The following is a 57671-nucleotide window of genomic DNA, read 5'->3' on the forward strand; positions in this document are numbered from 1 at the left end:
AATGTGCTCGGCCCCGATGGCAAGACCACCGCCGATCCGGCCGAAGCGGTGTCGACCCTCGTGCGCGGGCTGGCGGAGGGCGTGCGCGAGGCGCGTCTTTCTGAAGCGCCGTAGCGTAGAGATCCAGCCGACATTTCTGCCTGTGTGGCCCATCGCCGCTTCTCATGGGGTCCGCCTGCATCTTCTTCCACGGTCATTCTAGCGTTCCCGCACATGCGGACGCGCAATAGGTGGTCGAGATATGCGATCGCAACCGCCACGTTTCACATGCCTGAATACGCGCTGGCGCTCGCTGACAAGCGGCTCGTGTGGCGCGAAAGCGCTCCAACCGCCGCTAGGTGCGAAGCATTCCCCAATCTTGTGCGAGCTTCTCAGCGCTACGGTCCAGGGCTTCCTCCGACAGGATACCTCGATTGGCGGCAAATCGTTCGAACGCTTCCTGTGCTTCTTGAACTGTTCCCTCTCCGCTGAGGGCTTTGCTGCAGAGGTCCATGGCGGCGTGATAGTCGGGGTCGGGAACGCCGTTCCATTCGAGGAGTAGGTGGTAGGCATCCAAGACAGATTCGACTTCACGGGGAAAGCCGAGGCCTAGGAATACTGAAACGGGCTGATTGAACCTGTGAGCGGTCATCGGTTGGACCTCCTTGTTCGGGTCCTAGTTTCAGCCGCCGAAATGGGCAACACCTAGATGCGATCAGTCACAAATCGAGACCGAGTGGTGCCGGTTCGTGATGTAGACGATTCTTCAAGTTACAACGCGCGAAGCCCAAAAAGCCCGAACAGCAAAATTGCCGCACCGATGACGATCAGCGCAAGTCCCGGCCACTTGTCCGCAAGGCCAATCGCTCGAATGCCGCTGTGCTTCGGTTCTAATGTGCGTGCCCCCGCCCGCGAACGGTGAGGATTGCTCATGCGACCCCGATAGATGGCGGTCCCTGCCGAGTAGAGCACACCGAGAATAACGAGAGTGGCGCCGAGCCACATCATCCATACCATTTCGACCTCCAAAACAACAACGTGCGGATGCGAGCAAACGTTCCTGGCAGCCGGAGTGAGATCGTGGGAGCGGAGGAGGCTTTTCTTCTAGATCGATAAGTTGTGCCAAAGTGGCCACAAACTGGTCATGACGATATCACTGATGATCCCGAACATCGTTGGAATTGGTGAGCAATCAATGAGGGCGCGCGCTCATTAGGATACCAGCTTCCTGCGCCGCCTTGCAAAATGTAACCCATACACGCACGGCCTGTGGCTGGCTGGGCCTCTCACTCCAATCGAGGAGGGCAGCGCAAGCCCGCGTATGCCGCGGCCCACGGTTCGGCCAGCGGGGGTCCATGAGAATCTCCGCCGCCTGTTCCACTGACGCCACTGTGCGGGCAGTGTCGAGCTGCCCGAATGTCACTGACACCGACTGCTCGAATGGATCTCTCATGTCGAAAAAACGCGATGCGTGCATGGTCGGTTCCGACAAAGGCCGGACTGCGCACGACATATGAGCTGACCAAGCTGGCCAATGAGCGCTCCAGCACCTTCTGCGTGGCGCCGGGCCATAAGCTCCGCTTCAAGCGCGGCGATCTAACGCTCGACGGAAGGCGGTGGCGGGTCCAAGGTGTCCCGATCTACGGGACCGGCGCGCGCGCCCGGCATCGTGTCGGCGATGCTCGCCGGTTCCCGGATTTTGTTCGTCACGTCGTGGAATTCGTAGATCGTGGCGTCGTTCGGGAAGGCGTAGATGCGGTCGGAGAGTAGCGGGAAATTGGCGTCGAAATAGGTGTTGAACAACACCCGGTAGCTGTTCACCGGCGTGATGTCGTCGGTAAGCTGGAGGTAGTCTTTCCCGGGGAAATAGTAGGCGTTGAAGATGCCGGTCTTGATCCGCAATTCTTCCGCCGGTGCGTCCTGCCACGGGACCCTCGAACCGCGCTCGGGGAAGGGACCTTCGTCCGCCTGTATCAGGATGATCGGCGGCTCGCGGCCGTCCGCCTGGAGCGTGGTGACGACGTCTCTGATAATGCGGTTGGCATAAGCGACCTGGTCGACGAAACCCTGCTTCTCGCCGCGCTCCGCCGACTCCTTCTGGCTAAGGCAGCGGCCGTCGGCGGTGAAGGGGTAAGGGCCGTGCGGCACGAGGAAATGGGCGAAGACGTAGACCGGCCGCTCGCGCTCGCCGATAGACTTGATCTCCTCCACCTGGGGGGCGACGCGCTGGCACTGGGCGTTGTCCCAGTCGAGCCGCATGGTCAGTGCCGTATCGGGCAAGGTGTGGAAGATCGGGCGCAGGATCGTGCGCCGCAGATAGAGCATGGCGAACTCGCTGAAGCCATGTGGCCGGTTCTCGTCGGCGAGGGTGCTGTTGTAGGTGCCCACCCACCAGGCACCGAACTGGATGAAGTCGTATCCGCGCGACTTCAAGACCCGCCCCACGCGATGGTCGTCCAGCATCTCGTAAATCGGGCGCCAGTTGGCACCTTTGACCCGCGGATCGTCCTCCAGGAAATCGAGATAGTCCAGGTAGAAGGTCGAGGCGACGGAATGGCCGGTCTTTTGGTAGTTGGAATTGCTGCGGCGCGCGACGTAAAAGCCCCGTTCCTCCAGAAAGCGGCCGATGGAGCGGTTGTCGAGATCATAGTGGCGCTGGAGGATTTCCTCCGACGTGTAGCGGTCGAATACGAAGTGGTAGATGTCCGGCGGTCGGTCGGCGCTTTCTTCCGCAGGCAGATACTGCCGTACCTCCGCCAGGGCCTGTTCAGCGTCGTAGGCGGCGCGGGCCTTGCCGTTGTGCCATTCATAGACCCCCACCTGCCAAAGCGGAGTAGCCAAAAGCACCAGCGCGACGCCGTTGAGGATACTGTGCGCCAAGCGGGTGAGACGGTGCAGGCGCAGTGCAATGAGTGTCAGAAGCGACAGGATCGCGAAAGCGAAGGGCAGCGATCTCACCATCGGAAAGCCGCCTGACACCATGTCGTTGAGCTGGCCGAACAGTCCTAGATAGAAGAGGCTGCCGGCCACCCAGATGCTGGCAACCACTGCACCGGCCGCATCGAAGCGCCGGCGCATCGCCGCGACCGCCAGATAGACCACCAGCGCGAAGGCGAGGGAGCCCAGGAGAGAGGGCGCGACGTCGGCAAACGAGGCGAAGTTCAGGTTCCTCGCCATGAGGGCGAAGACAGCAGCAGCGGCGAAGAGAAATGGATGGAAGGGATAGGCTCTGTCCCAGACCTTCCGGCGGCGCTCGCGAGGGCGAGGATTGTCGGCTGTTGCACCCGCGTCCGAACCCTCGGCCATCACGCACCTCCATTCCGCGCGGCGCGTTCGGGTGCGACCCCGGCCTTCGGTCCGCGATGGGTAGCCTCCATGATAATTACAGTCGTTATGACAGATTTATGTCACTTTTTTGAAGGAATAAGGAACGTCTTCTGCTCGACCACGTTGACTGCCGCCAACCACCCGGTTCGACGAAAGGAAGCTTCGATGCCCGTGAGATTTCTCTCTCGCCTCGTTCCGCTCACGCTCTCTGTCTTGTTCCTCGGCATGACCGCGACCGGCGCATATGCCTATCTGGATGCCGGGACAGGCAGCATGATCCTCCAAGTGCTTTTGGGGGGTATCGCGGGCCTGCTGATCGCCGGCAAGCTCTACTGGCACAAGTTCCTTTCCCTTGTCGGGCTCAGACGGGACCCGCCTCAAACAGATGAGGCGAAGGACGAGCCTACCGTGGGCCAATAGGTGAACGAGGCCCACACGCTAAAACCCGAGGCGCCTAAACGAGCCGGGGCCGGCGGGCTTGGTGGCGTGTCTTCTGATGGGGCGAGCGAGCCGGAGGTAGGCTCCTATCGCGATCGCAACGGCGCCGTCTTCTATCGCGACGGGCGCGTGTTCCGCTATGTGAGTGAGCGGGCACTTAAGAACTGGCAGCACCTGTGGGAGGCCCCCTTCTTCGAACGCTTCCGCAGCGAGGGCCGGATCGTCGAGACGAGCCTGGTCGACCCGCGGAACGAGAACATCGACCTTGGCACATGGGCGGGCGTCCTTGAGCACGCCCGCATCCCCTACATCTCATATCCCTACGAGTGGACCTTCGGCATGCTGAAGGACGCCACCTTGCTGCATCTCGACCTGATGCGCGGCGCGCTCCGCGCGGACATGATCCTGAAGGATTCCTCGCCTTACAATGTCCAGTGGAACGGTGTGCATCCTGTCTTCATCGACGTCCCTTCCTTCGAACCGCTCGAGAAGGGAGCGCCATGGGTTGGTTACCGGCAGTTCTGCGAACTCTTCCTCTATCCGCTGATGCTCGCGGCCTATAAGGGCGTCGACTTCCGCCCCTGGTTGCGCGGGCGTATCGACGGCATTCCCGCCGAGGAGATGCATGCGCTGATGTCGGCGCGCGATCTCATGCGGCCCGGCGTGCTCCTGCACGTAGCTGCTCAAAATGCGCTGCAGAAGCGCTATGCGGGCGGCAGGCAGGACATGCGCGGCGCGCTCGCCGAAGCAGGTTTCAGCAAGGCACTGATCGAGCGGAACGTGGAGAAGCTGACGGCGCTGGTCTCCAAGCTGGAGCCCGCACGCACGAAAACCGAATGGTCCGAATACGACCGGACCCATTCCTACGAGGATGCGGAGCTTAAGCGAAAAGCCGACTTTGTGCGTCAGGCGGCGGCAAGCCGCCGCTGGCGGCTTGCCTGGGACCTCGGTTGCAACACAGGGACCTTCTCGCGCATTGCCGCCGAGTTCACCGACCATGTGGTGGCCATGGACGGGGACTGGATGGCAATCGAGCATCTCTACAGGCGCGAGAAGGCCGGCGCGGCGTCGAAATCCATCCTGCCGCTGGTCGTCAACCTGGCCGACGCTTCGCCCAACCAAGGTTGGCGCGGTGCAGAGCGCAAGGGCATCGCCGAGCGCGGCCGGCCTGAGCTGACGCTCTGCCTCGCGCTCATCCATCACATCGTGATTACCGCCAATATCCCGCTCGCCGACTTCATCGAATGGCTGGCAGGGCTGGGGACCGCGGTGGTGATCGAGTTTGTCGGGCGTGACGACGAAATGGTGCAAACGCTGCTCGCCAACCGCGAGGACCAGTACAGCGACTATCACCCTGAAATCTTCCGCGCGCTGCTTGAGGCCCATTTCGACATCAGGGCCGAAGAGGCGCTGAAGGGCGGCAAGAGGCATATCTATTTCGCCGAGGCGAAGGCGCGTTGAACCTTCCGACCCTGCACCGACCCAATCCGCATAAAAAAGCGCCAGGGAAAGGGAACACTGCCTGGGCTCCGAAGTTGTCAGTAGTGGTATCTCAAGAAGCCGTTAGATCGTGACTGGAATTCGGCCTGCCCCTCTCGGCGGGCCGTTTCGGCTTTCTGCGAACCGGATGGGAGTAAAATCAAGTAAGGGAGAAGCGCCATGAACATGAGCACCAGGATCCGCAGGCGACATTTCCTCGTCGGCGCAGGTGGCACAGCCGTACTCGGAGCCAGCGGGGCGAGCGTTGCCATTCTCCCGGCCATTGCTCAGGACGCCCAAGGTGGCTCCCTGCCTTCCTATGCTGACTGGAAGAACCCCGAGGCGATGGTCATCCACACCGAGCTGACGCTTGAGACCGTCCGCGACGCCATCGGTACGAGCGTCGTTACGTCCAACGACGTCTTCTTTATCCGCAACAACCTGAACCCGCCGAGCGAAGAGGTCGTCCAGGATCGCGACGCGTGGGAGGTCTCGTTCGAAGGCGTTGCCAACCCGCGCACCATGACGCTTGGTGAGTTGAAGACACTTGGATTGGAGACGGTCGCCACAATCATCCAGTGCTCGGGCAACGGGCGGGGCCTGTTCGATCACGACGCAAGCGGCGCTCCCTGGCGCACAGGTGCGGCCGGCTGCGCGGTATGGAGCGGTGTCCCCGTACGCGCCGTCGCGGAGGAGCTGGGCGGCAGCGTTGACGGAGCCCGGTTTATGACCAGTACCGGCGGTGAGGAACTCCCCGAGGAGGTCAACCGCGACGAGATCGTCGTCGAGCGCTCGGTTCCCCTGGAAGCTATGGAGAACGCCATTTTGGCTTTCGAGATGAATGGCGCGCCCGTACCGATCGCCCATGGCGGGCCGCTGCGCATGATCGTGCCGGGCTACTATGGCATCAACAATGTGAAATATGTCCGCACCGTCGCCTTCACTGAAGAGGAATCCACGGCTGACATCCAGGTAAGCGGCTATCGTGTGCGCCCGGTGGGCGAGTCCGGTGCGCCGGACCAGCCGTCCATGTGGGATATGAAGGTGAAGTCGTGGGTAATCCATCCCCTCATGGAAACCACGTCGGGACGCGTGCTGATCTACGGCGTCGCCTTCGGCGGCACGAACCCGGTGGAGCGCGTCGAGGTTTCGACTGACGGCGGAGAGACGTGGGAGGATGCGGAATTCACCGGCCCGGATCTCGGCCGTTTCGCCTGGCGGGTCTTCGTTCTGCCGGCAGAATTGGAACCGGGCGACTACACCGTCACGAGCCGCGCCACCGATAGCCAGGGCAACGTGCAGGAACAGACGACGGAGCCCAACCACCGCGCCTATGACTACGCCGGCTGGGACCGTCTGGCTGTCGGAGTGACCGTGGTTTGACCCCCTCCGATCCCCGTCAGCAGACCTTCCGCCGCCGAACTACCGGCGGCGGAAGCTTGTAGGGAGCTGAAGGCATGCCATATCTCGTGTCGATGTTGACCGCCCGCGTTCCAGTCGTCGTCCTTGCCCTATTTACGTTTTCGACCGGCGCTGCCGGCGGGGCCGACGAGGCGATGCTAGAACTTGGCCGGCAGGTGTTCCTGACGACCGCCGAGCCACCCTGCGGCGTCTGCCATACGCTGGCCAATGCGGAAGCCACTGGTACCATCGCGCCCAATCTCGATACCATGCGCCCAACGGCGGAAGAGGTCCGGAACGCATTGATGGAGGGGCCTGGGGCGATGCCTTCCTATGCCGACACCCTTAGCGATGAGGAGATCGACGCGGTCGCCGAGCATGTGGCGGCGGTGGCTGGCGCAGAATGAGTGTTCAGCTGATCAGGGCGTCGTAGACCAGCTTCAAGGCCAGCAGGCTGAGCAGGATAAGGATGGCGCGGTCGAAGTTTTCCTTAGACAGGCGCCTTGCCAGCGCCGAACCGACGGGCATGAACGCGAGGATCGGGAAGAGGGCGGCGAGACTGATCAGGGCGCCGTGCTCCGACAGGATGCCGAAATAGCCGAGCGCCGGGATCTGCAGCGCACTCATGACAGCGAAGAAGACGGAGACGGTGGAGATGAAAACCGGCCTTTCCAGACGCATCGCATTGAGAAAGGTGATGGAGACAGGCGCGGAGATGCCGGAGGCGCCCTGCAGAACGCCTGCGGTGAGGCCCGCCGGCAGGCGCAGCCGGCTGGCCAGCGGATAGGCGATCTTCCAGTCTGGCCGGGCAAGCCGCAGGAACACGTAGCCGAAGACCGCCGCCGCCACCATGAGTGAAAGCAGCTGCTGAGAGAAGAAGGCGAGCATCAGCGTGCCGGCAACGACGCCCGCCGCGCCGGCGGCGGCAAAACCCCAGATGAAGGAGGCCGGCAGGCGGTGGCGGCGGAAAAGCCATCCCTGCCAAATGTTGGTGAGCAGGTTTGGCACCAGCATCACCACCACGGCGAACTTCACGTCGAACATCATCGCCAGTGCCGGCACCGCCAGCACCGGTGCGCCGGCGCCGGTCGCCCCCTTTAGAATTCCACCGCCCGCCAGACAGGCGAAGATGATGGCAAGTTGCACCGGTTCGAAAGCCATGTGACGGCTCCGTTCTTGGAGGATGGTGGGTTTGGGTTATTACCTGAAAATCGGTTTGGCTAAATCAGGAAAGCATTCAGCCCAGCAATCCTCCGATCTGCCGCCGAGAGAGCGTGGATGCGTGACTTTGTTCGCAAAATGGCATTGATTATCTGGCGGGGAAGCTGCCGGAAGTATGGAGACACCAACATGACCAAAGCAGAGCGCAAGGCAAGCCGCTTCCCCGTGCCAGAAGTCGCAGACATGCCCGAAGACATCCGAGATCGTATCCTCGTCGTACAGGAGAAATCGGGCTTCATTCCCAATGTCTTCCTTGTGCTCGCCCACCGGCCCGAGGAATTCCGCGCGTTCTTCGCCTATCACGACGCGCTGATGGACAAGCCCGGCAACCTGACCAAGGCCGAACGCGAGATGATCGTGGTCGCCACCTCCAATCTGAACCAATGCCAGTATTGTGTGATCGCACATGGGGCGATCCTCCGCATCCGGGCCAAGGACCCGTTGATCGCGGACCAGGTTGCGGTGAACTACCGGAAGGCGAACATCACTGACCGGCAGAAGGCAATGCTCGACTACGCCGTGAAGGTCTCGCAGACGTCCTACGCGGTGGGCGAGGACGATCTGGAGGTGCTTAAATCCCACGGCTTCACAGAGGAGGACGCCTGGGACATTGCTGCCATTTCGGCCTTCTTCGCCATGTCGAACCGGCTGGCAAACGTCACCGATATGCGGCCCAACGACGAATTCTACTCGCTTGGGCGTGGCTGAAACAAAGGCTCCCCGATGCTCATCATCATGCGTCGCGGCTGTTCTCTAGTCCGCATCCCGCTCCCCAAAGATCGCGAGAGAGTGCAAAGTCCGTTCCAGAAGCCCATCCTAATGCTTGTCTGAAGCGGCGACCTTCAGTTCCAACAACACCTGCCGCCGCTCTTTGCGGATCACCTCCACAGCACGCGCAAGCGCGGCAGGCAGTTCTTCGCCATGTTCTACGCGCTCCGTATAAGCGCGGCTGGCGGCGGCCGCTTGCGTATAATCGGGGGAGGGCTCCAGCGAGGTGAGCGGCATACGGTTCGATTTGGCGGCTGCACCGCCTGGATAGCTGTTGATGACGGAGCGGCGCACTGCGTTCCACATGCTGTTGTTCTTGACGATGGTGAGCACCGGCAGCTCCAGCGCTTCGGCGATCTGGTGGCAAGCGATCGGGTTGGCGAACATGTAGGAACCGTCACCCATAGAAGCGATGACGAGCCTCTCGCGGTCTGCAAGCTGTGCACCGAGGGCTGCCGGTAGAGCCCAGCCGAGACCACCCGAGTGCGGATTGCTGAAGATGCGGTTCGGCCCATTCACGCGCAGATGGCCAGGCAGGACGCCGAGTTCACTAAAGATCACCGCGCGCTCGTCCATGACCGCGGCGACGCAATGGCTCATCCATTCCGTGCTCATGGGGCTGGCACAGCCTTCCGCCGCGTTCTCAGCTGCCTTCTCCAACCGTTCCCGGCTCAGCCGCGCGTAGCGGGCGCGTCGCTCCTCGACCATGCTTGTTGTGGGCTCCATGGCGGTCGCAAGTGCTGTAAGCCCGGCGGAAGCGTCGCTGGCGATGGCGAGGTCCGCTTGATAGCCGCGAACAGGCATGCGCTGGAAATTCGGGTCGGGGCCGAGATGAATTATCTTTGTCTCTGAAGCTGGCCGGTGCAGCGATTCAATCCACGGCACCCCGCTGTCGACCACCAGCACCACGTCCGCCGCAGCCAGCGGCATTTTGATGTCGTAGCCGAGGAACATCGGATGGTCCGAGGCCATGAGATTGCGGATCGAAAAAGGCTCAACGACGGGGATGGCAAACGTCTCCGCCAGGTCGGCAAGGGCGGCGCCAACACGCCCGTCAGGATCGCCGCGCTGGCAAACGATCAGCGGGTTCTTTGCCGCCGAGAGCCATTGTGCGGCTTGTGCGATGGCCGCCGGATCGGGGTAGGGGACCGTCGCCGGCGCCTGCAGGCATGGGGCATCGGCGTTGGAGGCCGGCACTATATCCATCAGCGCCTCACGCGGCAGGCTTACATAGACCGGGCCTTTCGGCTCGCTGGTGGCGAGTACCGCGGCGCGCGCGGCGAGCAGGCCACCTTGCTCGGGGTAGCGCATTTCGTAGTGGAACTTTACGACGTCGCTCACCAGCGAGGACTGGTCGTACATCTCCTGTCCGTACTGGATCGGTGAGACGCGGGCGCCGCGCCGCCCATGCTCGGTGATCGGTGTGCGGCCGGACATGATCAGGACGGGAATGTTGTCGCTGGCGGCGTTGATGGCGCCCATGGCGGAGTTGGCAAGCCCGACATTGACATGAACCATTGTGGCCTGCGCCCGGCCAGTGAGGAGGTAGTAGCCGTGCGCCATGGCCACGCTAGCCGTCTCGTGCGGCACGGTGACAGGCACCGGGACCGCGTTTTCGTCCAGCGCGGCGAATGCCTCGATGATGGGCGGGAAGTCGGTTCCCGCGTTGGCGAAGATGAAGTCGATGCCGGCAGACTTCAGCCCGAGGAGGAGACTTTCCGCGCCCGTCCGGTTGTCTGGTGCCGCCTTTCGCTCCGCTTGGTCGAGCGCCATCGCATCCTCCTCGCGATTCTCAAAAACCGATACGGGTAGCCGCATTTTCAGCATCGCCGGCCCGTCGCAACTTGGGCGGGTCACGACAGTCAGCGTACCGGACCAGAATGCGCTTGAAAAATCGGCGAATGCAAGTGCATGATGAGACAATAATCTCATTTTTAGGGATTTATGTCGCCTCTACTGGCGACCAACGAGCAGCAGCGGAGGAGAACAATGAGACGCTTAATCGCTTCGGCCGTGCTTGCGGCCGGACTCGCCTTCAGCGGCACTGCGGCGGCGCAGACGGTAGGCATCGCCACATCCAACCCTGGATCGCTCTTCCATAACATCGGCACTGCGGTCGCCAACGCGGCCAACCAAGCCGGCCTCAACGCCACCATCCAGCCGGCAACCAGCCCCAATCAATACATCCCCTTCGTGGCTTCCGGCGGTATCGAGTTCGGCGTTGCCAACTTGCAGGAGGTGAACTACGCGCTCGAAGGTAAGGAATGGTTCGAGGGCAACGCCAATCCGGATCTGCGAGTGGTCGGGCTCATCATGCCGCTCAAGGAGGCGATCTTCGTGCGCGCCGATTCCGATATCAAGTCGATCGCCGATCTGGAAGGCAAGCCGATGGTGGATGGATTTACGGCGCAGAACACCATCCTACCGCAGCTCGACGCGATGTATGCCTCGGTCGGGCTGACGCGTGACGACATGCAGCCGGTGCAGGTGCCAAGCGTGGTCGCGGGCGCTGACGCTTTCATTGCCGGGGATTCGGTCGGCTTCATCTTCGCCCATGGCGCCGGCAAGGTGCGGGAGGCAGATGCCGCCGTCGGCGGACTGAGGGCGCTGCCGGTGGAAAACGATGAGGAGACGCTGGCTGCCATTCGCGAGCACTGGCCGGTAGCCTTCCTCGTCGAGATGGAACCGGGCGAGGCGCCGGGTGTCTTGGAAAAGGCGCACTACATGGCCTATCCGCAGCTCGTGTTCACCCACGCCAATGCGCCGGAGGAGGTGGTCTACGAGATGACCAAGGTTCTGCACGATAGCAAGCAGGTGATGGCGGAGACCTTCCCGCCCTTCAACCAGTTCGACCCGCAGGATATGGTGGGCGACACAGCGCCAACTGAGTACCATCCCGGCGCCATCCGCTTCTATCAGGAAGCCGGCCTCTGGAACGAGTAGGAGGCGATGACGCCCGGCCTTCCGCCCGGCATCTGGCGCCCCATCGTGGGCGCCCTTTCTGTCTGCTTGACGCTCACGGCCGTGGCATGGTCGCTCAACCTGCCACGCAGCTTCGGCATGGCATTTTATCCGCAGCAGTTCATGGCTGTCGTCCTGGCCTTCGCCCTGCCGATCGTCTTCCTCATGCTGCCGGGGCAGCGCGGGGCAACGCGCGAAGTCGCCCCGTGGTATGACTGCCTCCTGGCACTCGCCGCCTTCGCGGCCGTGGCCTATGTGGCGTTGCGCTATCCGCAGGTCGTCAACTTCATCTTTTCAAGGCCGCCAAGCGCCTATGTGCCCGGCCTCGTCATCATCCTGCTTCTGCTCGAGGCGCTGCGGCGCACGACGGGCTGGGCGCTCGTCATCATCATCGCCGTTTTCCTCGCCTATGCGATGTTCGGCGATCATGTGCCGGGGCGGCTTTCCGGCCGCGCGCAGGACTGGCGGATGCTTGCCGGCTACATGGCCTTCGATTCCAACGGCATACTCGGTATTCCAATGGCCGTGGCCGCCACCGTGGTGGTGGCCTTCATCCTGTTCGGCAACCTCCTGAGCATTACCGGAGGTTCCCGCTTCTTCACCGATGCCTCGCTGCTTCTCATGGGACGTTTTCGCGGCGGCTCCATGAAGATCGCGGTTCTGGCTTCCGGCCTGTTCGGCTCCATCTCCGGCTCGGCCGTCGCCAATGTCACGGCCACCGGCATCGTCACCATCCCGATGATCAAGCGCGACGGCTATCCGGCTCATAAGGCCGGTGCCATCGAGGCGGTGGCCTCCACGGGCGGGCAGCTCATGCCGCCGGTTATGGGGGCGGCTGCTTTCCTCATGGCTGAGTTCCTGCAGATCTCCTATGCGCAGGTGGCGCTCGCCGCGCTCGTGCCGGCGCTGCTCTATTATGTGGCACTTTTCATCCAGGCGGATCTGGAGGCCGCACGGCTCGGTATCGCGCCCGTGCCAAAATCGGCGATCCCGCCGGTGGGACCGGTTCTGGCGGGCCTGCACTTTGTTCTCGCCTTCGTGGTGCTCATCGGCGCGCTGTTCTCGCTGCGATGGCAGCCGGAGCGCTCCGCGCTGGCAGCCGCGCTCACCGTCGTCGCGACCTCGCTCCTGTTCGGCTATCAGGGCGCGCGGCCGAGCATCGGTCGGCTCCTCTCCTCCTTCGAGCAGACCGGCAGGGCGGTCGTCGAGATCATCGTCATTTCGGCGGCCGCCGGGCTGGTCATCGGCGTCCTCAACGTCACGGGGCTCTCCTTCAACCTCACCTATGCGCTGGTGCAAATCGGCGGCGGCAGCGCGCCGGTGCTTCTGGTGCTGTCGGCGGTGGTATGCATCGTGCTCGGCATGGGATTGCCGACGCTCGGCGTCTATGTGCTTCTGGCGGCACTCGTGGCGCCGGCACTGGTGGCGGTAGGCATCGAGCCGATCGCCGCGCACCTCTTCGTGCTTTATTTCGGCATGATGTCGATGATCACGCCGCCCATCGCCATCGCTGCCTTCGCCGCCGCCAGCATCGCGCATGCGCCGGCGATGAAAACCGGCTTCGCCTCGGCGAAGTTCGGCTGGTCGGCCTTCATCGTGCCGTTCCTGTTCGTCTTCTCACCGACGCTGCTTCTGATCGGCGAGCCGTTGGATATCGTCTTTGCCGTCGTCACCGCGGGTGCTGGCGTGTGGCTTGTCTCGGCCGCGCTCGCCGGCTATTTCGCCACCAGGCTGTCGATACCGATGCGGCTCCTGTTCGGTCTTGCGGGTCTCATGGCGCTGGTGCCGGCGGGGGCTTTCGCTGGCGCTATCTATAGCGACATCGTCGGGGTGGGTGGCGGTGCGGTCTTGCTGGCCGTCGAGGCTTATCGTGCCCGCGAACAGAGGAAGAAGGCGCTATCTTGACGGAAAACGCAGGCAACAGTCTCAAGCGCGGCCTGGCCATCCTGGAAGTGTTCTGCGAGGACCGTCTGGAATGGACGCCTGAGGAACTGATGGAGAAGCTGGGCTACAGTCGGCCGACGCTCTACCGTTACCTTAAGACGCTGCGGGAGGCCGGTCTTCTGAGTTCCTCTGCCAGCGCCGGCTTCACGCTGGGGCCCAAGGTGGTGGAGATGGACTTCCTTCTGCGCAAATCCGATGCGCTCATTCTCAACGGCCAAAAGCATCTCAAGAATCTCACAGAAAGATACGCTTGCACGGCCCTTTTAGTGCGCCGCTACGGTGACCGCATCCTGTGCGTGGCGTCGGAACGCTCGGTCGCCAACCCGCGCAGCAGCTATCCGCGCGGCCGGCCGATGCCGCTTGGTCGTGGTGCCATCGCCCGTTCGCTGATGGCCTTCCTGCCACGGCGCCAGCTCGTTCCGATGATCGAGCGACACATGGAGGATCTGCATGCCATCGGCCTCGGCAACACAGTAGAAGAGGTATACGAAAGCCTGCGGCGGGTGAAGCGTGCCGGCTATGCCGTGGCTTTCGGCGAGGTGACGCCCGGCGTGGTGGGCATCGCCGCACCGGTCTACGACGCCGGCCGCAGTCCCGTCGCCAGCGTGTGCGTGACCATTGCCGGCCATCTCATCAACGGCAACGACATCGACGAGATCAGCGCCCATGTGCGCCAGGCCGGCCTTGAGATCAGCGAGGCGTTGTCGCTGGAACGGGAAACCGAGAAGACAATCTGACAATTATCTCATCCAATGAGATGATTGTTGACTCAGCTTGCACCGCCGCGCATCCTTGCCCCAACAACCGGCAAGCGAGGACGCATGAAGAAGATCGACATTTTCAACCACATATGGCCGAAACCTTTCTTCGAGGCACTGATCGCGCATGTCGGCGAGATGACTGACATCACCATGCGCTCCGGTGCAGTGCCGATGATGACGGAGCTCGACCGGCGCTTTGAGGTCATGGACATGTTCGGCGAGGACTATCGCCAGGTTCTCTCGCTCGCCTCGCCGCCTCTGGAAAAACTCGCCGGGCCGGAAAAAGCGCTGGAGCTTTCCCGCATCGGCTCCGATTCCATGGCAGAGCTGTGCCGAAAATATCCCGAGCGTTTCCCTGCTTTCATCGGTACGGCGCCAATGAACAATCCCGATGCACTAGTAGAAGAATCGAAACGCGCCATCGAGACGCTCGGCGCCGTCGGCATGCAGATTTTCACCAATGTCGCCGGCAAGCCGCTCGACCTGCCGGAGTTCGAGCCCTTCTTCGACTATATGGCCTCGGCCGGCAAGCCCGTGTGGCTGCACCCCGCGCGCGGCGAGAATTTCCCTGACTACCAGTCCGAGAGCCGTTCCGAATACGAGATCTGGTGGACCTTCGGTTGGCCTTACGAGACATCGGCCGCCATGGCCCGTCTCGTCTTCTCGGGCATCTTCGACAAGTATCCCGGCCTCAAGGTCATCACCCATCATGCCGGCGGCATGGTGCCCTTCTTCGAGGGCCGCGTCGGCCCCGGCTGGGATCAGATGGGCAAGCGCACCACCGACCGCGATCTTGCCGCCGTCCTGAAGGCGTTGAAGCGCCCACACCTCGACTACTTTAGGGATTTCTACGCCGATACGGCATCCTTCGGCTCGCGCAAGGCCATTGAGCACGCGATCGAGTTCTTCGGTGAGGACCACGTGCTCTTCGCCTCGGACGCGCCTTTCGATCCCGAGGGCGGCCCCATGTATATCCGCGAAACGATCGGCATCCTGGACACGCTCGACGTGTCCGAGACGACACGCTGGAAACTCTACCAGGACAATGCCGCCGCGCTTCTCGGATTGACCATCTGAGGGAGGAGACGATGGATATAAATCGTCCCACGGCACAGAACTATCTCAATGGAGAATGGATCGGCGGAGAGACCGCCGCCGAAAGCCTGAACCCGGCGGACGGTAGCGTGCTCGGCCGCTACAGCCCCGGCTCGCGAGCACTCGCGGATGAGGCCGCCACTGTTGCCCGGGAGACCTTCGAGCGCACGAGCTGGGCCGCGTCTCCGCGCTTGCGGGCGATGGTGCTCTACGAGCTGGCGGATCGGCTGGAGGCGGCGAAGGACGAGCTCATCGACCTCATCGTGGCGGAGAACGGCAAGCTCAAGCGCGAGGCGGCAGGCGAGATGATGGGCGCCATCTCCGAGACGCGCTACTATGCAGGCCTTGCGCGCACCATCCTCGGCCGCACGCTTGAAACGGCACCTGGCAATGTCTCCATGATGAACCGCGAGGCGGCGGGCGCGGCGGCGGTCATCGTGCCGTGGAACGCGCCGGTGACGCTGCTCATCCGCTCGCTCGGACCGGCACTCGCCGCCGGCTGCACGACTGTCATCAAGCCCGCCCCGCAGACGCCGCTTATCCATTCGCGCGTCATGCAATGCATTCATGATTGTCCTTCGCTGCCCCGGGGCGTGGTCAACTCCGTCAACGAGAACGGGACCGAGGTAGGGGAGGCGCTGGTCGCGTCAGAGGATATAGACGTCATCAGCTTCACCGGCTCCAGTCGCACCGGAAAGCGCATTATGGCAGGCGCCGCTCCAACCTTGAAGCGGCTTTCGCTGGAGCTGGGTGGCAAGGCGCCAGCGGTGGTTTTCGAGGACGCCGATCTCGACCTGGCTTGCCGGGAGCTGACCGGCGGTGCGCTCATGATGGCTGGGCAGATCTGCGTCGCAGCCGCCCGTTTTCTCGTGCACAAGCCCATCGAGCGCGAATTCACCGACCGCATCCGTGCCGCTTTCGCAGCCGTGCGCGTCGGTCCCGGTTCCGAACCATCGAGCGAGATGGGCGCACTGATCGACACGGACAACCAGGCGCGTATCATCCGCCTCATCGAGCAGGCGAGTGACGAGGGGGAATTGATCCTGAAAGGCGGCGTTCCCGACGGCCGGTTGTCGCGCGGCGCCTTCGTCACGCCCACGCTCTTTCGCATCGACGACGTCAGCTCGGAGCTGGTTCAGGAGGAATTGTTCGGCCCCGTCGTCTCCATAGAGACCTTCGAGGACGAGGCCGAGGCGGTCGCCAAGGCGAACGCCACGCGCTACGGCCTGGCGGCCAGCCTTTTCACGCGGGATATAAACCGCGCAACGCGTGTCGCGCGCGCCATCCGGGCAGGTACGGTCTGGCTCAACTGCCATAGCAGGCTCTTCGCGGAAGGCGAGACCGGCGGCTATCGCCAATCTGGCCTCGGCCGGCTGCACGGCGTGGAAGGGCTCAACGACTTCCTGGAAACCAAGCACATCTGTCTCGAGGCAGGCGTAGTCCAGGCCTGAGGGTTATCGGACACGAGGTTGCAAGCGGTGGTATACAGGGATCCGCTGCCGCCGCCTTGAAGCGCGACCAGGCAGGATCACCATCGAGGGAAAATGAGTGTGAAGTCGACCGGCGGATGCTGCAAGCGTCCGGCGAGGCGGAGGGCTCGCCGCATCCCCGCTTCCACTCAAAAGCCGGAGGCAATTGATCTTTCTCGGGATTTTCAGGAGCGTGGCGCTTCGATCTGCCAGTATACCGAAAAACGAATAGAAGGACCTGCAGCACGCTAGGCTTGGAACTCGACGCCGCGCCAATCGTTTGTCGGCAGGTGTGCTGTTCAGGGAGAGGATGCTCTAGAAGTCATGGGGAGCAAGGCTACGCGTGGTCAAATGTGCTCCCTGATGAATTTGTGGCCGGCCGACCGTCCCTGTTTCGAATTCGACGCACAATTGACAGCGCCCGCGAAGAGATGCAGATTGTATACCGTCAGCATGCATCGGTACATTCTCTTGCAGGCGAGGAGCGGTTAATGACGTGGGAGCACAAGGCTGAGGAAAAGACGGCGCTGGCCGCGCTGCTACAGACCTATTCCGTCGAGGTGACGGCGCGCGACGAGCACGCGCTTGGCGCCGTTGCGGAGATCCTGCGGCCTGGAACGGAAGTATTCGTCGCCAACCTGCCGAACGAGAATGCTGACGTGCTCGTCAGGGCCGCCGCAAGCCTGCGCCGAGCCGGCCTGACACCCGTACCGCACATCGTCGCTCGCAACATCGCCACCCGCCAGGAATTCGAGGAGATGCTGGCTGGCCTCGCCGGCGAGGCAGGAGTGCAAAAGGCGCTCGTTCTGGGCGGCGACCGCGACCGGCCGGCGGGCGAATTCAATGCCGCTCTTCAACTTATTCAGACGGGGCTTCTTCAGGAATACGGTATTCGGCGGATCGCCATCGCTTGCTATCCGGAGGGCCACCCGCGCATTGCCAACGACGTGTTGTGGCAGGCGCTTCGCGACAAGCTTGCGGCCGCCGCTGAGGCGGGGCTCGACGCGGCTTTGGTGAGCCAGTTCCTGTTCGACCCGCAGCCTGTCGTGGCCTTTGCCAAGGCGCTCCGCCGCGCCGGCATCGCCGCCCCGTTGCGCATGGGCGTCGCGGGGCCCGCCAACCGGACGAAGCTTATCAAATACGCCCTGCGCTGCGGCGTCGGCGCCTCCTTGCGCGTGCTCAGGGAACGCGGCAATCTGGCGCGGAACGTGCTTGCGGGTGAGACGCCAGACGAGCTTTTGGGCGAGATCGCGCTTGCTCAGGCGGGCGATCCGTCTCTCGGCATCGCCGGGGTCCATTTCTTCACCTTCGGCGACCCGGCACGCTCCGCCCGCTGGGCAGAGGAGCAGCGGCAGCCAAGCCGCGAGGACGCCATGGCCGGCGCGTAAGGATCATCGAAACGTAACGCATCGCAGGGAGGAAACCATGCAGAACCTGGAACAGAAACTCCAAAGCGCCGGCAATCCGGTGAGGATGCTGCGCCATTCACAGATCGGCGCCTACGTCTATCCGGTCGTGCCCCCGGAGTTCACCAACTGGCGCGACGAGCAGCGCGCCTGGCGGGAGACGGCCGTGCTGTTCGACCAGTCGCACCACATGGCAGAATTGATGATCGAGGGGCCGGACGCGCTCAAGCTCCTGTCGCATCTCGGCGTCAACAGCTTCGCCAATTTCTCTGTCGACAAGGCCAAGCAGTTCGTGCCTTGCAGCCACAGCGGTCACGTCATCGGCGATGTGATCCTGTTCCATCTGGCTGAGAACCAGTACCTCATCGTCGGCCGCGTACCGGCGATCAACTGGGTCCAGTTCCACGGTGAAACGGGCGGCTACGACGTTAAGCTCGACCGCGACGACCGCTCGCCGGCGCGCCCTATGGGCAAACCCGTTGTGCGCCGGCGCTACCGCTATCAGATCCAGGGCCCGGCGGCGATGAATATCCTGGAGAAGCTGAACGGCGGTCCGCTGCCAGAGGTCAAGTTCTTCAACATGGACACGATCGAGATCGGCGGCCGCATTGTGCGTTGCCTGCGCCACGGCATGTCGGGTGAGCCAGGGCTGGAGGTCTGGGGGCCGTACGAGGAAGGCGAGGAGGTGCGCGCCACCATTCTGGAGGCGGGAGCCGAGTTCGGCATCGTGCCTGTCGGCGCGCGCGCCTATGCCACCAACACGCTCGAATCAGGCTGGATTCCCTCGCCGCTGCCGGCCGTCTATACCGGCGAGGAGATGAAGGCCTTCCGCGAATGGCTGCCGGCCGAGGGCTACGAAGGCACCGGGTCAATCGGCGGCAGCTTCGTCTCCGACGATATCGAGGACTACTACCTGACGCCTTACGAGATGGGCTATGGCCCGTTCGTCAAGTTCGACCACGACTTCATCGGCCGCGAGGCACTGGAGAAGATCGCCGACAAGCCGCACCGCCGGAAAGTGACCTTCGCCTGGAACGCGGACGACGTGGCCAAGGTCTTCCGCTCAATGATGGAGCCCGGCATCGATAACTACAAATACATCGACCTGCCGCTGTCGAATTATGCCTCGTCGAACTACGACAAGGTGACGAAGAGCGGCAGGACCGTCGGCTTCTCCATGTTCTCGGGCTACAGCTACAACGAGCGCTCCATGCTGTCGCTGGGCACGGTCGACCCGGATGTCCAGATCGGCGATGTACTCACCCTTGTGTGGGGCGAGGAAGACGGCGGCACGAAGAAGACCACCGTCGAGCCGCACAAGCAGCTGGAAATCCGCGTCAAGGTCTCCCCGGTGCCCTACTCGCGGGATGCGCGCGAGACCTACGCGGAGAGCTGGCGGACAAAGCAGGCGGTATAGCCTGTTCCTTCCCCTGGAGAGCGTGCAGCTTCAGGGGAGGGGTTACACTTGACAAGCCGTTGTATACTGAAGGTACTCTGGTCCCACGGGCAGGCCGCAAAACCAGGGCAAGGGCGATGAGACGCACAGCGGAGAGGAAGCAGGACAGCCAGACGTTCAAAGCGCTATTGGGCGTGCGCGACCTCGTGCTGGGCGGCGCGGTGCCACCGGGTGAGCGGCTTTCAGAGGCGGTGCTCGCCGAGCGGCTCGGCATCTCGCGCACGCCGCTGCGCGCCGCCCTTGCGCGCCTGGAGCAGGAGGGGCTTCTGGAGCAGATACCCTCCGGCGGCTACGCAGCACGCAGCTTCACAATGGCCGATGTTTTCGACGCCATCGAGCTGCGCGGCGTCCTGGAGGGCACGGCCGCCCGGCTGGCTGCCGAGCGCGGCGTCCCGCCGGCCCGCATGAAGGCCATCAAGCAACTTGTGGCCGAACTCGACAAGACGTTCCGCGGCCGGCCCGAGGACATGCTGTTCGACCAGTATGTGGAGCTCAATGCCGAGTTCCATGCCATGCTGGCAACGCTTCCGGGGAGCGAGATGATGCGGCGCGAGGTGGAGCGTGCCACACACCTTCCCTTCGCCTCGCCCAGCGCCTTTCTGGAAAAGCAGGAAGACGTTCTCGCCTTCCGTCTCTCTCTGGTGCACGCCCAGCGCCAGCATCAGGAGATCGTCTCGGCCATCGAAATGCGCGAAGGTGCGCGCGCCGAGGCGCTGTCGCGCGAGCACGCGCGGCTCGCGCGGCAGAGCATGGAATTCGTGCTGGACGAGGACCGCAGCCTGATCCCCCGCGTGCCGGGGCTGGCGCTGGTTTCGGCTTGACATGCAAAAACCTCGGCCCGGACAAGTGGCCTTGGTCGACCCCGCCATTGATCACAGACGAGTTCGACTCTTGCCTTCGACAAGCTGAAGCTTCGCGACTGGGATGAAGTGGCTTCATTTTGTTTACAAGCTATGATTATAGTATGGGCTATGATTATTTTGATTTGGAAATTGCCAGAGGGGACAACAGATGCAGTCATGCGGCATCGCCCGAACTGTCTTGACCGTTGCGGCGGTGATCACAACACTTGCTTCAGCGCGGACTGCGGATCTGATGATTGCCATGCCGAACTGGCCGTCCGGCCAGGCCACGTCCAATATCCTCAAGGTTAGTATCGCTGAGAGGTTCGGCCTCGATGCCGAGGTCCGCGCAATGGGCACGCTGTCCGCATTTCGCGGTCTGGATTCCGGCGAGGTGGACATTCATCCCGAGGTCTGGCGCCCCAATCTTGATGAGTTGATCAGGAAATACGAGAGCGACAAGGGGAGCGTGATCGTCAGCCTGATCGGCGTGCCGGCATGGCAGGGCCTTTGCGCAACCCCGGAAGCTGCCAGCGAGCTTGGCATCAAGGACGTGGCGGATCTTAGCGATCCAGAAAAAGCGACCGCACTCGACACGGATGGCGACGGGCAGGGCGAGCTCTGGATCGGCGCACCGACATGGTCATCGACAGCCATCGAACGGGTCAGGGCCAACAGCTACGGCTACGCAAAGACGCTGACACTCGTCGAGGTCGAGGAGGATGTCGGGATGGCCGCGGTCGATGCGGCCGTGGCGACCGGACGACCGATGGTTTTCGCATGTTATGCGCCGCATCACGTTTTCAAGCTTCACGATATTGTCCGGCTTGAGGAGCCGGCGCACGACCATTCGAAATGGAAGATCGCGTCTGCGGAAGACCCGCTCTGGATCTCCAAGTCGAGCGCGACCGTAGCCTGGCCCATTTCGCACTTCCACATCGCCTATTCGACGAAGTTCGGCGAAGAGCATCCGGATGTGGCGGCATTCCTGGAAAAGGTCAATTTCAGACCGGCGGAGGTGAATGCCATGACCTACGCGCTCCAGGTCGAGCGCCAGGATCCTTACGACTATGCGAAGAATTGGGTCGCCGACAATAGCGGGCGCGTCGACGAATGGGTGAAGCCATGACAGGGAAGAAGGCGATGGAAACACGCTCTCCGACCTCCTCGGGTGCAGGCAATACCAATCTGCACCGTAGGATCCTTGCCGCAGTGCTTCTTGTAGCCTTTGGTCTTGGAACGACGCCTACTTACGCCGAGACACAGATTTTCGATCCGCAGACCCGTAAATGGGTGAAATACGACCGAGAGGCGGCGCGCAAATATTTCTCCCGCAACAAGCAGCCGCCGGAAGCCTTTCGCCGTCAGGTCGTCAAGTTTCGCACCGCGGAGGAGCCGGGCACGATCATCATCGATGGCAACCAGCACTTCCTCTACCTGGTCCAGCCCAACCACCAGGCGATCCGCTACGGCATCGGCGTCGGGAGGGAAGGATTCGGATGGGCCGGGATTGTCAGGGTAGGGCGGACGGCCGAGTGGCCGACGTGGACACCACCGGCGGAGATGGTTGAGCGCGATCCCAATGCGCGCAAGTGGGCGGCAGGCATGCCCGGCGGTCCGGACAATCCTCTCGGCGCGCGGGCACTGTATCTCTATGAGGGAGACCAGGACACGATCTACCGTATCCACGGGACGCCCGAGCCTTGGACGATCGGCCTTGATGTATCGTCAGGCTGTATCCGCATGAACAATGACGACGTTATCGATCTGCATTCCCGCGTTAAGGTGGGAGCCAAAGTAGTTGTGCTAATGCAGGGCGCAGCGCTCTACAAAGGTGTTTGAAGATCAAGGGCGTTCGAGGGGACGTCACATTTGGAGGGGAGCAATATTGATGTCGCTACGTCAGTTCCGGCTGCCGGTCGTGCCCGCCACCGCGGGAATCTTCATGGCAAGCCTGACGCTTGCCGGGTGTGTTTCGAGCCCCGAGCCCGAACCGCAGGCGATGGCCAGATCCAGCCAACAGACGGCACCCGCCGACTTGCAGCTTTTGTGTGCGAGTGCTGCAGCAAGCGCCGCGGAGGCCGGAAGCGCCAGGGTGCTTCCAGTCAGCTCGCGGCAGCTTGATGCCGGCAATTACCAGGTCGATCTCGATGCTGCCGGCAAAAGGATGAGCTGCATCGTCGATAGCGAGGGAAACGTTAAGTCGATCCAGCCTTCAGGGAACGGAGGCCGTGCCGAAGTTGCTGCGGAAATGGCCAACTGACAAACTGAAGCCTTCGAAGTTGAGTGCTGACATTCCGCGTGCCCAAATCAGCCTTTTTGGAACGCATCCAACATATTTTGTTATTTCGGCTGTTACCGAACCGTGGATACATTCCCTTCAAGAAGAAGAAAATGATTCAAGGGAGAGACACTATGACTTCCCGCCTACTCCTCATCGTTGGCTGTGCAACGGTCCTGTCGCTGACGCCTTCATGACGTCCGGAAACGGTTTCCTGCCCGCCGGCTTCTCGATCAACGCTCATGCCGACAAAGGTGGCAACGGTGGCGGTAATGGTGGAGGCGGCGGAAGCGCCGGCGGCAAGAGCAGCAAGGCGAGCAACGGCCACGGCCACAAGTTCGGCGGTCAGTCGCGCTCGACCGCCAGCATCAAGCGCAACTCCACGAAACGTGGAGGCCATGGCAGCGGCAGGGCGCGGAATCTGGGCGATTTCTTCGGCGGTGTGGCCGGTGCGGCGCGCAGTGCCTTGGGTCTCGGCCACCGGACGGCGAAAAGTGAGAGCCGTTCACCGGGGAAGCTGCGCGGCAACGGCCCCGCTACCAGCAACCGTCCACTCGCCCAGAAGCCGATCCCTGTGCCTCAGCCGAGGCCAGCCGATCAGCCGAATTTCCACGCCAAGCTGGCTGGGCTCAACTCGCTCAACCGCAACTATCATGCCTATCTGAACGCGAACGACCCGAAGATGGCCGCCATTCAAGACTATGTGCTGGCCTCAGTCGAATATGAGATCGCCGCGGAGGATCTGGAGGCGCTCCAGATCGAGCTCGCCGCCGCCGCCGCGGCTTTCGCCGCACGCCTCAGCGGCATCGAGCCATATGACGGTTTCAGCTATGAGGACCTTGCGGTCGAAGAGCTGCAGGCCCGGCTGGACGTTCTCCAGACGCTCGACACAACGGGGCTCTCTAATGAGGAGATCGCCATTCTAGAAGCCGAACGCCAGGACCTGGAAGCCGCCCTCGCCAGCAGCGAGTTGGCGGCCCTCCAGTCAGCCGAAGCTGAGGTGATTGAGTTGGAAACGGACCTGACCGAGCTTCAAGGCGCGGTCACCAATGAGGCGCTCGAGGACGCACTGCTTGCCGGCGCCAATCCGAACCGCGTTGAGCAGTATGGTGCGGAGGACTACGTCGACCAGGAGATGCTGGACTGGGCGAAGGATCTCCTCGGCGTTGGCGATGCCCATGGCAAGATCGATGAGGTTCGCGCCGTGCTGGAAAGCGGGGAAACATTGACGGACGAGGAAATCGCAGCGAGCGAATAAGCTCGCTGCCGGTTGCTCTCAAACTTGTAAAGGCGCTCTCGTACGGTTGAGCGAGAGCGCCTTTTTGCTTTGGATGATGTCGATGCCGAGGAGGTGTAGCAGCTCACACCTCTCCCCAGATCGCCTCCGCCGTCTTCACCACTAGCTCCAGCTTGCGCTTCTGGTCATCCTCGGTGATGAGATTGCCTTCCTCCGTCGAGGCGAAGCCGCACTGGGGGGCGATGCCGAGCTGGTCGAGATCGGCATATTTGCCTGCCTCGTCGAACTTGCGCTTCAGGTCGTCCAGGGGTTCGAGGTCGGGCACCTTTGTGCTGATGAAGCCCGGCAGCACGCGCTTCTTGCCCTTCGGCAAAAGGCGCAGCGGCTCCAGCCCGCCGGCGCGATCGGTGTCGTACTCCATGAAGTAGATGTCGACGCCTGTCTTGTTGAAGACGGCATCGGCTGCTGGATCGTAGGCACCCTCGGCCACCCAGGTGGACTTGAAGTTGCCGCGGCACATATGCATGCCGATCAGCATGTCCTCCGGCCTGTCCTTGATGGCGTCGTGCATCATCTTGGCGTACTGGTCGATGAGCCAGTCCGGATCGAGCCCCTCCGCCTTCTTTTCAGTACGGATCTTGGGGTCGCACAGATAGGCGAAGAAGATGTCGTCCATCTGCAGATAGCGGCAGCCCGCCTCGTAGAACGCCTTCACCGCCTTGGCGTAGGTGCGGGCAAGATCGGCGAAGAGCACTTCGAGATCCTGATACTCCTTCGGGTGGACGTCCTCCTTGGCCACGCGGAAGTGGCAGCAGCTCGGCCCCGGAATGGAGATCTTCGGCGTCACCTTGGCCACCGACGCCAGATATTTGAAATGGTCGAGCATCGGGTGGTCGTCGGGAAAGTCCAGCTTTCCGGTGATGGTCGGGAAGATTGGCCGCACGGTCGCACCGTGGAACTGCAGGCCCTGTTCTCCCTCACGTTCCTCCAGGTCGAGGCCTTCGAGAGCGCCCATGAAGTCAAAGTGCCAGAAGGAGCGGCGCAGTTCACCGTCGGTGACAGCCTTCAGGCCGAGATTCTGCTGCATCTTCACCACATCGGTGACGGCGGCGTCCTCGACGTCCTTGAGCTCTTCGGCCGAGATAGACTTGTCCTCGTAGAACTTCCTGCGCGCCTCCTTTACGGGAACCGGGCGCAGAAGCGAGCCAACATGATCGGCGCGATAAGGCGGAGTGTGAGTCGTCATGGCTTCCTCGATTTCGGGACTTGGCGAGCGCCTGAGAGCACCCTCTGGATAGTATCCATATTTAACCCGTTGGCCGCTTGCTGCAAAGCGCCGAAAGCGGTTTATGGCCCGGCTTGGAGCAATGCGCGGGCAAAGCCCGGTTCGGCCATCTGGATTGTGCCGTCCGGCAACTTCAGGAGCCGGTCGACGGCGATGCCGTAGTACCGCAATCGCGTGTCGAGCGTATGGACGGCGTCATCGATCTGGCCGCTATCGGCTTGGCGCAGGGCGTGGTGCATTATTTTTCCGAGCCCCAGGCGCATCTGCAACAGCATGTCTGCGAAAGCGTCCGGGTCGGGCGCGTCCAGGACACCCTCTTCGGCGCCTTGGGCCAGAATTTCAGCGATGAGAGGCATGACGACGGCGCTCACCGCTTGATCGATGCGGTGGAAAAGAACGATGTTTTCCGGCCGGAAGATGACGTCGAAGGTGCTGCGCATCTGCGGCGCCAGCTCGACCTTCAAGCGCCGAGAACCGGCGAATAGCGCATTGAGCCGCTCCACCGCGTCAAGCGACGAGTCGTCGATGATGGGCTGAAGCTCGTCAAGGCTCTCGCGCGCCAGGCGCGCCGACAAGGCCTCCAACAGCGCCTCCTTGGAGGCGAAATAGTGATAAAAGGCACCCTTCGAAATACCCGCTTCGCGGATGATGTCGTTGACGGTCGTGTTGTCATAGCCGTGTTTGAAGAACAGGCGCTGCGCGCAGTCGAGAAGCTCGGCGGAGCGGATTTCCGGCGACTTGATCACACGAGTCACGCAACAACTCTCCTTGCGGCATATCAAAGACGGGTTGTCGGACACGTGGAACCTGTCCTCGGCACCCATTTTGAACGACATTAGACCGACGGTCGGTCTAATGCTATAGGTACCGCCACTTAACTCCGGATTCAACCGCTACCGGGAGACGACTATGCCGCTGATGCGCCTTCTCATCGGGCTTTTGGTCCTGGCCGTCATTGCGGCTGCGGCCATCTGGTACGCATGGCGGCCGGTCGAGGTTTCGGTTGTGAGCCCGACGAGAGGAGACGCCGCGGAAATCGTCTATGCCAGCGGTGTAGTCGAGCCGCGGCGGTGGGCGAAAGTCACGCCCTTGGTGCGCGAGCGGATTGTCGAGCAATGCGACTGCGAAGGTTCCAGCGTGGAAAAGGGCGACGTGCTCGCTCGGCTGGACACAGGGGAGGCGGAAGCCGCGCTTGCGGAGTTGGAAGCGCGGCTGTCGCTGGCACAGGGCGAGTTGAGGCGCCTTTCCGTGCTTGCCGAAAGGAATGCGACCAGCCGACAGGCCGTCGACAGGGCGCAGAGCGAAGTGAGTCAACTCGAAGCGCTGGTGGCGGGACAGAAGGCCCGGCTCGAAAGCTACGTGTTGCGCGCGCCCAGCGCCGGTGTCGTCTTGAGACAGGATGGCGAAGTGGGCGAGGTGGCCGATCTTGGCACGGTGCTTTTCTGGGTCGGCGACCCAAGCCCGCTCATCGTCGTCGCCAACGTTAACGAGGAGGACATCCCTCGCGTCGAGCCAGGCCAGCGCGCGCTGCTCAGTTCCGACGCCTTTCGCGGCCAACAGCTCGAAGCGGTGGTCGACAGCATCACGCCCAAGGGTGACCCCGTCTCCAAGACCTACCGAGTGCGCTTCCGCCTGCCGGAGGACACGCCGCTGATGATCGGCATGTCGGTCGACGTCAATATCATCGTCGGCGTTTCACAAGACGCGCTGCTGGTTCCCTCCGTCGCCGTTGAGGGAAATCGCACCTTTGTCGTCGAAGAAGGTGAGGCGCGCCTTCGGGAGGTGGAGATTGGCATCCGCGGTACAGAGGACGTGGAGGTGTTGTCCGGCCTCCAGGAGAACGCGCGCGTCGTCTCGCCCTATCCGCAGGACCTCGAAGACGGCGCACGGGTCACAGTTTCCGCCGAGGACAGGTGAGAGCCATGCAGCTCATCCTGGAAATCGCCTTCACGCATATTGCCGGGCGCGGACGGCAGACGCTGGTGGCCATTATCGGTGTTGCAGTCGGTGTCGGCTTCTCGATCGCCATGGCGGCACTCATGGAGGGTGGCCAGGACGACTTCGTCGAGCAACTCGTCAACACCATGCCTCACGTGGAGGTGACCGACGAGGAGCGTTCCGCGCGCCGTCAGCCGGCGGAGGCGATCTTCGCCGTCACCGAAATCTCAGGCCTCAGACCCCGCGAGGATCGCCGCGGCATCATCAATCCGACGGCCGCCCTTGCTTGGCTAGGTGGGTGGGTTCCCGGCCGCTTCGCGCCCAGCTTGAACGCGCAAGGGGTGGTGCGCTTCTCCGGCCGTGAGGTCGGCGCCGCCATCGTCGGCATTGATCCGCAGAGCGAGCGCGGCGTTTCTCCGATCGTCGGTGAGTTCGTCGCCGGCGATTTCGCGGCGCTGACGGCAGGCGGCAACAACATCGTCATCGGCGACACCATGGCCGAGCGGTTGGGCGCGGAGCTTGGCGACACAGTCACCGCCGTCTCCTCACAAGGGCTGACACGCAACTTCAGGATCGTCGGCCTCTTCCACACGGGCACGACGGCGCGTGACGAGGGCGAGGCCTATGTGTTGCTGAAGAATGCGCAGATCCTGGCGGAGCGGCCGAACGCCGTCAATAAAATCCGCATCAAGCTCGACGATCCCAATCAGGCGCCGGCGGTGGCGCGCCGCGTCGAGGCAGAGCTTGGCTACAAGGCGGAAGCTTGGCAGGAGGCGAACGAGGCGCTCCTAGAGGCGCTCGTCGTGCGCAACGTCATCATGTACACGGTCGTCGCGGCCATCATGCTGGTGGCCGGTTTCGGCATCTTCAACATCATCTCCACGATCACCCACGAAAAAGCACGCGACATCGCCATCATGAAGTCGCTGGGTTTTGCCGAGGGAGACATGCGCCGCCTCTTCCTGCTCGAAGGCGTGGTGATTGGCCTTGGCGGCTCCGCGTTCGGCTGGGCACTTGGCTTCGGCCTCGTCTACGCTCTCTCGCTGGTGCGCTTCGAACTCGCCGCCACCGGCCAGGAGATGACCCGTCTGCCGATTGCCTGGAGCTTGCTTCACTATCTCATCGCATCCGGCTTCGCTTTGGCCTCCGCCGCAGTTGCAGGCTATCTGCCGGCGCGTCGCGCGGCGAGGCAGAACCCGGTCGACATCATACGGGGCGCGACATGAGTGCGCTTATAGAAGCGGAGAACCTGACGCGCGTCTTGCACGAGACGGTGCCCGTGACACTGGTCATGGACGTCTCGCTTACCATCGGCGAAAACGAGTTTATCGCTGTCACCGGCCCGTCGGGCTCCGGCAAGTCCTCTCTGCTTTATCTGCTCGGCCTGCTCGACCGGCCGACGAGCGGCACGCTCAGGGTAGGCGGCCGCGACGCCGAGCCGATGGGCGAGGGGGAGCGCGCGGGCATGCGGCTTTCCATGCTCGGCTTCGTTTTCCAGTTTCATTTCCTGCTGCCGGAGTTCTCCGCGCGCGAAAATGTCGAGATCCCCATGCGCAAGCTCGGCCGGTTGAGCCGGCCAAAGATGCGCGCGCGGGCAGCGGAAATCCTGGAATCCCTCGGCCTCGAAGGTCATATCGACAAGCGTCCCGATCAGCTTTCTGGTGGACAACGTCAGCGCGTGGCGGTGGCGCGGGCTCTGGCTAACGACCCGCCGCTCATTCTTGCCGACGAGCCGACGGGCAGCCTCGACACCAAAAGCTCCGAGCAGGTGTTCAGGATACTCGAAGCAGTGGTGCGCGAACGAGGCAAGACGGTTGTCGCCGTAACCCACGATCTCGATTTGGCAGCGCGCATGGACCGTCGCATCCATCTGGTGGACGGGAAGATCGAAGCGGATGAAAGCCTGGCGAGTGCGGAAAAGCACTGAGCAGCCTCGACCGGTAGATATATTGGAGAAGGGCAAACAAAAAAGCACCCGCCGGGGGAGGAGATCCGGCGGGTGCCTTTTGGGTTGGCCAGCACTTGGGAGGAGGATAAGGGCTGGCCGAGCTCGACAGGGTTTGGGAGGAGGAGAACCCCGTCGAGAACTTGACGCGTACATAGTCCTGTTGGCGCAGGGTTTAAAGGGGCGAAATGCATACCTGCCTTGCATTTTTGTGCGGTGCGGCATTCGGGCGCGCCCCTCCGCAGGTGCGGCACCTATCCAGCAGCACTCTGGGGCTGCTGTTCCATTCAAAATTATTCTTGGAGGAAGCCATTGGACGCCTAGACATCTACTCTTCCCGATTGCCTCCGGTTGAACGGACCGACACGACGACCTCGGCACGTTCCGTTGCTGGACGGATACGCCTGCGGCGTTGCGGACGCATACGGTGCGGGCGGGCTGCAAATCAATCTCTGGGGCATTCCGCAGCCAGGTCATTTCACACGGCTGTACCTACGGATCCGTGTAGCCCTTCGCGACGAGCCGCAGCCGGTATCGACTCGGGTCCCGGCTGAAAAGGAGCCCGCCTCGCTGCCCAGAATGCGCGGGGATGTAGTCGATCGTAACTCCGCTCGTCTCGATCGTCTGGGCATCGCGCTCGATCCGCCCTTCAATCTCCACCCCCGCGGCGGTCACGTCGCTCCCGTTGACGGCGCGGAAGTCGACGCGAAAGCCGTTGTCCGTCGCCTCGACCTGTTCGACAAGAACGCGCAGCTCCGGCTTCATCGCCGCCGTATTGAGCGCGTGATAGAGGATGAAGCCGACTATCGCCAGGACGACGAGGGCCGAGAGCCCTCCTACCACCCATTCAAGCGCGTGCGGCTTCTTGCTCCGGCTTTCATCATGCTTCGGCGTTTGTTGCGCCGCCCCACTCTTCATCGACCGCTGCCGCTTCTGTCCCATCCGGCGCCTCCCCCTCAAAGGATCAGCCGCGCCGCCGCCGCACCGATGGCAGCGGGAAAAGCCAGGACCACCATGGACATGAGCACCGGCATCAGAGCGACGTCATCGGTCCGCCCGAAGGTCCAAAGCGCATAGAGGCTAATCAGCAGGGCGATTGCATAACCGGTTACGGTGAAACGCAGAAAGGCGCTCCACCAAGGCGTTTCAGGCGGCAGGGAAGGATCTGAACCTGCGAATTCCAGGGCATAGACGAAAGCGTGCATCAGGAAGATGGACAGGGCGATCAACGCCAGCGCGTGCCATCCGGTCATCTTGTAGGAAATCAGCACCATCTCCTCGGTCGGCGCCACGTTGAGGCTGAGGAAGAGAGCGCCAACCGCCATCAGGAACAGCTCGCTGGCATAGTTCACCTGCTCCGTCCCCTCGGACGGCTCGACCTTGCTTCCGCCGAGCTGGCTGCGCCCGAGGAGCGCGCCTATGCTCGCCGGCACCGACTGCAGCGCTACCTTGCCGACGATCTCATCCGCAGGCATGGCAAAGGTGACAACGCCGAAAACGGCGAGCACGACGACGCTGGCAACGATACCGATAGCATAGGCGACCGCCACATCGCGCAGATCGTCGTGCCAGCGCGTGGTCTCCTCGAAGCCCGCATGGTGGGAAAGGAGTATCAAGAGCGGCACGTTGAGGATCAGGAGGAGGGCGAGGCGAAAGCGGTCCACGTAGAAGCCGAGCCACCACATCTCCATCGTCATCAGCATCGGCAGGCCGAAGATCAAGGCGCCGCCAAAGCCCCGGCCAAGCCCGACGAGCAATTTGCGGCGCGGCGACTGGCGCACTTGCTGTTCTATCTCCTGCCCGGCGGGGCGGCTTCTCGCCTTTTGCATAGCTGTCCGAACGCATCGGAGGGGCGTTGCGTTCCCGCTCCTGCAGTTCAGGCCACCTTGTCCGTGCGGATCGTCGTCAGCATTTCAAGCCTGCGGTTTACCCATCGCCGCACATAGGCGTTCGTCTTGACGGCTATTGAGGTCTTCAGCCGATTGAACGCATGCGGCGCCTCCGGCACGACCGTCAGTTCGGCATTGCCGTTGGCAGCGTTCCACCGTTCCGCCATCTGCAGAGTGTCGTCCAGCAGCGGGTCGAGAGCGCCCACCAAGAAGAGTGCCGGTGGTAGACCCGCCAGGTCTGCGTAAAGCGGGGAGATGTCCGGTCTGCGCCTTTCCACATCGCTCCTGTCCGCAGTCAACCGTTTGAGGTTGCGAAAGGCCGATGGGCCGTGCAGCACCAGTGTCTCGGGCCCTGCGGCGCGAAGGCTCGGGCTGCCGCTCAGATCATAAGCGCCGTAAAACAGCACCGCCCCGGCAAGCCTGGAGGCCTGCCCCGCATCACGTAGGGCAAGCAGCGCGCACGCCGCCAGATGTGCGCCGGCCGATTCGCCACCGATGACGATGCGGTCCGTCCCGAATTCGCTCATGCAGTTTTCCACAAGCCAAAAGGCCACCTTGCGGCAGTCCTCGATGCAGAGATCGAGCCGATTGTCGAGAGCCAGGCGATACTCCACACTCACCACGGCCATGCCGCATTCTGCGGCGATCATCGCGTTGCACGGGTCGTCGCAGCGAGCATTGCCGACGATCCATGCGCCGCCGTGAATATCGAGATAGATGCCCTTGGGCCGGGTGTTCGGGCGCAGTATCCTCACTAAGATCCGCCCCCCGTCGAACACAACCTCACGCATCTCGACGCGTACATCCAGACGCTGCAGATAGGGCTGCGGGCGAAGCTGCTGCGCCCGCATAACGCCCTGCATGAGAAATGCTTTGATCCGCCCACGCGGGCGGAACTTCGGCATCCAGGCGAGCTTCCGGTTGAGGTGCCTGGCTTCGGCGAGATCGGCGGGATCGAGACGTAGAGGCATGTCTGAATTCAGCGGTGCTGGCAGGGCACGTCCAGGTGGTTCAATTGGGCTCGCCTTCGAGTTTTCAACAAGAAGCCGGCTTTTCCAAGGGGCGTGAGGTGGCGGAAACCGTCGAGGGGCAGCCTTCGCAGGTTCAGCCGAACGTCTCGACAGCCGTCACTAACCGGTAGCCGTCAAAAAAGTTCCGTCAGCAGCGTCGACCGCCGGACTGGACCTTGCTGCACTGTTGTGCGATTCTGCGACTCACTGCGGAACCGTCAAAGGCAACCGCAGGGCCGGCATTCAGGCAATGCCTCTGACTCCCGGGGGCGCCGGCCTCAGTTCTCCCAGTGGGGGCGCGGGGAGAAGCGTTGCGTTACGGCGAAAGGTTCAGGAAGCGGTCTTTCGAAGAGGTAGTTGCGCGAGCCTTCATGAGTTCGGGCACAGCTTCGCACGCATCCTCGGTACCGCATTCGACGTTGCAGGTACCGCCAAGGCGAGTCATATCAACATCCATGCCGCGATTGCCTAAGCGCGCAAGCTGGCGGCGCATCCAAAACCCGTACCCGGAGCATGATGATGAACTCGCGCTCGCCACGAATTTCCGGCGTCTTCTCCGCCGCCGCCACGCCTCTCGGCAGGAACTTCGCCCCGGACCTCGGCCTCTTCAAGGTCCATTGCCGCCGGCTGATCGAAGAGGGATGCGACGGTCTGGCGGTGCTCGGCACGACGGGGGAGGCAAATTCTTTCTCGCGCGATGAACGCAGGCAGATTCTGGAGGCAGCCCTCGAAGCAGGCCTCAAGCCAGGCCAGCTCATCCCCGGTACCGGCACACCGGCGATCCCCGACACCGTGGCACTGACGAAGGATGCGTTGGCACTCGGTATCAACCGCGTCCTCATGCTCCCGCCCTTCTACTACAAGGGCGTTTCTGACGACGGCCTCTTCGCCGCCTATGCCGAGACCATCGAGCGCATCGGCGACGCGCGCTTGCAGGTGCTGCTCTATCATATCCCGCCGATGTCCGCCGTGCCGCTGTCGATCCCGCTGATCGAGCGGCTGGCCGCGGCCTATCCGGACACGGTGGTGGGCATCAAGGATTCGGGCGGCGACATCGCCAACATGAAGGCGGTGCTTGCCGCCGTGCCGGGCTTTGCGGTCCTCTCTGGCGCCGATCCGCTGATGCTGCCGTTGCTGGAGGCCGGCGGCCACGGATGCATCACCGCGACATCCAATCTGATTGCCGGCGAGTTAAGAACCGTCTTCGACCATTTCGCTGATCCAGAGCGCAAGGTCGAGGTCGCCCAAGCGCAGGAGCGCATCACCGCCTGGCGCACCCTCGCCAACCGCTTTCCGCAAATCCCCACTGTCAAGGCATTGCTCGCGCTCAAGACAGGCGAGACGACCTGGCGCAACGTGCGCCCGCCACTTCGCCCGCTCGACGATGCGCAGCTTGAGGAGTTGAAAGCCACCATGGCCGCGCTCGGCTAAGCAGGGCAGGGGCATCAGCACGAACGAGGAAAGCCGATGCCCCGGCTACCCGCCTCTCACCCAAGGCTATCGCCCATGGATGGGGTCATAGTTCGGCTTCGCCGGCCCCCCTCCCTCAATCCCTCCCCATCCTGAGCTTGCCGAAGGGGGGAGGGAAGCCCGGCTGAGCACTGCATCGTCCCCCTCCCCTTGAGGGGAGGGGTTGGGGGTGGGGGTCAAACAGACAAAACGAAAGCCATATGCGATAGCCCTGGCCTCTCACCGCTCTCCCGTCTCCAGCCAGCGCACATCCGCTGCCGACAGCTTGAGCGAAAGCGCCGTCAGGCTGTCGTCGAGCTCCATCAGCCGCCGCGGCCCGATGAGCGGCACCACGGGGAAGGGCTGCGCCAACGCATAGGCGAGCGCGACGTGGATCGGCTTCACCCCACGCTCCCTCGCCATCTTCTCGGCGCGGTCGCGGCGGGCGAAGTTGTCGTCCGAGTACCAGCAGCGCACCAGTTCCGCATTGTCGCGCTTGTCGCGGCCCGCCCGCTCGGTGAAGAAGCCGCGCCCCTGGCTCGACCAGGCGAAATTGGGGATCTGGTGTTCGGTCAACCACGCTTTCCACGCCGCATCCGAAGCGCTCACGCATCCGGCCCAGATCGGGTCGATCATCTGAGCGAGCGAGAAGTTGTTGGATAGAACGCCGGGCGCCGTCTTGCCATTCTTCCTGGCATAGTCGATTGCCTCGCTCATCCGCTCCATCGACCAGTTCGAGCCGCCGAACAGCCCGCGGATGCGCCCCGCCTTCACCTCCGCATCCATCGCATCGACGAACTCGCCCACCGGCACGTCCGGGTTGTCGCGGTGCATGAAATAGACGTCGACATGGTCGGTCTTGAGCCGCTCCAACGATTGGTCGAGCTGCTTGGCGATCACATCGGGATAGGCAAGCGGCGAATGCGCGCCCTTGCCGATCACCACCGCCTCCTCGCGCACGCCGCGGCTTGAAAGCCAGTCGCCGAGGATCGCCTCGGTGCGTCCGCCGCCATAGACGAAGGCGGTGTCGAAAACATTGCCGCCAGCCTCGTAAAAGGCGTCGAGCAGGATGGCGGCACTGGCGAAATCGGGGAAATCCTCAAAGCCGAGCGCCACCTCGGAGAGCGGCTTGCCAATCCCCGGCAGTTCGCGCCGGCCAATGGTCTCCATGCGGTTTTCGAGCTTCTCGCCGGCAAGCGTCGACTTGCGCAGCGCCGGCTTCTCGACCTCGTAGACGAGGCCGGCCGCCGCGCGCCAGCGGTCGAGGACGCGCATATTGCCCAGCGTGTCATCCCACGTCATGCCAGGTGCTCTGAACTCCTGGCGCCCGCTGCGCACCGCTTCGGCCACGGCATCGACCTCAAAGGCGTAGAGCCAACGGTCCTCGGCGACCGAAACGGTCTCCTTCGAACCATCGGGCCTGATGATCTCGATCGCTCCGACGCCACCCTGCTGGCCGCTGGCATACCAGAAATCCGCAACCTCGATACGGCCCTTGGTGCCGAATACCCTGAGCATATTGTCCTGCTTAAGCGAGATGGAGCAGGAGGCTTCGGCAATGATCCCATTGTCGAAATTGAGGGCGGCGGAAGCCCACTCGTCGACACCCGTTTCGCCGAGATGCGCCGTGCCGACGACCCTCACGGGGTCCAGGAAAGGCTTGCCTTCCACGGCGCCCGCGAGGAGGCGCGCGATTGAAACGGGATAGCAGCCGACGTCGAGAATGCTGCCGCCGGCCAGGTGATTGGCGTAAAGCCGATGCTCGGGCATGACGGAGGGCATGGCGAAGCCGAAGCTCGACCTGATGAGCCGCACTTCGCCGATCGCCCCGTCAGAGATAAGCTCGATGAGCTTCGCCGTCTGCGGGTGAAAGCGGTACATGAAGGCCTCGCCCATGAACGTGCCGGCCTTGCGTGCGGCATGGAAGGCGGCGTCGGCCTCATAGGCGGTCAGCCCCATGGGCTTTTCGCATAACACGTGCTTTCCGGCCCGTGCCGCCTTGATCGCCCACTTGGCGTGAAGAGGGTGCGGTGTGGAGATGTAGACCGCCTCAACCCCAGGATCGTTGAGGAGCGCCTGATAGCCATCGAGCACGCGCGCGCCGGCGAAGTCCTCGGCGTAGCGCGCCTTGTCAGGCCGCCGTGCGCCGACGGCGACCAGCTCGCCCGTCTCGGAGTGGGCGATGCCGCCGGCGAAGGCCTTGGCGATGTTTCCGGGCCCGAGAATGCCCCAGCGCAGTTTGGATGATGAAATCATGGAAAAGGCTGCTTTCTTTCTCTTCTTCGCGTGGTTGTTGCGTTCAGCGCAGGCGCGCGCCGGAGGCGTCAAACAGGTAGGCCTTGGCCGCCGGAATGGAGACGGTCAGATGCTCCATACCGATTTCGCTGCGCGACTCCTCCCGTTCGATGACAAGCTGCTCGGCTGATGTGGTGTTGGCGTGGATGTAGCTGGTCGAGCCCAGATGCTCGGCCATGTCGACCCTGATGGACAGATCGCAGTCGCCCTCACCCTCGCGCCCGAAATGCTCGGGCCGCAAACCTACGGTGAGTCTGTCTCCAACGGCAAAGCCGTTTTCCGCCGGCACCGTCAGCCGTGCGCTGCCCTGGTTGACGAGTGCGACAGTGACGCGGCCGTCTTCGATGGAAGCGACCTCGGCAGCCATGAAGTTCATCTTCGGCGAGCCGACGAAGCTGGCGACGAACTGGTTGGCCGGGTCGTCGTAAAGGTCCAGCGGTTTGCCGATCTGCTCGATGCGGCCCGCGCGCAGGACGACGATCCTATCGGCCAGCGTCATCGCCTCCACCTGGTCGTGGGTGACATAGATCATGGTGACACCGAGCTCGGCGTGCAGCCGGGCGATCTCCACCCGCATCTGCACGCGCAGTTCCGCATCGAGGTTCGAGAGCGGCTCGTCGAAGAGGAAGACCTGTGGATCGCGCACGATCGCCCGGCCGATGGCCACGCGCTGGCGCTGGCCGCCGGAAAGCTGTGCGGGGCGCCGATCGAGCAGCTCTTCGATGCGCAGGATCTGCGCGGCCTTGGCGACCCTGCGCGCGGTGTCGGCCTTGTCGTTGCCGTTCATGCGCAGGCCGAAGGAGAGGTTCCGTTCCACCGTCATGTGCGGGTAGAGCGCATAGCTCTGGAACACCATGGCAATGCCGCGATCGGCCGGCTCGACATCGTTTACTGCCACGCCGCCGATGGCGATCTCACCGCCGGAGATATCCTCGAGCCCGGCAATCATGCGCAACAATGTCGACTTTCCGCAGCCGGAAGGCCCAACGAAGACGATGAACTCGCCTTCCTCGACCTCCAGGCTCGCCCCGTGCACGACCTCTATGGAGCCGAAGCGCTTGACCACGTTCTTAAGCGACACGCCTGCCATGAATTTCGCCCTTACTTTACGGCGCCGGCGGCGATGCCGGCGATGAAATGACGCTGTAGGAGAATGAAGACGGCGATCATCGGCGCCGTCAGCAAGACCGCCCCCACCATGATGCCGCCCCAGGAGACTTTGGTGAGCCCTATCAGCGAACCAAGTGCCACCGGCGCCGTCATCATGTCGGGACGGTTGTTGATGAGGAGCGGCCAGAGATAGTTGTTCCACGAGGCGAGAAACAGGATGATCGACAGCGCGGCCAGCGTCGGGCGGGCGAGCGGCATGCCGACGAACAGGAAGATGCGCCATTCCCGTACGCCTTCGACGCGCGCTGCGTCGAACAATTCCGACGGCATCATCGAGAAAGATTGGCGCATGAAGAGCACGCCCAGCGAGTTGAACAGCGGCGGCACGATCAGTGCGAACCAGGTGTTCGCCAGGCCGAAGTCGCGCGCAACCATGATGAATTGCGGGATGACGACGACAAAATAGGGCAGCGTCAGGGTGCCGAGGATGATCAACAGCACGAGCCCCTTGCCAGCGAAGCTGTAGCGGGCAAGCGCCCAGCCGGCCATCGAGGTGAGCAGAACCGAAAGGACGGTATAGACCAGTGCCACCACCACGGAAACGAAGATGGTGCGCAGGAAATCCGTGTCGGCCTGCAGGATCAGGAAGTTCTCCCAGAACCGGTCGGAGGGGATCAGGTGGATATTGGGGCTGAAGATCGCGTTCTCCGGCATGGTGGAGAACACCACCATCATCCAGATCGGGAACAGCCAGACGATCGCCAGCGGCACCAGAACCGCGTGCAGCGCGATCGAGCGTCTGAGGGTGGAGGAGGACTTCGATCTCATCTGGCGGACCTCCCCAGCCACAGATTGGCGAGCGAGATGAGAACGGCGAGCGCGGCGATGGTGTAGGCGACAGCCGATGCGTAGCCGAAATTGAGCACGGTGAAGCCTTGCCGGTAGAGGAACAGGCCGAGCGTCTCCGTCGCCTGGCCGGGCCCGCCGCGATTGGTGATCAGGAACGGCTCGGCGAAGAGCTGCATAGTCCCGATGACCGAAAGCACCACGCAGAACAGGATGATCGGCTTCAACAGCGGCAGGGTGATGAAGAAGAACTGTCTCGGCTTCGACACCCGGTCGAGCGTAGCTGCCTCATAGACGTCCTGCGGGATCGCCTGCAAGCCTGAGATGATGATGATGGCGTTGTAGCCGACCCAGCGCCAGGTGACGGCGATGATGATGAGCGCCATCGCTGCCGTCGGGTCGCCCAGCCACGCTACTGGCGACAGGCCAATGCTGCCGATGAGCTTGTTGATGACGCCGAAATCGGCGTTGAACATAAGCCTGAACACCGCCGCGTAGGCCGCCTCGCCGACCACGACCGGTGCAAAGAAGGCAAAGCGCATGATGCCGCGTGCCTTTAATAGCTGCGAGTTGAGCAATACGGCGAGCACCGTGGCCAGCGCGATCATCACCGGCACCTGGATAACCAGGATGATCAACGTGTTCTTGAGCGCGTTGAGGAAGGCCGGGTCCACGACCAGCCTTCCCCAGGTAACGGTCGGATTGAAGCTCCAGGGTTGGATACGCGTGGCGAGGAACGAGAGATAGAAGGAATAGATGATCGGCCACACCCAGAAGGTGGCGAAGATCAGGAGATAGGGCGCCAGGAAGCCATAGGCCGCCCGTGTCCGCATCCGCATGTCTATCCTCCCGTTGCCGCCGCCGGGCGTGCTCGAGCGTGATCAGATGAGCGAAGGGCCGGGCAGCGGAGACTGCCCGGCCGGCCGTTGCTGCCGGTCACTCCGCGATCGGCAGACCCGTGACGAGCGCGATCTGGTTGGCCGCGTCGTCCGCCGCCGCCTGCGCACTGTCGAACCCATCGTTGAGGTACTGGCTCTGCACCGCGTTCATGATGCCATCGGCATCGCCGAAGAAGGGGGTTCCCCGGCTCGGCACGACCTGGTCCAGGGTACCGAGGATGTCGACCCAGACGGCCTGGTCGCCCCAGTAAGGGAGCGGCTCTTTCACGTATGGGTCGTCGAGCGCGGAGAGCAGCGAGGGCACGAGTCCGTATTCGCGCAGCATTGTCACCTGGCCCTCGTTGGTGCCGAGCGCATAGTTGACGAACGCCCAGGCGGCTTCCTTATTGTCCGAATTATTGGGAATGGCGAGCGAAGAGCCGCCGAGATTGGCCGCGCGCGGTCCGTCTTCCGTCACGCTGGGCATGCGGTAGACGCCCCACTTGCCGGCAAGGTCGGGCGAGGTGGAGCGGATCGTGCCCTCGTACCAGCCGCCATAGAGCTGGCTGGCAACGGTGCCGGCGGTGTTTGCCTGAATCTTCTCGTCCCAGTCGGCCGCCGTGATGATGCCGGCGTCGTACATCTTCTTGACCGTCTCCAGCGCGGCCACGCAGGCCGGCTGATTGACGGTGATCTCGGAGCCATCGGAGGAGAAGTAGCCGCAGCCCTGCTCGTTCGCCAGCATGCGGAACCATTCCGTGTCGCCATTGAAGTCGGCCCGCGTCATCACGACGCCCGGATTGGCTTCGGCGACGGCCTTGCCGGCTTCGATGAAGTCGTCCCAGGTCTTGATCTCTTCGGGATCGACGCCGGCTTTTTCATAGAAGTCGCGGCGGTAGAACATCACCACCGGACCGGAATCCCAGGGCATGGCATAGGCGACGTCGCCCACTTCCAGCTCGACGCGCTTGAAGTCCGGGAAGCCTGCGGCGATCTCCTCAGTGTAGCCGAGTTCCTTCAGGTTGGTGAAACAGTCGGGGAACTGTGCCCAGAAGATCTCCGCCTCGTGGTTCTCGATGGATAAGACGTCCGGTAGCTCGGCGCCTCCCGCCGCACAGCCGGCAAGCGTGCGGTCGAAGACCTGTTGGTTGCCCAGATCCTGGACCGTCACTGTGACGTCCGGATACTGAGCGTTGAAGCCCTCGATAGTGGATTCGAGCGACGAAGCGGCGACATTCCAGCTCCAGACGGTGATCTCGCCCGTTTGGGCGAAGGCCGGAGCGCTTCCAGTGACCAAGACAAGCGCCAGAGCGGCGCGGCCGAGCGTCATGCGCATGGGTTCCTCCCTTTCCTGTTGCCCGCAGACCGGGCCTTTCGTAGGTTAGCGGACGCTGTTCTTGCGTCACTGTGAAAGGGAAGGCGGAGTCGTTGGATGGTAAGATAGCCGGTAAGCGGTATTGGGAGCCGGGCAAGAGTACCGTTGAGAAGGTTCCAAACAGCCTCGTGGTCAGCCACGAGCAGCCCGGCATCATGCGGACCGCGCACTGGCATGCCCAGGTCGAGATAAACTATGTCTTCAGGGGGCAGGTGGACTACCGCATGCGCGGCCACATGGCTGAGTTGAAGGCAGGCGATCTCTGCCTCTTCTGGGGAGGCCTACCGCATCAGGTGGTCGATACCTCGGAGGACGCTTGGTTCGTCGCCATCCATCTGCCGCTGGTTCATTTCTTCCGGTTGCGGCTGACGGCGGAGATCCAGCAAAAGCTGATGCGCGGGGCGACGCTGCTCGCCGGACAGTCCAGCAGTGCCGATGACCTCGATTTCAACCGCTGGTCCCAGTACATCCGCTCGGGCGACGAGAAGCGCGTCAATCACGCCGTCGATGAGCTTCTCCTGCGGATCGAGCGCATTCAGTTCGAGCCATACCGTCTGTTGGAAAACGCCGAGCAGCCGGTCACCCCGACCGAGGCCCCCGACAGGACGAGTTTTCACAACATCGGTCGCATCTGCGCGTTCATAACCGAAAATTTCCGCCATGACATCGATTCCACCGACATCGCGCTGTCGGCGGATATTCATCCCAAATACGCCATGAGCGTCTTCAAGAAGTCCACCGGCATGACGCTCAACGACTATGTCAGCCTTTTGCGGCTCTCCTACGCCCAGGCGCTGCTCATGCAGGAGGATGCGAATGTGCTGAGGGTGGCGATGGACAGCGGTTTCGGCTCGCTGTCAGCCTTCACCAAATGCTTCCGCAAGATCGCCGGCATGACCCCGTCCGATTTCCGCCAGCGCCTGCGCACGCGCCCGCACCTTTGATCGCTAGGCACCTTGCGCTCCAGCGGTGTTGCCTCGCGAACACACCGCCTGCGGAAATGACATCAAGGGGTTGGCGTGTAGCGGCGGCCCGTTTATGAAACGCTTCCCCGTTCAGTCCTTGCAAGGAGGCTAAGAATGCCAGCATTCGGCTCTTCTTCCATACAGGGCAGCGGCTTGGACTTCCCGCGCCGCTAGGTCAGCACTGACCGCTTAGCGCGCCAAAAGGTCAAGACGGCTGCCATTCGAGCGCCTCCCGCGTGGAGGGCGCATCGACGCAGTCCGGCACCGCTTGATCGACGCTTTTTCCGTCCCGGCGCCGTTTTCACAATCTCGAATTTACGGGGGACCGGATGCCGCGGGCATCCGGCGAACATCATGATCTCCTTTCGCAACGCTCTGCGGGGCAACGCCTTTCGCAGCGTATTCAAGTTCACCGGTGCGCACTGGCGGCGCCAGCCGGGAAGGCTCGCCCTCATTGTCGGCGCCGTGCTGGTGTCGACCTCGGCCGACGTGCTGACGCCGCTCTATTCGGGCCGCCTGGTCGACGCCGTTGCGCGGGGCGCGGCCACGGACGCGCTCGCCTGGAACGCCGCCATCACCGCGTTTCTGATTCTGCTTGGCCTGTCGGCCGTCTCGATCCTCCTGCGGCATGTCGCCTTCATGGGCATCATCGACCTTACATTGAAGATGATAGCGGAGATCGCCGCCGACTCTTTCCACCGCGTGCAGCGCTTCTCGACCGACTGGCACGCCAACAGCTTCGCCGGCTCGACCGTACGCAAGATCACGCGCGGCATGTGGGCGCTCGATCTCCTGAACGACACGATTCTGGTGGCGCTGCTGCCATCGGCGGTGATGCTGGTGGGCTCAACGCTGCTGCTCGGCTGGTACTGGCCGGCGATGGGACTGATCGTCGCCATCGGCTCGCTCCTTTTCGTGGCGCTCACGGTGACGCTTTCCCTGGGCTATGTCGCTCCGTCGGCGAGCCTTGCCAACAGCTGGGACACGCGACTGGGCGGCGCACTGGCCGATGCCATCTCCTGCAACGCCGTCGTCAAGGCCTTCGGCGCGGAAACGCGCGAGGAAAGCCGCCTGAGCAAGGTAATCGGGAAATGGCGGCATCGCACGCGCCGCACCTGGGTCCGCGGTACCATCACCGGCACCACACAAGGTATGACCATGCTCATCCTGCGTGCTGCCATTATCGGCTTTGCCATTATTCTGTGGAGCCGCGGCCAGGCGAGCGCCGGTGACATTGCGTTCGTGCTGACGACCTTCTTCATGCTGCAGGGTTATCTGCGCGATGTCGGCATGCACGTGCGCAACGTGCAGCGCTCGGTCAACGACATGGAAGAGCTGGTGGATATCCACGGCGAGCCGCTCGGCGTGGACGATATTGCCGGCGCGCCGCCGATCGCCATCGAAGAGGGCGGCATCGAGTTCGAGAATGTCACGTTCCACTATGTCGGCCACGCGACGCCGCTTTACCGCGACTTCTCGGTATCGATCCAGCCGGGCGAACGGGTCGGCCTCGTCGGGCACTCGGGATCGGGCAAGACGACCTTCGTCAAGCTGATCCAGCGGCTCTACGACGTCACTGGCGGGCGCATCCTGATCGACGGCCAGGACATCGCGCGCGTGGCACAGGCCTCCCTGCGCAACCAAGTCGCCATCGTGCAGCAGGAGCCGATCCTGTTCCACCGCTCGTTGGCGGAGAATATCGCCTACGCGCGCCCGGGTGCGTCGATGGCCATGATCGAGGAGGCGGCGCGGCTGGCGAGCGCCCACGATTTCATCAATGCGCTGCCTAAGGGCTACGCGACGCTGGTCGGCGAACGCGGCGTCAAGTTGTCGGGTGGCGAGCGCCAGCGCGTGGCGATCGCCCGCGCTTTCCTGGCCGACGCGCCGATCCTGATCTTCGACGAGGCGACGTCGAGCCTCGATTCGGAATCGGAGGTGCTGATCCAGAGGGCGATGGAGCGGCTGATGGTCGGACGCACGACACTGGTGATCGCGCATCGGCTGTCCACCGTACGCGCGCTCGACCGGCTGCTCGTCTTCGACCGCGGGCGCATCGTCGAGGAGGGCGACCACGCCCAGCTCGTCAGGCGCGAGGGCGGCATTTACCGCCGGCTCTTCGAGCGCCAGGCCCTGGAGCTCACCAAGGGCTTCGCGTAGCTGAAGGGGCCGCCTTCCGGCGGCCCCTTCAGGTGGTCCGACGGTGCGTATCATTGCGGATCGACATTATCAAACTTCTTGATATGCTTGCCCGCGACCTCGCGGGCTGTCCACGGCAGTCCTCTTCCATACCGATGCCGGTGATTTCATGAACCGCAATTTCCTTGTCGTCGATCCCGAAGAGAACATGCCGACGCTCAGGGGATTGGCCTCGCCCGTGCGTGCGCGGATGCTGAAGCTCCTGCATGTTGAAGGGCCGATGAACGTCAACGATATCGCGCGGGTGCTCTCGCTGCCGCAGTCGACTGTATCGTCAAACCTGCAGATCCTGGAGGAGGGCGGGCTCGTTCGGTGCGAGACCGTCAAGGCGCGCAAGGGCAATCAGAAGATCTGTCATTCCACCTTCGATGAGATCCTCGTCCTGTTCAAGGAGACCCTGCCGCCGAAGGCCGACAACACGATCGAGGTCGTCATGCCGCTCGGCCTCTACACCGCCTGCAACACGGAGGCGCCCTGCGGGCTTTGCTCGGTAGAGGGCATCATCGGCCTGCTCGACGTGCCGGACTATTTCCTCGACCCGGACCGTATGAAGGCCTCGCTCCTGTGGTTCGGCCGCGGCTACGTGGAATACCAGTTCCCCAACAACGCCAAGCTCGCCGGCTCGGGCATCGACAGTATTGAGTTTTCGATGGAATTGTCGTCCGAGGTGCCCGGAACCAGCACCAACTGGCCCTCCGACATCACGCTTTGGCTCAACGGCACCGAAGTCGGCACGTGGACCTCACCCGGCGACTTCGGCGACAAGCGGGGTGTCTACACGCCCTCGTGGTGGAAGCTGAAGGGCTCGCAATACGGCATGCTGAAGACCTGGTCCGTCAACGGCAAGGGCACCTTCATCGACGGTATGAAGATTTCCAACGTGACGATCGACACGCTCGACCTCGCCAGCCACCACTCGATCCGTATGCGCATCGGAATTCGCGAAGGCGCGAAACATCCCGGCGGCGTGAATATCTTCGGCCGGGGCTTCGGAAATTACGACCAGGACATCGTCATGCGCATCAACATGAAGCGCTGACTTGATGCCTATTGGGTTCTCGGGCTTGCCCCGGGGACCCACCGCTAAGAAGCACGAACCTGTGTGAACCCGACCGCGCACCTCATTTTCCGAGGGTTGACACCGTCGGCACAAATAATCAGGATAGCCGATATATATCGCTTAGACCGATTTGAAAAGAATCGGCCATTGGGAGGACGCCGTGAAGGCTCACGTCACCGCACATAAGGATTACACCGTCTCCAGGATCGACGACCGGCTCTACGGCGCGTTTCTGGAGCATCTGGGCCGCGCCGTTTATACCGGAATTTATGAGCCCGGTCACCCGACGGCGGACGAGAACGGCTTCCGCGGCGATGTGCTCGAGCTGGTTCGCGCGCTCAACGTCCCGGTCGTGCGCTATCCCGGCGGCAATTTCGTCTCCGCCTACAACTGGGAGGACGGGATCGGCCCTCGTGAGGATCGGCCCGTAAGGCTCGATCTCGCCTGGCACACCAGCGAGACCAACGAGGTGGGCATCCACGAATTTGCCGACTGGTGCCGTGCTGCCGGCACGGAGATGATGTTGGCCGTCAATCTGGGCTCGCGCGGGCTCGATGCGGCGCGCAACTTCCTCGAATACTGCAACCATCCCGGCGGCTCATACTGGAGCGACCTGAGGGCGAGGAACGGCCGGCGGGAGCCCTGGGATGTGAAATTGTGGTGCCTCGGCAATGAGATGGACGGGCCATGGCAGGTCGGCCACAAGGACGCCCACGAGTACGGCAAGCTCGCCGCCGAGACCGCCAAGGCCATGCGCGCCTTCGATAAATCACTCGAACTGGTGGTGTGCGGATCGAGCCATTCGGACATGCCGACCTACCCCGAGTGGGAGCGCGTCGTGCTGGAGCATACCTACGAGGTGGTCGACCACGTCTCGCTGCACATGTATTTCCGCAACCCCGAGAAGAATACGGCCAATTTTCTGGCGCTCAACCACAAGCTGGACCGCTACATCGAGACCGTCGCCTCCACCATCAACTTCGTGAAGGCCAAAAAGCGCTCGAAGCGGAACGTCTACATCTCCTTCGACGAGTGGAACGTCTGGTACCACTCCAACAAGCAGGATCGTGCCATTCTCGACGGCGGTAACGGATGGCCGCTGGCGCCGGGGCTTCTTGAGGACATCTATAATTTCGAGGACGTGCTGCAGGTCGGCTGTATCCTCAACACCTTCATCCGCCGCTCGGATGTGGTGAAGATCGGCTGCATCGCGCAGTTGGTGAACGTCATCGCGCCGATCATGACTGAGAGGAGCGGGCCCGCCTGGCGGCAGACAATCTACTATCCCTACTATTTCGCCTCGATCCACGGTCGCGGCACGGCCTTGAACCTCCTGGTGGACTGCCCGGGCTACGACAGTGAGCACGACGACAACGTGCCCTATGTCGACGTTTCGGGTGTGCATAACGAGGAGGAGGGCACGCTCACCTTCTTCCTCGTCAACCGGTGCGGCCTGGAGGCGATCGACGTCGAGGTGAGCCTTAAGGGCTTTGCCGGCGGCACGGTTATCGACCATCAGGTGATGACCCATACGGATCTGGAAGCGGTGAACACCGCCGCAGATCAGCAGAACGTGAGGCCCCGCAGCGGTTCGGGGGCGAGGGTGGCCGACGGCGTGCTTGCCGCTTCGTTGCCCGCCTATTCATATCAGATGATCCGCGTGAAGCTCTGACGTTCGACGGGCGCGCAAAGCGCTAGCTACAGCTATTCCTCCCGCACTTGGAGGCGCATTTCCAACCGGGAGTGCGCCTTTCTTTTCTATATATCATGATTTCCGGTTCACATCAGTTTATCCGTTGACAAGCGCCCGGCATTGGTGAAGCATGTTCTGCGAGTGTCGGAGGACACTTGCGACCGGGATGCCGTTGGGCATCCCCGCCCAGGGAGGAAACAGATGGGAAAGCTGAAGACGCTTCTGGCGTCGGCGCTCGTCTCGCTGGCTTTTGGCGGCACCGCCATTGCCCAGGAGGAAGAGGCCGCCGCGCCGCCACTCAATGAATTTCCGCGCGAAGAAACACTGATCATCAACAATCCCGAGCCGCCGGCGATCAATCCCGACATGTTCAACATGTGGGTCGCCGGCAATGGCGCTGCATGGTCGAACGGCCTGCATCAGCTGGTGCTCGACACGCTGTGGTTCATCGACCCTGACGCCGGCCTTGACGGCGCACTCTACAACCAGCTTGCCAAGGATGTCTGGCAGTACAACGAAGACTTCACCGAGATGACCGTGCAGCTGCGCGAAGGCATCCTGTGGAGCGACGGTGAGGAGTTCACGGCCGACGACGTGGTCTTCACCGTCGAGACGCAGATGGAGACGCCCGGCATGGTTTGGAGCGCGCCCTTCTCGCAATATGTGGAGAGCGTCGAGGCGGTCGACGATTACACGGTGCACTTCAAGCTGAAGGAGCCGAACTCGCGGTTCCACTCCATCTTCTCCGTGCGCTGGAACGGCGCCTGGATCATGCCCGAGCACATCTTCTCCGAGGTGGAGGACGTGACGGCGTTTGATTTCAACCCGCCGGTCGGCCTCGGCCCCTACACGCTCCATTCCTACGATCCGAATGGCTACTGGTACATCTGGGAGAAGCGCGAGGACTGGGACAAGACGGCGCTCGCCGAGTGGGGCGAGCCGGGGCCGAAATACGTCATCTACCGGTCCATCCCGTCGACCGACAGCCGGCTGATCGACATGGTCAACGGCGATCTTGACATGATCCACGACCTGACGCCGGAAGGCATGTTCAGCCTCATCAAGCAGTCTGAGATATCGCGCGGCTGGTTCCCCGGCTTCCCCTATGCCCACCCGGATCCCACGCTGCCGATGGTGATCTTCAATCACCAGAACGAGAAGTTCCAGGACAAGCGGGTGCGCTGGGCGCTGGCCTTGATGCTCGATGCGCGCGCCATCTCGATGGCGTCCTACCGGGGTGCGGCAACGCTCTCGGCCATCGCCATCCCGCCGACGGGCACACACCCGCGGGACTATCACGCGCCGCTTCAGGACTGGCTGATCGACTACGAACTGGACACCGGTTCGCGGACGATCAAGCCCTATGATCCAACGATCGGCCTGCAGGTGGCCGACATGGTGCGTCCACAGTTCGGCGAAGAGGTGCCGACCGACGAGGAAGCCATCCGCACCGCCTTCGGCTACGGCTGGTGGAAGCAGGATGTCGAGGCCGCCACCGAGCTTTTGGAAGCCGCCGGCTTCACGAAACAAGGCAACCAGTGGATGATGCCCAATGGCGAGCCCTTCGCCTTCACGCTCAACACCTTCCAGGAAGGGGTCATCAACCGCATGGGCACCATGATTGCCCAGCAGTGGTCGCAGCAGGGGATCCAGGTGACGGCGGAAGCCGATCCGGAGATCTACCGCTCGACGCTGCCGCTGGGTCAATACGAGGCGGCGACCGCCTGGTCGATCGAGACATGGGGCGGTGATCCGGACCTGAGCTTCTTCCTCGACTCGTGGCATTCCGACTATGTCGCCGAGCCGGGCGAGCGGCAGCCGCATCGTAACTGGCAGCGCTGGAAGAACCCGAAGCTCGACGAGATCATCGAGGAGGTGCGCAAGACCGAGTTTACCGACCCGCGCAATCTCGAGCTCGGCCACGAGTTCGTGAAGCTGATGGTCGAGGAGATGCCGGTGATTCCGGTGATGTCGTTCAACGTGTTCTCGGCCTACGACACGAGGTACTGGACCGGCTTCCCGACCGCCGAAGAGAACCCTTACGCGAACATCGTCACGAACTGGGCGAATTCGAAGTACATTCTCACCCAGCTCAAGCCGACAAAACAGCAGTAGCGGGACATGCCCAGGACAGGGCGCCCGGCGAGAGCCGGACGCCCTGTGACCGGCGAAGGATCAGGAAGTTAGATGAATTCAAGCGGTACCAATCCCCTCGGCGTCATCCCGGATGCTGGAGCGAAGCGGAGACTGTCCGGGACCTATTCCAGAACGTGGGCAGATCACGGAACCTATCCTGGCTCGCGGTCGCTTCGCTCCCTTGGCCGGGATGACGACGCTTCTTTGTCGAGCCAGCTCAACTTCCCAACGCTACTATGAAGGATTATCTGACTTTCGCCCTGAAGCGCTTCTTGCAGCTTCTCGCCGTCGTCTTCACCGGCATCTCGGTGGCCTTCTTCGTCTCGTATCTGAGCCCTATCAGTCCGGTTGAGACGATCATCGGGCGTGTCAGCGGGCAGTCTGCCTACAGCCCCCAGGCCATCGCCTCGCTGCGCGAGACGCTGACGGAGCTTTTCGGCCTCAACGTGCCGCTTCACGAGCGCTATTTCAATTTCCTCGGTCGCCTTCTGGTCGGCGACCTCGGCCCATCGCTGCTCGCTTTCCCGACGCCCGCCATGAAGCTGGTCATGCTGGCGCTGCCGTGGACGGTCGGCCTCTTAGCGGTGTCGACGATCCTCACCTGGCTCATCGGTAATATCCTCGGCGGCCTCGCCGGCTACTATCAGAACTCCCGGCTCCTCAAGGCCTTCGGCGTCATCGCCATCGGCATCCAGCCGATCCCGTACTACATCGTGGCGTTCCTGATGGTCATCATCTTCGGCTTCTTATGGCCGGTGCTGCCGATCTCGGGCGGCTTTGCCATGAACGTCCGCCCCTCTTGGTCGCCCGAATTCATCGTTTCGATCCTGCGCCACGCAATCCTGCCCGCAGCGTCGCTGGTGATTGTCGGGCTTGGCACCTGGTTCCTCGGCATGCGGGCGCTGGTCTCCAACATCGTCACCGAAGACTACGTGACTTACGCCGAACTTGCCGGCGTGGAGCGCCGGCGCATTGTCTCGTCCTACGTCATCCGCAACGCCATGGTGCCGCAGCTCACCGCACTTGCCATGGCGCTCGGCGGCATCTTTTCCGGCACCATCATCACCGAGCAGGTCTTCGCCTATCCCGGTCTCGGCACGCTTCTGGTCAGGGCGGTCAACGCCGGCGATTCGGCGGTGGTGCTCGCCGTCTCGTGCATCGCGGTGATCGCGGTGGCGACGGCGATCTTCCTCATCGACCTCATCCACCCCCTTCTCGATCCGCGCATCAAGGCACAGTAGGCCGATATGTTCAGCGTCGTCCGCGATCTCATCCGCTACAACATCGAATTCACCATCGGCGTTATGCTGGTCGGCGTCATCGTCGCCTTCTCGCTTCTGAGCTTCTTCTCACCTGTCGATCCGACGGCCATCTACACCACCATTCCCGATATGCCGCCGAGCGGGGAATATTGGTTCGGCACCAATTCGCGCGGACAGGACCTCTTCTGGCACCTCGCCTTCGCCTTCCGCAACACGCTGTTCTTTGGGCTGACGGTCGCAGTGCTGTCGCGCATCATCTCGATCACGGTGGGGCTAACGGCAGGCTATCTCGGCGGCTGGGCGGACCGGACGTTGATGTTCTTCAACGACATCTTCGTCGCCATTCCCATCTTCCCGATCCTTATCCTCTTCTACTTCGTGCTGCGCAGCGACCTCACCATGATGAAGCTGGCGCTGATCATGGCCTGTTTCGGCTGGCCGTTCGACGCGCGGTTGATCCGCTCGGTGGCGCTGGGGCTGAAGCACCGCGAGTTTACCCGTCACGCCGTCTTCGCCGGCATGTCGCCCGCCCGGATCATGTATGAGGAGCATCTGCCCTATGTGATGCCGATCGTCTTCTCGACCGCCATGGCCAACATGATCTGGTCGATCGGGCTCGAGGTCACACTCGCCGTCCTCGGCTTCACCAACATCAACGTGCCCACCGTCGGCACGGCGCTCTACTGGGCCAACAACCACTCGGCGATGGTCGTCGGCGTGTGGTGGTGGATCGTCATTCCGGTAGTCCTGATCGTCATGACCTTCCTCGGCCTCTTCCTGCTCGCCGTCTCCATGAACGAATATATCGACCCGCGCAGCCGCCTGCGCCGCATGGGAGCATAAGCCTTGGCCAACGACATCCTTACAGTCGAGGGCCTTAAGGCCTACTACCAGATGAATTATTTTGGTGTGGAACGCGAGGTGCGCGCCGTCGACGACGTCACCATGCGGGTGAAGGCCAACGAGATCTATGGCATCGCCGGCGAGAGCTCGTCGGGCAAGACCAGCTTCATCAAGGTGTTGGCTGCGGCCATCCGCCCGCCTTTCCGCATTGTCGACGGCTCCGTGACTTACCGGTTCAACGGTACGCCCATCGACGTCGCCCATGCTGGGGAAGATGAAATCGCCAAGATCCGCTGGAAGCACCTGTCCTACATCATGCAGGGCTCCATGAGCGTGCTCAATCCCGTGCGCCGTGTGCATTCCGCCTTCAAGGACTTCGCCTTCCGGCCGATGGGCCTGAAGCGCGAGGCGTTCTGGGAGGCCGTGGAGGCGCATCTGGCCCGCCTTCACCTGGAGCCCGGCGTGCTGAGGGCCTATCCGCACGAGCTTTCCGGCGGCATGCGTCAGCGCGTGACCATCGCGCTCGCCACCGTTTGCCAGCCTGAGTTCATCATAGCCGATGAGCCGACGACGGCGCTCGACGTGGTGGTGCAGAAGGACGTCCTGGCGATGATCCGCGAGGTACAGCAGGCGCTCGGCTCCTCCGTCGTCTTCGTCACCCACGACATGTCGGTTCATGCCAATATCACCGACCGGCTCGCCATCGTCTACGCGGGCCGCATCGTCGAAGAAGCGCCGACGCGGACTATCTTCACGGCCGCGCGCCATCCCTATACCCGCCATCTGGTCGCCAGCCTGCCGCGCATTGGCGACACCAGCCCGAAGCCGTCGCTCGAAGGCCGCCCGCCAAGCCTCGCCGAGCCGCCGGCTGGCTGCCGCTTCCACCCGCGCTGTCCCATCGCCATCGAGCGCTGCCGCAAGGAAGTGCCGGTGCTGGAGGAGCGGCCCGGCGGACATCGCGTCGCCTGCTTCCGCGCCGACGAGGCGCTTTCCCCCGCCAAGGTCCTGCACGTCGAGGAGTCTCTGTCATGAGCGCGTCGCCGCTTCTCGATGTCCGTGACGTCAGCAAGGTCTTCACCATGGGCGGCGTGCTCTCGCGCAAGCAGATCAAGGCCGTCAATGAGGTGAGCTTCGCACTGTCGGCCAAGAAGCCGGAGATCTTCACGATCATCGGCGAGTCGGGCTCCGGCAAGACGACACTCGCCCGCATGATCCTCGGCAGCGAGGTGCCGACGAGCGGCGAACTGCTGTTCGAGGGAAAGGATATCGCCGCGCGCCGCGGGGCCGAGCGGCTTGCCTTCATGGCGCGCGTGCAGCCGATCTTCCAGAATCCGTTCGAGGCGTTCAACCCGCTGAAGCGCGTCGACCGCTACCTCGCCTCCACCGCCCGGCGCTTCCTCAATGCGCGCACCGAGGCGGAGATGGAAGGGCCGATGGACGAGGCGCTCCAGCATGTCGGGCTGTCGCTGAGGGAGGTGAAGGGGCGCTTTCCGCATGAACTGTCGGGTGGTCAGCTGCAGCGCACGGCCATCGCCCGGGCGCTGATCTCAAAGCCGAGCGTGATCGTCGCCGACGAACCGGTCTCCATGGTCGACGCCTCGCTCCGGATGGCGATCGTCAACCTCTTCAAGCGGCTGCGCAACGAGCTTGGCGTCACCATCATCTATATCACCCACGACCTCGCCACCGCCTACTATATCAGCGACCGCATCATCATCATGCAGAAGGGGCACGTGGTCGAAATGGGTCCCGCCCGCCCCATCCTCGAAGCCCCGCAGCACCCTTATTCGCAACTTCTGAAGCGCTCGGTGCTCTCCTTTGACGGTGCGGGAGGTGGTCGAATTACCCGCTCCGGCCGCGAAGAGGTGGACACGAGCGCCGAGGCACTCATCAAGGGACGGCTGAAGCCGGCGGGCGACGGGCGGCTGGTGCGGGTGGGGTGAGGGCGGGTCCCGCAATTTCAGCAGATTGCTCCTACGGGAGCGTATCCTCGCGCTGGCACAGCCGGCGCAGTGCACTTCCAAGATTCCTTATGCGCCAGACGAAATGTATCCTCGCCATTGCTTTATTGGCTGGTTGCCAAGGCGCTGCGAACGATGAGCAGGCGAGTTACTTGGAGCTAAATCGAGAAATCCCCTTCTTTGTCGGGCAATGGGCGGCGGAAAAGACGATGTGCGGTTCCGCTGCATGGCAACTGACTGAAGCGGGCCTTTCGACGCCTGGGCATGTCAGCTGCAAATTTGACCACCTCGATAGTTCATCCGGGACTTACGACATCGAAGCTACGTGCACGGCTGAGGGGGCACCCGCTCAACACCACCTGAAGATATCTTACGCTCAGTCAGCGCGCGCACTCCTCATAGAAGGCGGCCCTTTCCAGCCAATCGGGCTCGTGGCTTGCAAGCGATACTAGTACCGAAGGTGGCGCGTCAATCGTTCCGGTTGGGTCTCATCTTCAGCCCTGACGGCGGCTATCGACGACAATGGTCTCCGCTCCGAGATCCATGAAAGTTCAAGCGGCGTTGACACGGCAGCCCTCCCGCCGGAGCGAGGTACCGGAAAGTTGAAATTGATCCAGACCGTCGCCGCAGAAGCCGCCGCGCGGAAAGCGGGCATCCTGCTGGGAGGATAGCCGTGGCACGAACGCGCTATTCCTCTGCAGGTTCGGCTGGCTGTGCTTCAGCTTCGGCCTGCGCCGCCTCGGCCGCGGCCTTTTCCTCAGCGGCCTTGATTTCCTCCGCAGTCGCCGGCTTCGGCTCGGCTATGTTCGCATCGGCCGGCATGGGCCGATAGGCCGAGCGGTCGAAGTCATCCAGCGCCTTCAGCGCATCGGCGCTGGTTTCCACCACAAGCCAGCGGTCGCCTTCGCGCTCCGCCCACATCGCTACGTCATATTGGAGCGCGACCTCCTTCTGGCCGATGCCGAGAAAGCCGCCAACGCCGACAACAATGGCCTCCACCTCACCATCATCGCTGATCACGAGATCGTTCACCTTCCCAATGTTCTGTGCGTCGTCGCCTCTCCCGCTATAGACAGTTTCACCGATCAGATTGGACGCCAGATGTCCCGAGGCACGCACCACCATTTCAACTTCCGGCTGGGCCGGAACGGGTTCTGTGGGGGCCGTAGGAGTGGTCGTCTGTGCCATCGCACCGCTGGCTAGCAGCGTGGCGACCGCCGTGCTTATCAAGAGTTTGCTGGCCATGATCGACTCTCCTTTTGCTGTGCGGGGCATGCTCGCATTCCGCCTCGAGCAGAAGCGCGGGCATATCAACCCTTGAGTTAACTCCGCTGGATATCTGTGGGTTCCGCGGCACACTTCACAACGCGACAGGAGCCACTGCCAAGACGGCGTGCAGCGATTCCCGTCCGATGCAATAGTCAGGCAAGCGGCATCGGTCCGAGGAGGAGTTCTCTTGCGCATTCGGGACTGCAGATGTCTGGCGTATCAACGCCGACTTGTTCGGCGAGCCATCCCGGCTTCTTCTTCTGCCCTAGGGCCTTTGGGTGGAACCAGACTACCTTGCGCTCGTTGGCTATTCCAAGCGAGGAACGCCATGAACGACGACACAGATCCCGATCCCGTCAAGGAGCCAAACTCGGATCGACCGCCCGATGAAGAGCCCAACGCACACCCGGGCGGGCCAACGATTCCCCCGCTGCATGTCTGCCAAAACCTAAGGGCAATGCGGGGTATTCAATTTGCTCGATTTGTCAGAGCTGCATCTTCGGCAAGACCGTTGCGTTGAGCATGCGTCCCCGTCAGCAGGCGAAATCACGTGATAGAGAGGATGAATATGGCTACTGGTACCGTGAAATGGTTCAATGCCACCAAGGGCTTCGGCTTCATTGAACCCGACCAGGGTGGACCGGATGTGTTCGTGCACATCTCAGCCGTCGAACGTTCGGGCCTGAGCAGTCTCGCCGACGGACAGAAGGTCAGCTATGAGGTCGTCCAGGATCGCCGCACTGGAAAGTCGTCTGCTGAAAGCATAAAGGCCATATGACTTAAACATCTCCGGCCGCGTCAGTGCCAGGAGGTTCTGCGGTCATTCCGGCCTAACATCATCGGCTCCGGGCATATGGCACGCCATGGCAATTCCCGCGGGCAGTGACCGCTTTGCGGTGCGGTCGACGGCTGACATGCTTCCCGATTTTCGGACCGTTCTGAGCTGGGATTTTCCAATTATGATCCCCGAATTGGGAGAGGGAGAATTCCATGAAGAAGTCGAAGTTCTCGGAGGCGTAGACACATAGGTTACACATCTGGCCCTTTGCGGGATGAATGCGAGGTGCCGTGGAAGGAATGTAGCCTGCCTTCTCCCGTCTCGCGCAGCGCGTTGCTGCAACATATTCAAAGGCGGCGCGTTGCGTTGGCGAAACCGCTACCAGCCAGCACCACCTCACAAGCACAATAAGGTCGTACAGGCGGAAGGCCCGCCAGTTAAGCCCAGGGCATCCAGGCGGGTCTGCGGCCTTATCTTTGCTGCTGCGACGGCGAAAGGGCGTTGACTCTGTGGTCGAACGATGCGCTACTCCGAGCTTATCTACTGGTCCATCCAGCATATCAGTCGGGATATCCGTGGCCACCAAGGGCAGCAGCATTCTGATGCAGGTTCCGCAGATCGGGCAAAGCCTTGCCCGCCGAACTGCGCGCGAGGTGATCGCCGATAAGCTGATGGCGCTCATCGCGACGAACATGCTGAGGCCGGGCGACGAATTGCCGGGTGAGCGGGAGCTTGCTAACGTGCTGCACGTCAGCCGCGAGACCGTGCGTGGAGCGGTCCAGTCGCTGGCAGTGCGCGGCATCATCGAGGTTTCTCAGGGCAGCCGCAGCCGAGTCGCCAATGTCGATCTCGGGCACCTGCCGGTGACCATCGCATCGCCGAACGCCATCGACAGTTATGATCTGGAATCGGTCCATGCAGCGCGTCGCCACATCGAGCTGAAGGTGGTTGGCGACGCGGCCGAGTGCATGGACAGTGAAGCCTTGCGCAAGCTGGACAATCTCCTCGATGCGCAGCGTCTCGCCGGCGGCGACGCAATGCGCTTCCTCATTTGTGACCGCGAGTTCCATGTCACGATCTACCGCGCGTGCGGCAATCCGCTTCTGGCTGACTTCGTTACTGATCTCTACACCTACATGATGGAGTATCGCCGCAAGGCGATGACCAGGCCGGGCGCCATCGCCGCCAGCTACGCTGATCATTTGGCGATCGTAGAAGCCCTCAAGGGACGCGATCGGGAGGCGGTGACCGCTGCCTTCGCAAGACATTTGGACCGCATCTACGAAACGACCAAGGAGATGCTGCGCAGGCCCCCGGCACGGGCGCGCGGGAAGAGCGGGAAGAAGAGGACGCAGGTGACAGGCTGAGGATCGCTGGTTGGAGGCGGATGCCATGGGAGGAACACGTTAGATGCATGTGCTTGTGATCGGTGCTGCCGGGATGGTCGGCCGCAAACTGGTCGAGCGGCTGGCGGCGGAGGAGGGGCTGCTCGGCGTCGGGGTAAGCCGCCTGTCGCTCGTCGACATCGTGGAGCCGCCGGTGCCGGCGGCGTTTACCGAGATCGCCACACCGATGGCGATGGACCTTTCCGCGCCAGGCAGTGCTGAAAAACTCGCCGCCGCGCGTCCCGACATCGTCTTCCATCTCGCGGCGATCGTCTCCGGTGAGGCGGAGGCGGATTTCGAGAAGGGATACCGGGTTAATCTCGACGGCACGCGGGCGCTGTTCGAGGCGATTCGCCTGGAAGGCCAGACGGAGCCTTATCGGCCGCGTGTCGTCTTCGCCTCCTCCATTGCCGTCTTCGGCGCGCCGTTTCCGGACAGGATCGGCGATGAGTTTTTTGCGACACCGCTGACGAGCTATGGCACCCAGAAGGCGATTGCAGAGCTTCTTCTGTCCGACTATTCCCGGCGCGGCTTTTTCGATGGCGTCGGGCTCAGGCTCCCCACCATCTGCATTCGCCCCGGCAAGCCGAACAAGGCGGCATCCGGCTTCTTCTCCAACATCTTGCGCGAGCCGCTTGCCGGCCAGGAGGCGGTCCTGCCGGTGGAGGAGGACGTGCGCCACTGGTTCGCCAGTCCGCGCGCGGCGGTCGGGTTCTTCATACATGCGGCCACGCTCGATCTGTCGCGGGTTGGGCCGCGGCGCAACCTTACCATGCCGGGACTTTCGGCGCTGGTGGGCGAGCAGATCGCGGCGCTGAAGCGTGTGGCCGGCGAGAAGGCGGTGAAGCTGATCCGCCACGAGCCCGACCCGACGATCCGTGCGATCGTTGCGGGCTGGCCGACGAATTTCGACGCGAGGCGCGCCGAGGGGCTGGGTTTTGCGGCGGAGAACAGTTTCGACGACATCATACGGATCCATATTGAGGACGAACTTGGCGGAGCGATCTGACATGGCAGAAGCAAAATCGGCAACGGGCAGGATCGCCCTGGTGACGGGCGGCGGTACCGGCGTCGGGCGCGGCATCGCCGAGGCGCTCGGCGCGGAGGGCTACACGGTGGTCGTCTCGGGCCGGCGCGCCGATGTGCTGGAGGCGGCAGCGAGCGAGATGGCGGCGGCAAAGGGCGGCACCTTCCGGGCAATTTCCGCCGATGTCGGCGATCCGCAGTCGGTGGCGGCCCTGTTCGCCGAGATCGAGCAGACCTTCGGCCACCTCGATCTCCTGGTGAACAACGCCGGCACCAACGTGCCGGCCGTGCCCATGGAGGAGATCACCTTCGACCAGTGGAGCACCATCGTCGCGGCAAACCTCACCGGCGCCTTCCTGTGCACGCAGCAGGCCATGCGGCTGATGAAGAAGCAGACGCCGCGCGGCGGGCGCATCATCAACAACGGCTCCATCTCGGCGACGACTCCGCGGCCCCATTCCGCGCCCTATACGGCCACCAAGCACGCCATCACGGGCCTCACCAAGTCGACGGCGCTCGACGGCCGGCCCTTCGACATCGCCTGCGGGCAGATCGACATCGGTAACGCGGCGACCGACATGACGTCGAGGATGAGCGCCGGCGTGCTGCAGGCCAATGGCGAGATCGCCAGCGAGCCGACCATTCCGGTCAGCCACGTGGCGGAGGCGGTGGTCTATATGGCCGGCCTACCGCTCGAAGCCAATGTGCTGAACCTGACGGTCATGGCCACCAAAATGCCGCTGGTTGGCCGGGGATAGCCGTACCGAATCTTCTGGAGGAGCGGAAATGGCAGGCGTTGAATTTGTCGATGTGCGGAAGTCCTTCGGGGCGGTTCCCATCATCAAGGGCGTGAATATCGGGATAGAGGACGGCGAGTTCGTCATCCTGGTCGGGCCCTCGGGCTGCGGAAAATCGACGTTGCTGCGCATGCTGGCGGGGCTGGAGAACATCTCCGCCGGATCGATCCGCATCGGCGGCCGCGTCGTCAACACCCTGCCGCCGAAGGAACGGG

At 62.8% G+C, this 57671-nt stretch carries 52 protein-coding genes (1 of these 52 running past the window's edge); 35 read left to right on the top strand and 17 right to left on the bottom strand.

What is annotated here, in order from left to right; translation table 11 throughout:
• Positions 1-334 precede the first annotated feature (334 nt).
• The 4 genes from N5A92_RS25775 to N5A92_RS25785 all read right to left on the bottom strand — a co-directional run bounded on the left by N5A92_RS25775 (position 335) and on the right by N5A92_RS25785 (position 3285).
• Positions 335-631 (bottom strand): DUF982 domain-containing protein, encoded by a 297-nt coding sequence (locus N5A92_RS25775; RefSeq protein WP_260907365.1) that lies wholly within the window; start codon positions 629-631, stop codon positions 335-337.
• A gap of 119 nt (positions 632-750) precedes the next feature.
• Positions 751-996: a hypothetical protein gene (locus N5A92_RS25780; RefSeq protein ID WP_260907366.1), complete on the bottom strand. Its 246-nt coding sequence runs from the start codon at positions 994-996 to the stop codon at positions 751-753.
• Positions 997-1171: 175 nt separating this feature from the next.
• The gene (locus tag N5A92_RS27615; protein ID WP_425248646.1) at positions 1172-1492 is read right to left on the bottom strand and encodes a DUF982 domain-containing protein; all 321 of its coding nucleotides are present in this window, start codon (positions 1490-1492) and stop codon (positions 1172-1174) included.
• A gap of 83 nt (positions 1493-1575) precedes the next feature.
• Positions 1576-3285, bottom strand: coding sequence for a sulfatase-like hydrolase/transferase (locus N5A92_RS25785; protein ID WP_260907368.1), 1710 nt, complete (start codon positions 3283-3285; stop codon positions 1576-1578).
• A gap of 186 nt (positions 3286-3471) precedes the next feature.
• Between N5A92_RS25785 and N5A92_RS25790 the strand changes: the two genes are divergently transcribed.
• From N5A92_RS25790 to sorU, 4 genes are all read left to right on the top strand, one after another.
• A complete protein-coding gene (locus N5A92_RS25790) occupies positions 3472-3726 on the top strand; it encodes a hypothetical protein (protein WP_260907370.1) in 255 nt (84 codons plus the stop codon).
• On the top strand, positions 3727-5205 hold the full coding sequence (locus tag N5A92_RS25795) for a basic helix-loop-helix domain-containing protein (RefSeq protein ID WP_260907372.1): 1479 nt from the start codon (positions 3727-3729) through the stop codon (positions 5203-5205).
• A gap of 198 nt (positions 5206-5403) precedes the next feature.
• Positions 5404-6606 carry a SorT family sulfite dehydrogenase catalytic subunit gene (sorT, locus tag N5A92_RS25800; protein ID WP_260907374.1) on the top strand — a complete coding sequence of 401 codons (1203 nt, stop codon included), beginning with the start codon at positions 5404-5406 and terminating at the stop codon, positions 6604-6606.
• 74 nt (positions 6607-6680) lie between these two features.
• Entirely contained in the window at positions 6681-7031 is a 351-nt protein-coding gene (gene sorU, locus N5A92_RS25805; protein WP_260907377.1) for a SorU family sulfite dehydrogenase c-type cytochrome subunit, read from the top strand.
• Between the two features lie 4 nt (positions 7032-7035).
• On the opposite strand, the gene N5A92_RS25810 is transcribed toward sorU, so the two are convergent.
• Positions 7036-7785, bottom strand: a complete 750-nt coding sequence (locus N5A92_RS25810) for a sulfite exporter TauE/SafE family protein (RefSeq protein ID WP_260907379.1) — start codon at positions 7783-7785, stop codon at positions 7036-7038.
• Between the two features lie 189 nt (positions 7786-7974).
• Between N5A92_RS25810 and N5A92_RS25815 the strand changes: the two genes are divergently transcribed.
• A complete protein-coding gene (locus N5A92_RS25815; protein WP_260907381.1) occupies positions 7975-8553 on the top strand; it encodes a peroxidase-related enzyme in 579 nt (192 codons plus the stop codon).
• Between the two features lie 108 nt (positions 8554-8661).
• Here the strand turns inward: N5A92_RS25815 and N5A92_RS25820 are convergent, their stop codons facing one another.
• The gene (locus N5A92_RS25820) at positions 8662-10386 is read right to left on the bottom strand and encodes a thiamine pyrophosphate-requiring protein (protein ID WP_260907382.1); all 1725 of its coding nucleotides are present in this window, start codon (positions 10384-10386) and stop codon (positions 8662-8664) included.
• 216 nt (positions 10387-10602) lie between these two features.
• On the opposite strand from N5A92_RS25820, the gene N5A92_RS25825 reads away from it, so the two are divergent.
• The 12 genes from N5A92_RS25825 (at position 10603) to N5A92_RS25880 (ending at position 24086) form a co-directional block, all read left to right on the top strand.
• Positions 10603-11556, top strand: a complete 954-nt coding sequence (locus N5A92_RS25825) for a TAXI family TRAP transporter solute-binding subunit (protein ID WP_260907383.1) — start codon at positions 10603-10605, stop codon at positions 11554-11556.
• 6 nt (positions 11557-11562) lie between these two features.
• A complete protein-coding gene (locus N5A92_RS25830; protein WP_260907384.1) occupies positions 11563-13479 on the top strand; it encodes a TRAP transporter permease in 1917 nt (638 codons plus the stop codon).
• A complete protein-coding gene (locus N5A92_RS25835) occupies positions 13476-14255 on the top strand; it encodes an IclR family transcriptional regulator (RefSeq protein ID WP_260907385.1) in 780 nt (259 codons plus the stop codon). The genes N5A92_RS25830 and N5A92_RS25835 overlap by 4 nt, the downstream gene beginning before the upstream one ends.
• Before the next feature lie 84 nt (positions 14256-14339).
• Positions 14340-15356, top strand: coding sequence for an amidohydrolase family protein (locus N5A92_RS25840; RefSeq protein ID WP_260907386.1), 1017 nt, complete (start codon positions 14340-14342; stop codon positions 15354-15356).
• A gap of 11 nt (positions 15357-15367) precedes the next feature.
• Positions 15368-16825 carry an aldehyde dehydrogenase family protein gene (locus N5A92_RS25845; RefSeq protein WP_260907387.1) on the top strand — a complete coding sequence of 486 codons (1458 nt, stop codon included), beginning with the start codon at positions 15368-15370 and terminating at the stop codon, positions 16823-16825.
• 509 nt (positions 16826-17334) lie between these two features.
• The gene (locus tag N5A92_RS25850) at positions 17335-18231 is read left to right on the top strand and encodes a methylenetetrahydrofolate reductase (RefSeq protein ID WP_260907388.1); all 897 of its coding nucleotides are present in this window, start codon (positions 17335-17337) and stop codon (positions 18229-18231) included.
• Between the two features lie 37 nt (positions 18232-18268).
• Complete coding sequence (gene ligM, locus N5A92_RS25855; protein ID WP_260907389.1) at positions 18269-19666, top strand: vanillate/3-O-methylgallate O-demethylase; 1398 nt, start codon at positions 18269-18271, stop codon at positions 19664-19666.
• A 116-nt stretch (positions 19667-19782) separates the two neighbouring features.
• Positions 19783-20526, top strand: coding sequence for a GntR family transcriptional regulator (locus N5A92_RS25860; RefSeq protein WP_260907390.1), 744 nt, complete (start codon positions 19783-19785; stop codon positions 20524-20526).
• A gap of 190 nt (positions 20527-20716) precedes the next feature.
• Positions 20717-21676: an ABC transporter substrate-binding protein gene (locus N5A92_RS25865; RefSeq protein WP_425248647.1), complete on the top strand. Its 960-nt coding sequence runs from the start codon at positions 20717-20719 to the stop codon at positions 21674-21676.
• A gap of 14 nt (positions 21677-21690) precedes the next feature.
• Positions 21691-22389 (top strand): L,D-transpeptidase, encoded by a 699-nt coding sequence (locus N5A92_RS25870; RefSeq protein WP_260907392.1) that lies wholly within the window; start codon positions 21691-21693, stop codon positions 22387-22389.
• A gap of 49 nt (positions 22390-22438) precedes the next feature.
• Positions 22439-22810: a hypothetical protein gene (locus N5A92_RS25875; protein WP_260907393.1), complete on the top strand. Its 372-nt coding sequence runs from the start codon at positions 22439-22441 to the stop codon at positions 22808-22810.
• A gap of 211 nt (positions 22811-23021) precedes the next feature.
• On the top strand, positions 23022-24086 hold the full coding sequence (locus N5A92_RS25880; protein ID WP_260907395.1) for a hypothetical protein: 1065 nt from the start codon (positions 23022-23024) through the stop codon (positions 24084-24086).
• 103 nt (positions 24087-24189) lie between these two features.
• Here the strand turns inward: N5A92_RS25880 and N5A92_RS25885 are convergent, their stop codons facing one another.
• Together N5A92_RS25885 and N5A92_RS25890 are read right to left on the bottom strand one after the other, a co-directional pair.
• Positions 24190-25311 carry a 5-methyltetrahydropteroyltriglutamate--homocysteine S-methyltransferase gene (locus tag N5A92_RS25885; RefSeq protein WP_260907397.1) on the bottom strand — a complete coding sequence of 374 codons (1122 nt, stop codon included), beginning with the start codon at positions 25309-25311 and terminating at the stop codon, positions 24190-24192.
• A gap of 101 nt (positions 25312-25412) precedes the next feature.
• Positions 25413-26105 (bottom strand): TetR/AcrR family transcriptional regulator, encoded by a 693-nt coding sequence (locus N5A92_RS25890; RefSeq protein ID WP_260907399.1) that lies wholly within the window; start codon positions 26103-26105, stop codon positions 25413-25415.
• Between the two features lie 154 nt (positions 26106-26259).
• Here N5A92_RS25890 and N5A92_RS25895 point away from each other — a divergent pair, with 154 nt between their 5' ends.
• From N5A92_RS25895 to N5A92_RS25905, 3 genes are read left to right on the top strand one after another with little or no spacing between them, the layout of a single operon-like run.
• Entirely contained in the window at positions 26260-27267 is a 1008-nt protein-coding gene (locus N5A92_RS25895; protein ID WP_260907401.1) for an efflux RND transporter periplasmic adaptor subunit, read from the top strand.
• Positions 27268-27272: 5 nt separating this feature from the next.
• The gene (locus tag N5A92_RS25900; RefSeq protein WP_260907403.1) at positions 27273-28514 is read left to right on the top strand and encodes an ABC transporter permease; all 1242 of its coding nucleotides are present in this window, start codon (positions 27273-27275) and stop codon (positions 28512-28514) included.
• Positions 28511-29215, top strand: coding sequence for an ABC transporter ATP-binding protein (locus N5A92_RS25905; protein ID WP_260907405.1), 705 nt, complete (start codon positions 28511-28513; stop codon positions 29213-29215). Before N5A92_RS25900 ends, N5A92_RS25905 begins: the two co-directional genes overlap by 4 nt.
• 510 nt (positions 29216-29725) lie before the next feature.
• On the opposite strand, the gene N5A92_RS25910 is transcribed toward N5A92_RS25905, so the two are convergent.
• The 3 genes from N5A92_RS25910 to N5A92_RS25920 all read right to left on the bottom strand — a co-directional run bounded on the left by N5A92_RS25910 (position 29726) and on the right by N5A92_RS25920 (position 32093).
• Positions 29726-30175 carry a TIGR02588 family protein gene (locus N5A92_RS25910; protein WP_260907407.1) on the bottom strand — a complete coding sequence of 150 codons (450 nt, stop codon included), beginning with the start codon at positions 30173-30175 and terminating at the stop codon, positions 29726-29728.
• Positions 30176-30189: 14 nt separating this feature from the next.
• Entirely contained in the window at positions 30190-31014 is an 825-nt protein-coding gene (locus N5A92_RS25915) for a TIGR02587 family membrane protein (RefSeq protein WP_260907409.1), read from the bottom strand.
• Positions 31015-31109: 95 nt separating this feature from the next.
• The gene (locus N5A92_RS25920) at positions 31110-32093 is read right to left on the bottom strand and encodes an alpha/beta hydrolase (protein ID WP_260907411.1); all 984 of its coding nucleotides are present in this window, start codon (positions 32091-32093) and stop codon (positions 31110-31112) included.
• A 558-nt stretch (positions 32094-32651) separates the two neighbouring features.
• On the opposite strand from N5A92_RS25920, the gene N5A92_RS25925 reads away from it, so the two are divergent.
• Positions 32652-33563 (top strand): dihydrodipicolinate synthase family protein, encoded by a 912-nt coding sequence (locus N5A92_RS25925; RefSeq protein ID WP_260907413.1) that lies wholly within the window; start codon positions 32652-32654, stop codon positions 33561-33563.
• A gap of 258 nt (positions 33564-33821) precedes the next feature.
• Here N5A92_RS25925 and N5A92_RS25930 read toward each other — a convergent pair whose 3' ends face one another.
• The 5 genes from N5A92_RS25930 to N5A92_RS25950 all read right to left on the bottom strand — a co-directional run bounded on the left by N5A92_RS25930 (position 33822) and on the right by N5A92_RS25950 (position 40040).
• The gene (locus tag N5A92_RS25930; protein ID WP_260907415.1) at positions 33822-35837 is read right to left on the bottom strand and encodes an aldo/keto reductase; all 2016 of its coding nucleotides are present in this window, start codon (positions 35835-35837) and stop codon (positions 33822-33824) included.
• Positions 35838-35880: 43 nt separating this feature from the next.
• Entirely contained in the window at positions 35881-36966 is a 1086-nt protein-coding gene (locus tag N5A92_RS25935) for an ABC transporter ATP-binding protein (RefSeq protein ID WP_260907417.1), read from the bottom strand.
• Between the two features lie 11 nt (positions 36967-36977).
• Entirely contained in the window at positions 36978-37814 is an 837-nt protein-coding gene (locus tag N5A92_RS25940; protein ID WP_260907418.1) for a carbohydrate ABC transporter permease, read from the bottom strand.
• Positions 37811-38671 (bottom strand): carbohydrate ABC transporter permease, encoded by an 861-nt coding sequence (locus N5A92_RS25945; protein WP_260907420.1) that lies wholly within the window; start codon positions 38669-38671, stop codon positions 37811-37813. Before N5A92_RS25945 ends, N5A92_RS25940 begins: the two co-directional genes overlap by 4 nt.
• Positions 38672-38768: 97 nt before the next feature.
• Positions 38769-40040, bottom strand: coding sequence for an ABC transporter substrate-binding protein (locus N5A92_RS25950; protein WP_425248650.1), 1272 nt, complete (start codon positions 40038-40040; stop codon positions 38769-38771).
• Between the two features lie 98 nt (positions 40041-40138).
• Between N5A92_RS25950 and N5A92_RS25955 the strand changes: the two genes are divergently transcribed.
• From N5A92_RS25955 to N5A92_RS25995, 9 genes are all read left to right on the top strand, one after another.
• A complete protein-coding gene (locus N5A92_RS25955) occupies positions 40139-41029 on the top strand; it encodes a helix-turn-helix domain-containing protein (RefSeq protein ID WP_425248648.1) in 891 nt (296 codons plus the stop codon).
• A 375-nt stretch (positions 41030-41404) separates the two neighbouring features.
• Positions 41405-43207, top strand: coding sequence for an ABC transporter ATP-binding protein (locus N5A92_RS25960; protein ID WP_260907423.1), 1803 nt, complete (start codon positions 41405-41407; stop codon positions 43205-43207).
• 148 nt (positions 43208-43355) lie between these two features.
• A complete protein-coding gene (locus N5A92_RS25965; RefSeq protein WP_260907425.1) occupies positions 43356-44285 on the top strand; it encodes an ArsR/SmtB family transcription factor in 930 nt (309 codons plus the stop codon).
• 181 nt (positions 44286-44466) lie between these two features.
• Positions 44467-45978, top strand: a complete 1512-nt coding sequence (arfA, locus tag N5A92_RS25970; RefSeq protein ID WP_260907426.1) for an arabinosylfuranosidase ArfA — start codon at positions 44467-44469, stop codon at positions 45976-45978.
• A 222-nt stretch (positions 45979-46200) separates the two neighbouring features.
• Positions 46201-48114, top strand: coding sequence for an ABC transporter substrate-binding protein (locus tag N5A92_RS25975; protein WP_260907427.1), 1914 nt, complete (start codon positions 46201-46203; stop codon positions 48112-48114).
• A gap of 257 nt (positions 48115-48371) precedes the next feature.
• Entirely contained in the window at positions 48372-49376 is a 1005-nt protein-coding gene (locus N5A92_RS25980; protein ID WP_260907428.1) for an ABC transporter permease, read from the top strand.
• Positions 49377-49382: 6 nt separating this feature from the next.
• Positions 49383-50240 (top strand): ABC transporter permease, encoded by an 858-nt coding sequence (locus N5A92_RS25985; RefSeq protein WP_260907429.1) that lies wholly within the window; start codon positions 49383-49385, stop codon positions 50238-50240.
• 51 nt (positions 50241-50291) lie between these two features.
• Positions 50292-51272, top strand: coding sequence for an ABC transporter ATP-binding protein (locus tag N5A92_RS25990; protein WP_260907501.1), 981 nt, complete (start codon positions 50292-50294; stop codon positions 51270-51272).
• On the top strand, positions 51269-52183 hold the full coding sequence (locus tag N5A92_RS25995) for an ABC transporter ATP-binding protein (protein ID WP_260907430.1): 915 nt from the start codon (positions 51269-51271) through the stop codon (positions 52181-52183). Before N5A92_RS25990 ends, N5A92_RS25995 begins: the two co-directional genes overlap by 4 nt.
• A 705-nt stretch (positions 52184-52888) precedes the next feature.
• Here the strand turns inward: N5A92_RS25995 and N5A92_RS26000 are convergent.
• Positions 52889-53446, bottom strand: a complete 558-nt coding sequence (locus N5A92_RS26000) for a PRC-barrel domain-containing protein (RefSeq protein ID WP_260907431.1) — start codon at positions 53444-53446, stop codon at positions 52889-52891.
• Positions 53447-54038: 592 nt separating this feature from the next.
• Between N5A92_RS26000 and N5A92_RS26005 the strand changes: the two genes are divergently transcribed.
• From N5A92_RS26005 to N5A92_RS26025, 5 genes are all read left to right on the top strand, one after another.
• Positions 54039-54248 (top strand): cold-shock protein, encoded by a 210-nt coding sequence (locus N5A92_RS26005; protein WP_260907432.1) that lies wholly within the window; start codon positions 54039-54041, stop codon positions 54246-54248.
• A 602-nt stretch (positions 54249-54850) separates the two neighbouring features.
• Positions 54851-55615, top strand: a complete 765-nt coding sequence (locus tag N5A92_RS26010; protein ID WP_260907435.1) for a FadR/GntR family transcriptional regulator — start codon at positions 54851-54853, stop codon at positions 55613-55615.
• Between the two features lie 43 nt (positions 55616-55658).
• The gene (gene denD / locus N5A92_RS26015; RefSeq protein WP_260907437.1) at positions 55659-56642 is read left to right on the top strand and encodes a D-erythronate dehydrogenase; all 984 of its coding nucleotides are present in this window, start codon (positions 55659-55661) and stop codon (positions 56640-56642) included.
• 1 nt (position 56643) lies between these two features.
• A complete protein-coding gene (locus N5A92_RS26020; RefSeq protein WP_260907438.1) occupies positions 56644-57417 on the top strand; it encodes an SDR family oxidoreductase in 774 nt (257 codons plus the stop codon).
• A 28-nt stretch (positions 57418-57445) separates the two neighbouring features.
• Positions 57446-57671, top strand: partial view of an ABC transporter ATP-binding protein gene (locus N5A92_RS26025; protein ID WP_260907439.1) — the 5' end (the start) only. Its footprint extends 842 nt past the window's final position; 226 of the gene's 1068 nt are visible here — the first part of the coding sequence; the start codon lies at positions 57446-57448; its stop codon lies off the right edge, out of view.

Origin of the sequence: Chelativorans salis, from assembly GCF_025336525.1 — a bacterium.
GTDB classification, from domain to species: Bacteria; Pseudomonadota; Alphaproteobacteria; order Rhizobiales; family Rhizobiaceae; genus Chelativorans; species Chelativorans salis.

Excerpts from the sequence above, each read along its gene's own strand:
- N5A92_RS25775 (WP_260907365.1), bottom strand. The coding sequence starts at position 631 with ATGACCGCTCACAGGTTCAATCAGCCCGTTTCAGTATTCCTAGGCCTC.
- N5A92_RS25780 (WP_260907366.1), bottom strand. The coding sequence starts at position 996 with ATGGTATGGATGATGTGGCTCGGCGCCACTCTCGTTATTCTCGGTGTG.
- N5A92_RS27615 (WP_425248646.1), bottom strand. The coding sequence starts at position 1,492 with ATGTCGTGCGCAGTCCGGCCTTTGTCGGAACCGACCATGCACGCATCG.
- N5A92_RS25785 (WP_260907368.1), bottom strand. The coding sequence starts at position 3,285 with ATGGCCGAGGGTTCGGACGCGGGTGCAACAGCCGACAATCCTCGCCCT.
- N5A92_RS25790 (WP_260907370.1), top strand. The coding sequence starts at position 3,472 with ATGCCCGTGAGATTTCTCTCTCGCCTCGTTCCGCTCACGCTCTCTGTC.
- sorT (WP_260907374.1), top strand. The coding sequence starts at position 5,404 with ATGAACATGAGCACCAGGATCCGCAGGCGACATTTCCTCGTCGGCGCA.
- sorU (WP_260907377.1), top strand. The coding sequence starts at position 6,681 with ATGCCATATCTCGTGTCGATGTTGACCGCCCGCGTTCCAGTCGTCGTC.
- N5A92_RS25810 (WP_260907379.1), bottom strand. The coding sequence starts at position 7,785 with ATGGCTTTCGAACCGGTGCAACTTGCCATCATCTTCGCCTGTCTGGCG.
- N5A92_RS25815 (WP_260907381.1), top strand. The coding sequence starts at position 7,975 with ATGACCAAAGCAGAGCGCAAGGCAAGCCGCTTCCCCGTGCCAGAAGTC.
- N5A92_RS25820 (WP_260907382.1), bottom strand. The coding sequence starts at position 10,386 with ATGGCGCTCGACCAAGCGGAGCGAAAGGCGGCACCAGACAACCGGACG.
- N5A92_RS25825 (WP_260907383.1), top strand. The coding sequence starts at position 10,603 with ATGAGACGCTTAATCGCTTCGGCCGTGCTTGCGGCCGGACTCGCCTTC.
- N5A92_RS25830 (WP_260907384.1), top strand. The coding sequence starts at position 11,563 with ATGACGCCCGGCCTTCCGCCCGGCATCTGGCGCCCCATCGTGGGCGCC.
- N5A92_RS25840 (WP_260907386.1), top strand. The coding sequence starts at position 14,340 with ATGAAGAAGATCGACATTTTCAACCACATATGGCCGAAACCTTTCTTC.
- N5A92_RS25845 (WP_260907387.1), top strand. The coding sequence starts at position 15,368 with ATGGATATAAATCGTCCCACGGCACAGAACTATCTCAATGGAGAATGG.
- N5A92_RS25850 (WP_260907388.1), top strand. The coding sequence starts at position 17,335 with ATGACGTGGGAGCACAAGGCTGAGGAAAAGACGGCGCTGGCCGCGCTG.
- ligM (WP_260907389.1), top strand. The coding sequence starts at position 18,269 with ATGCAGAACCTGGAACAGAAACTCCAAAGCGCCGGCAATCCGGTGAGG.
- N5A92_RS25860 (WP_260907390.1), top strand. The coding sequence starts at position 19,783 with ATGAGACGCACAGCGGAGAGGAAGCAGGACAGCCAGACGTTCAAAGCG.
- N5A92_RS25865 (WP_425248647.1), top strand. The coding sequence starts at position 20,717 with ATGCAGTCATGCGGCATCGCCCGAACTGTCTTGACCGTTGCGGCGGTG.
- N5A92_RS25870 (WP_260907392.1), top strand. The coding sequence starts at position 21,691 with ATGGAAACACGCTCTCCGACCTCCTCGGGTGCAGGCAATACCAATCTG.
- N5A92_RS25875 (WP_260907393.1), top strand. The coding sequence starts at position 22,439 with ATGTCGCTACGTCAGTTCCGGCTGCCGGTCGTGCCCGCCACCGCGGGA.
- N5A92_RS25880 (WP_260907395.1), top strand. The coding sequence starts at position 23,022 with ATGACGTCCGGAAACGGTTTCCTGCCCGCCGGCTTCTCGATCAACGCT.
- N5A92_RS25885 (WP_260907397.1), bottom strand. The coding sequence starts at position 25,311 with ATGACGACTCACACTCCGCCTTATCGCGCCGATCATGTTGGCTCGCTT.
- N5A92_RS25895 (WP_260907401.1), top strand. The coding sequence starts at position 26,260 with ATGCCGCTGATGCGCCTTCTCATCGGGCTTTTGGTCCTGGCCGTCATT.
- N5A92_RS25900 (WP_260907403.1), top strand. The coding sequence starts at position 27,273 with ATGCAGCTCATCCTGGAAATCGCCTTCACGCATATTGCCGGGCGCGGA.
- N5A92_RS25905 (WP_260907405.1), top strand. The coding sequence starts at position 28,511 with ATGAGTGCGCTTATAGAAGCGGAGAACCTGACGCGCGTCTTGCACGAG.
- N5A92_RS25910 (WP_260907407.1), bottom strand. The coding sequence starts at position 30,175 with ATGGGACAGAAGCGGCAGCGGTCGATGAAGAGTGGGGCGGCGCAACAA.
- N5A92_RS25920 (WP_260907411.1), bottom strand. The coding sequence starts at position 32,093 with ATGCCTCTACGTCTCGATCCCGCCGATCTCGCCGAAGCCAGGCACCTC.
- N5A92_RS25925 (WP_260907413.1), top strand. The coding sequence starts at position 32,652 with ATGAACTCGCGCTCGCCACGAATTTCCGGCGTCTTCTCCGCCGCCGCC.
- N5A92_RS25930 (WP_260907415.1), bottom strand. The coding sequence starts at position 35,837 with ATGATTTCATCATCCAAACTGCGCTGGGGCATTCTCGGGCCCGGAAAC.
- N5A92_RS25935 (WP_260907417.1), bottom strand. The coding sequence starts at position 36,966 with ATGGCAGGCGTGTCGCTTAAGAACGTGGTCAAGCGCTTCGGCTCCATA.
- N5A92_RS25940 (WP_260907418.1), bottom strand. The coding sequence starts at position 37,814 with ATGAGATCGAAGTCCTCCTCCACCCTCAGACGCTCGATCGCGCTGCAC.
- N5A92_RS25945 (WP_260907420.1), bottom strand. The coding sequence starts at position 38,671 with ATGCGGATGCGGACACGGGCGGCCTATGGCTTCCTGGCGCCCTATCTC.
- N5A92_RS25950 (WP_425248650.1), bottom strand. The coding sequence starts at position 40,040 with ATGACGCTCGGCCGCGCCGCTCTGGCGCTTGTCTTGGTCACTGGAAGC.
- N5A92_RS25960 (WP_260907423.1), top strand. The coding sequence starts at position 41,405 with ATGATCTCCTTTCGCAACGCTCTGCGGGGCAACGCCTTTCGCAGCGTA.
- N5A92_RS25965 (WP_260907425.1), top strand. The coding sequence starts at position 43,356 with ATGAACCGCAATTTCCTTGTCGTCGATCCCGAAGAGAACATGCCGACG.
- N5A92_RS25975 (WP_260907427.1), top strand. The coding sequence starts at position 46,201 with ATGGGAAAGCTGAAGACGCTTCTGGCGTCGGCGCTCGTCTCGCTGGCT.
- N5A92_RS25980 (WP_260907428.1), top strand. The coding sequence starts at position 48,372 with ATGAAGGATTATCTGACTTTCGCCCTGAAGCGCTTCTTGCAGCTTCTC.
- N5A92_RS25985 (WP_260907429.1), top strand. The coding sequence starts at position 49,383 with ATGTTCAGCGTCGTCCGCGATCTCATCCGCTACAACATCGAATTCACC.
- N5A92_RS25990 (WP_260907501.1), top strand. The coding sequence starts at position 50,292 with ATGAATTATTTTGGTGTGGAACGCGAGGTGCGCGCCGTCGACGACGTC.
- N5A92_RS25995 (WP_260907430.1), top strand. The coding sequence starts at position 51,269 with ATGAGCGCGTCGCCGCTTCTCGATGTCCGTGACGTCAGCAAGGTCTTC.
- N5A92_RS26000 (WP_260907431.1), bottom strand. The coding sequence starts at position 53,446 with ATGGCCAGCAAACTCTTGATAAGCACGGCGGTCGCCACGCTGCTAGCC.
- N5A92_RS26005 (WP_260907432.1), top strand. The coding sequence starts at position 54,039 with ATGGCTACTGGTACCGTGAAATGGTTCAATGCCACCAAGGGCTTCGGC.
- N5A92_RS26010 (WP_260907435.1), top strand. The coding sequence starts at position 54,851 with ATGCAGGTTCCGCAGATCGGGCAAAGCCTTGCCCGCCGAACTGCGCGC.
- denD (WP_260907437.1), top strand. The coding sequence starts at position 55,659 with ATGCATGTGCTTGTGATCGGTGCTGCCGGGATGGTCGGCCGCAAACTG.
- N5A92_RS26020 (WP_260907438.1), top strand. The coding sequence starts at position 56,644 with ATGGCAGAAGCAAAATCGGCAACGGGCAGGATCGCCCTGGTGACGGGC.